Raw genomic sequence first — 54,941 nt, forward strand, 5'->3', positions numbered from 1 at the left:
TACCGATCGCATCGGCAGCGCGTCCGGCTGACGGGGGGTCGCTCCGGCCGGTCGTCACCCGGGCGGGACGTCGTGTGCTTCCTCGCGCGCAGGCACCGGCGGGCGCGGTGAGACGTTAGGGTCGGATCCGTGCCGACCCGCAGAGCGAGAATCCCAGCGACGAGGTATCCGGTCGAACGGTTCACCCTCGACAACGGCCTACGGGTCGTTCTGACCCCCGATCGCAGTGCCCCGGTCATCGGGGTGGCGGTGGTTTACGACGTCGGCATCCGGTCCGAGCCGCAGGGGCGCACCGGCTTCGCTCACCTCTTCGAGCACCTGATGTTCCAGGGCTCGGAGAACCTGGAGAAGCTCGCCCACTTCCGGTACGTGCAGGGCGCCGGTGGCACCTTCAACGGCTCCACCCACCTGGACTACACCGACTACTTCGAGACGCTGCCGAGCAACGCCCTGGAGCGGGCGCTGTTTCTGGAGGCCGACCGGATGCGCGGCCCTCGGCTGACCGAGGAGAACCTGCGCAACCAGGTCGACGTGGTCAAGGAGGAGATCCGGGTCAACGTGCTCAACCGGCCGTACGGCGGGTTTCCCTGGCTGACCCTGCCGCCGGTGCTGTTCGACACCTTTCCCAACGCGCATGACGGGTACGGCTCCTTCGACGATCTGGAGTCGGCCACCGTCGCCGACGCCGCCGACTTCTTCCGGCGCTACTACGCCAGCGGCAACGCGGTACTCGCGGTCAGCGGGGACATCGACACCGCCGAGGCCGCCACGCTGATCGAGCGGCACTTCGGTGACGTGCCGGCCCGCCCGGCACCCGACCGGCCGGACTTCGCCGAGCCGGACCTGACCGCCGAGCGGCGCACCTCGTACACCGACCAGTTGGCCCCGCTGCCGGCGGTGGCGGCGGCGTGGCGGGTGCCCGACCCGGTTCACGACTTCGCCGCCTACCTGCCGTACGTGGTGCTGGCCGAGGTGCTCACCGACGGTGACGCGTCGCGGCTGGTGGAGCGACTGGTGCACCGGGACCGTTCGGTGACCAGCCTCGGTGGCTACCTGGGCATCATGGGTGACCCGTTCGACGTACGCGACCCGACCGCGCTTGTGCTGCAGGCGCACCTGCCGCCGGGTGGCGATGTCGACAAGGTGCTGCGGACCCTGGACGAGGAACTGGACCGGCTCGCCCAGGACGGCCTCGGCGACGGTGAACTTGCCCGCACCCAGGCGCGGATGGCCACCCACCTGCTGCGCGACACCGATGCGGTGCTCGGTCGGGCGCTGCGGATGGCGGTGCTGGAGCAGCAACGCGGCGAGCCGGGGCTGCTCGGCGAGCTGCCAAGCATGATCGGTGAGGTCAGCGACGAGCAGGTCCGGGCCGCCGCGGCGACCCTGCGCCCGGAGCGCCGCGCGTCCATCGAGGTCGTCCCCGGAGGTGGTGCACGGTGACCGCGACCGCGCCGCGCCGACAGTTGCCGCCGCTGGGCCCGACCCGCCGGCTCAAGCTGCCCCGGCAGACCGAGCGCACGCTCGGCAACGGGCTCACCGTCATCGTGGTCCGCCGGCCGGCGGTCCCGTTGGTGGAGCTGCGACTCTGGATGCCCTTCGGGCGGGCTCACCTGGCCCGGGGCCACCTGCTCACGCAGACCATGCTCTCCGGCACGGAGACGATGAGCAGCGTGCAGATCGCCGCCGAGTTGCAGAAGATCGGCGGCGGGCTCTCCGCCGGGCTCGACCCGGACCGGCTGATGATTTCCGGGACCGGCCTGGCCACCGGGCTGGACCGGATGCTGGAGATCCTCGCGGAGGTCCTCACCGGTGCCAGCTACCCGGCCGGATGGGTGGGCGTCGAGCGGGACCGGCTCGTCGACGGGATCCAGGTCGCCCGGAGCCAACCGGGGCATCAGGCTCGTACGGCGCTGCTCCGGCGGATCTTCGGCAGGCACCCGTACGCCGTGCAGACACCGGATCCGGAGCAGGTCAGGGCCGTTCGCCCGGCGGCGTTGCGGTCGCTGCACGCCCAGCGGGTGCATCCGGCGGGTGCGGTGCTCGTGCTGGTCGGGGACCTTCGCCCGGAGCGGGCGTTGGACGCGGCGGAGAAGGCGCTCGGCGGCTGGAACGGCGCTGGGTACGCGGCCGACGTGCCGCCCGCCCCGCCGCTGGAACCGGGGCCGTTGTTGCTTGTCGACCGGCCCGGGTCGGTGCAGTCGTCGATGCGGGTGGCGTTGCCGGCGGTGCCGCGTACGCATCCCGACCATGCGGCTCTGCAGTTGGCCAACCTGGTCTTCGGCGGTTACTTCTCCTCCCGGTGGGTGGAGAACATCCGGGAGGACAAGGGCTACACGTACGGTCCGCACTCGCTGATCGAGCACTCGGTGGGCGGCTCGGTGCTGGTGGCCGCCGCGGAGGTGGCCACCGAGGTGACGGCACCGGCGCTGTTGGAGACGACGTACGAGTTGGGCCGGCTGGCCACCGTGCCGCCCGCTCCGGACGAGTTGGAACAGGCCAGGCAGTACGCCCTGGGCACGCTCCAGCTCGGCATCTCCACGCAGGCCGGGCTGGCATCACTGGTCAGCGCGTACGCCGGCAACGGGCTGCGGCTGGACTTCCTGGCCGAACACGCGGCCCGGCTGACGAAGGTGGGCGTCGACGACATCACCGAGGTGGCGGCTCGCTACCTCGCCCCGTCGCGAGCGGTCACGGTGGTGCTCGGTGACGCCGAGCGGGTCGCCGCGTCACTGGCCACGCTGGCGCCGGTCGAGACCGCCGCTGTTTCGTGATGGGCGTGCGTCGTCGTGCGGTGGTGTCGCAGGTCGGCCGGCCTCGCGGCGGGGTGCCGTCGTGAGCGGGTGCGGGGAGAGCAGCCCGCCGTTGGCCCGTTCCACGCTGGACCGCGCGGCGCACCGGCGTACCGACCCGCAGTGGTTGGCCCAGGCGTGGGTCGGGGCGCGGGTGCTGGTGCTGGACGTCGAGACAGGCGGGCGGGCCCTGGTACGTACCGACACCGCCGAGCCGGAGTTGGTGCTGCTGGCTACCGACCAACTGCCGCCGGCTCTCGCCTCGGACGCGATGTTCCTCGGTGTCGAGCCGGACGGGGCGTCGGTCTTCTGTGTGCACAGCGCACTGCCGGCGGCGTCGGAGACCCGGCCGGCCCACCTGCGGGACGTCGGGCATCTGCTCAGCGACCGGGACGCCGGGCTGTTCACCACCGCGCTGGCGTTGACCAACTGGCACCTGCGGCACCTCTACCATCCGGTCACCGGTGAGCCGACCCGGGCGGACGAGGCCGGCTGGACCCGGGTGGACCGTACCGGCGAGCGGGTGTGGCCACGTACCGACCCGGCCATGATCGTGCTCGTGCACGACGGGGTCGACGGCGTCGAGGGCCGGTGTCTGCTCGGCAACAACGCGACCTGGCCCAGCAGGAAGGGCGAGCGCCGGTTCTCCTGCCTGGCCGGCTATCTGGAGCCGGGGGAGTCGGCCGAGGCCGCGGTGCTGCGCGAGGTCCGCGAGGAGGTGGGCGTCGAGGTCTCCGACATCACGTACGCGGGCAGCCAGGCATGGCCGTTTCCCGGCTCGCTGATGCTCGGTTTCCTGGCCATCGCAGACCCGGCGCAACCGCTGCGGGTCGATCCGACCGAGATCGCCGAGGCACGCTGGTTCTCCCGGCAGGAGATCGAGGCGGCGCTCGCCGGCCGGCCGGTCGAGGTGGGTGATGCCCGTCTGCTGCTGCCCCCACCCTCGTCGATCGCGCTGTTTCTGGTGCACCGCTGGCTTGACGGGCGCTGCTGAGGTACGGACTGTCGGCGGTGCGGCCCCGGTCCGTGACCGTCGTTGCCGCGGCGGTCACGGACCGGGGACACGGGCCGTCGTGGTCGGCTGGTGAGGAACACGGCGGGGGAGCCGGTCGACCACGACGGACGGGTGGTGGTTCAGGTGCCGGGCCAGCCGGGGGCGGCCCGTTGGTGGCGCCTGTCGTCCAGCGGCAGCACCTTGACCCGCTGCCTGCCGGAGCGTACGGCGCCCACGGTGGAGATCGCGCGGGCCAGCAGCAGCGCGGCGTCGCGGTCGTCGGCGTGGACGACCTGGCGACGTGGCTCGGGCCGGGCGGTCTCGTCCCGCAGCCGCTGACCTCCGGCCCAGGCGGCGGTGATGTCGGCGTCGGCGGCGGCACGAATGTTGGTGCGAACGATCAGGAACCGCATGTGGGTCTCCGGATGGGTCGCGACGGGTGGAACCGTGGAAGTTCCACGTCACTACCCCGCCATCGTACGCCCGCCCTGCGTCCCAGCAAGTGAAACGCGCCCATCGGTCCACAGGCCCGACCGATCATCCGACCCCTGCTCAGGGGGTTGTCGGGGCAGACGACGACGGGGCCGCCGGCGGTAGCGCCGGCGGCCCCGCAGGACGTTCGCGTGCTAGGGCTTGTCGAACTGCCCGTTCCTGGCACCGGAGATGAAGCCCTGCCATCCGGTCCGGCCGAACAGCAGCACCGGGCCACCACGGTCCTTGCTGTCGCGCAGCGCCACCGCGGCGGGACCGTGGGACAGCGGTGCGACCTCCACACAGTTGGAGGTCTGGCTGCGCGTACTGGTGCGCCAGGGTGCGTCCGCGAGTTGGGCGAGGACGGACGGCGTGTTGCGGAACTCGTTCATCGTTGCGCTCCTGAGGTGAACCGATGGAACGAGTGGCGCAGCACGTCCCGACGGCGGACCGGTGCTGGTCACCGTTCCGTCAGGCGCCCGGAGGCTCTGCGGCGTTGGGCCGGCGCCGTTGCCGGACCACCCGCCACAGTGGGCGGGGTCGCCGCGGCGGACAGCCGTCCCGACGACTCCATCAGCCAGGAGAGGGTGTCCGTTGCGGAGAGTGCCGCCGTGCATAGCCACTCGAACACCACTTTATAGCGATTTAGGGTGATTACCTCGGTCGACATGACGTCGGTGAAGCCACCTTCGATGGCGAGCGTCTCCGGATCGAGGGGATCGGCGAACCGGTAGACCGAGAACGCGGTCGGCGGGAGGTACCACTGGCCGATCGGAGTGTCGCGGGGAAGCACGTGCAGCGTGACGTTGGGCAGCATGGCCAGCTCGCAGAGCTGTGCCAGCTGCTCACGCAGCACCTCGGGTGGCCCGGCCCGGCGGCCGAGCGCGGACTCCTCCAGCACCGCCGTGTAGCGGGGCGGGTCGGTCTCCCGGGTGAGCGCCGACTGTCGCGCCAACCGGGCCCTGATCTCTGTCTCGATCTCGTCCTCGGCCTCCGGGGCGCCGGCGGCCTGATCGACCTGCCAGGCCGAGGAGATCCGCATCCGCGCGTACCCGGTGGTCTGCAACAGCCCCGGCACCAGTACCGGGTTGTACTCGGAGATCTCGGCGCAACCCGCCTCCAGCTCGGCGAAGCCGCGCTGCTGCTGGGTCATCGCCGGATATCTCTTCAACCAGCCACGCATGTCGCCGGCCTCGTGGGTGATGCCGAGCAGCTCCAGCCGGAGGCTGTCGTCGACGTGGTACAGGTCGAGCAGGTCCCGGACGTCGCCTGGGTCGGGTCGGCTGCGGCCGTTCTCCAGGCGGGACAGTTTGGACGCGGATGCCCAGCCGACGCGTTCGATGACCTGGTCACCGGTGAGCCCGGCGGCTTCGCGCAGGCGGCGCAGCTCACCGCCGAGCCGGCGGCGGCGCAGGATCGGGCTGGGTGCGGCAGGAGGCACAGTGTCCTCTTTTCCGTCGACCGCCGCAGACGCGACGGTAACTGTATGAAATTCGCCCCCCACGGTCAGTATGGACGGCGCGACCGGCGCCGGAGGTACCGGCGGAGGGCGTGTCATCAGAAATACGCAGACCCGACAGCGACTGAGGTCGGCGCGATCCGCGTCGCCGGCTCCACCGAATCCACCCGCCGCCCCGAGTCGCGCCACCGGAGGATCAATGCGCACCGTCCTGAGTCGCCCGGACTTCCGCCTGCTCTTCGGCGGACTGCTGGCCAGCATGACCGCGGAGTCGATCCTGCTGCTGGCGCTTGCCGTCTGGGTGAAGGACCTCACCGGATCGGACGGCCTCGCCGGCGCGACGATCTTCGTCATCCTCGCGCCACGGACGCTCGCGCCGCTGGTCGGCTGGTTCGTCGACAGGTATCCGCGGCGTCCTTTCTTCGTGGTCACCAACCTCGCGACGGCGCTGCTGCTCACCCCCCTCTTCGCGGTCCGCGACGCGGGCGACATGTGGGTCATCTACGCGGTGGCCGCGCTGTACGGGTTGTCGAACCTGACCGTCGGTGCGGTGCTCAGCCGCCTGGTGCGGGAACTGGTGCCGCCGGACCTGCTCGGCGAGGCGAACGGGGCGTTGCAGACGGCCCGGCAGGGGCTGCGGTTGATCGGCCCGCTCGTCGGTGCCGGCCTCTACGTGGCGCTCGGCGGCTGGCTGCTGGCCGTGGTCGGGATGGTCGGATTCCTGACCGCCGCCGTGGTGGTCGGCGCGCCGTGGCGGTTCGCCACGCCGCGCGAGTCACCCGGTGCGCTGGCCGACGACGCCAAGCCCCGCGCGCGCTGGCCGGCGGAACTGGTCGCCGGGCTCCGCCACCTGGCCGGCGAGCCGGCGCTGCGCCGGGCACTGCTCGGCTACGGCCTCGGTTCGCTGGTGATGGGCTTCACCGAGTCACTGATCTTCGCGTACGTGGACCGGGGGCTCGGGCGGGAGCCGGCGTTCGTGGGCGTGCTCTTCACCGCGCAGGGCGTCGGTGGCCTGATGGGTGGGCTGGCCTCCGCCGCCGTGCTGCGCCGGGTCGGTGAGCTGGGCACCCTCGCCGTCGGCGTGGCGCTCTTCGGACCCGCCGCGCTGATGCTGGCGTACCCGAATCTGTGGCTCGGCCTCGCCGCGGTGCTGATGGCGGGTCTGTCGCTGCCGCTGACCCTGGTCGGGCTGCACACCCTGATCCAGCGACGGACTCCGCCGGAACTGCTCGGCCGGGTCGCCGCCGCCGCCGAGGCGGTGGTCAGGTGCCCGCAGGCGTTCTCGATCGGCATGGGTGCCCTGGTCGTCGCCCTGCTCGACTACCGGCTGGTCTTCGCGGCGGTCGGTCTGGCGACCCTGCTCGCCGGCAACTACCTCTGGCGCGGGCGCCACCTGAGCCCTCCACCCGGGCCGCCGCCACGGCCCCGACTCCCCGCCCCACGCCTGACCCCCGAAGGCAGCCAACCGGCCCTCCGGAGCCGCTGATCATGAAGTTGTTGCCGCAGGTAGACGCTTACCCGGGCAACAACTTCATGATCAACGCGGAAGGGGGGCGGTCAGGCGGCGATGCTTGCCAGATGCTGCTTGACCTGGCTGATCGACGGGTTGGTCAGCGCGCTGCCGTCGGCGAAGCGCAGCGTGGGCACCGTCTGGTTGCCGCCGTTGACCTGCATCACGAACGTCGCGGCCGCCGGATCCTGCTCGATGTCGACCACCTGGTAGGCGATCCCCTCCCGGTCGAGCTGCGACTTCAGCCGGTGGCAGTAGCCGCACCAGGGAGTGGAATACATCGTCAGCATGGTCAGATCCTCCAACGTCTCGCCCGGTGGCTTGCCGATCAAGCACAGGCTATCCGCTGCAACATCCGGGGAAGCTGCGACAATTCCCCGCTGTGGTGGTTAACGCAGCGTCCGAACGCGTGCTCGCCGGGCTCGACCCGGAGCAACGCTCGGCGGTGACCGCCCCGGCCGGCCCGGTCTGCGTGCTCGCCGGTGCCGGTACCGGGAAGACCCGGGCGGTCACGTCCCGGATCGCGTACCGGGCGCTGACCGGTGAGATATCGGCCCGGCATGTGCTCGCTGTCACCTTCACCGCCCGCGCCGCCGCGGAACTGCGCCAGCGGCTCGCCAAGGCGGGCGTGGGCGGCGTCCAGGCGCGTACCTTCCACGCGGCGGCGCTGCGCCAGGTGCGTTACTTCGCGCCCCGGCTGCTCGACGGTCGGGCCATGCCCGAGTTGCTGGACAGCAAGGTCAGGCTGGTCACCCTGGCGGCGGCGCGAGCCGGTCTACGGGCCGACCGGACGGCCGCCCGCGACCTCGCCGGTGAGATCGAGTGGGCCAAGTCCTCCCTCGTCGAGCCGGGCGAGTACGTGGTGGCCGCGGCCAAGGCGCTGCGGGAGACCTCGCACGAGCCGGCGAGGGTGGCGGAGGTGTTCGCCGCGTACGAGAGGCTCAAGCGGACCGGCGGGGTGATCGACTTCGAGGACGTGCTGCGTGCCGCGGTCTGGGGGATCGAGGAGCATCCGGACGTCGCCGAGCAGGTCCGCAACCAGTACCGGCACCTCGTCGTGGACGAGTACCAGGACGTCAACCCGCTGCAGCAGCGGCTGCTGGACGCCTGGCTCGGCGGCCGCGACGACGTGACAGTGGTCGGCGACGCCTCCCAGACCATCTACTCGTTCACCGGCGCCACCTCGGCGTACCTGGTCGACTTCCCGCGTCGGCACCGGGCGGCCACAGTGGTCCGGCTGGTCCGCGACTACCGTTCGACTCCGCAGGTGGTCGGGCTCGCCAACGCGGTCATCTCGCAGGCGCGGGGCACCGAGGCGCGGCTGCGTCTGGAACTGGTCGGGCAGCGCCCCGCCGGCCCGGAGCCGGAGCGGCGGATCTTCACCGACGAGCCGGCCGAGGCCGCCGCGGTCGCCGCCCGCTGCCGTGCGTTGATCGACGCCGGCACCCCGGCCCGCGAGGTCGCCGTGCTGTTCCGCACCAACGCCCAGTCCGAGGCGTACGAGAAGGCGCTCGCCGAGGCCGGCGTGCCGTACCTGGTCCAGGGAGCGGAGCGGTTCTTCGAGCGTGCCGAGGTGCGTCAGGCGATGGTCGCGCTGCGCGCGGCGACCCGGTCGCTGCCCGGTGAGACCCCCTTGCGGGCGGCGGTGGTCGAGGCGCTGGCGGGCGTCGGATGGGCACCCGACACCCCTCCACCGGGTGGTGCCGCCCGCGAGCGGTGGGAGGCGCTGGCCGCGCTGGTACAGCTCGCCGAGGAGTACGCGGCCACGCCGGAGATCCTGCCGCTCGGGGTGGCTGCCACGGTGGAACGCCCGGTCACCCTCACCGACTTCACCGAGGAACTGGCCCGGCGGGCGGCTCAGCAGCACGTACCGACCGTGGACGGGGTGACCCTGGCCTCCCTGCACTCCGCCAAGGGGCTGGAGTGGGACGCCGTCTTCCTGGTCGGCCTGGCCGAGGGCACCCTGCCCACCACGTACGCGCGCACCACCGAGCAGGTCGAGGAGGAACGCCGCCTGCTCTACGTCGGTATCACCCGGGCCCGGCAGTGGCTCTGGCTGTCGTACGCCTCGGCGCGCTCGCCGGGCGGCCGGCCCCGACGGCCGTGCCGTTTCCTGCCGCAACTGGCGCCCACCTCCGCGACGGAGCGGGCCAGTGAAGGGCGATCGGTGCGGACCCCGCAGCGGCGGGCCGCCACCCGGATCGTGTCCTGTCGGATCTGCGGCACGACCCTGCTCGCCGGGCCGGACCGCAAGCTGGGCAGGTGCGCCACCTGTCCCTCCGACATCGACGAGGAGCTGCACGAGCGGCTGCGCGAGTGGCGGTCCCGGGTCGCCGGGGCGCAGAAGGTACCCGCGTACGTGGTCTTCACCGACGCGACGCTTGTGGCACTGGCCGAGCGGCGGCCGGGCCGGGCCGAGGAACTGGTCGCGATCGCCGGGATCGGGCCGCGCAAACTGGGCCTGTACGGGGAGGCGGTGCTGGCGTTGGTGGGGGGCGCGGCGGTCGACGAAATCTGCCCGCAGAAAACTTTCTGAATCTGACCGTTAATTCGTTTGCCCTCGCCCTACCGACCGGCATAGCCTCAGGACACACCTCGGAAGGGGGCCCTGTTCGGGCTGCTCACGGGGTTTGTGTCCGGGTCGACCACGAGTGAACGTCAAAGGAGGTGGCACCGATGGAGAGCTACATCTACAAGCGTCCGACGGCGCTGCCCGTTGCCGTCGCTCCGCTGTCGGCTGCCCTGGCGACCGCCGCTCCGCTGGCGGAAGTCCGGGCCACCACCGTCGCTACGCGACCGTGGGCTCCGCAGGTGCACCGGGCCGAGATTCAGGCCGAGCTGATCCTCGCACCGGTCACGAACGGGCTCCAGGGGAGCAGTGGCTTCACGGGCAAGGGCGTCGATGGCGTCAACAAGCGGATGGACGTCCGCGGTGTTCCACCTCGAGGTAGACCGGTCTGACACCAGACCACCGGCTCACCTCGAGGCCGCGGAACCCGCATACCGGGATCCGCGGCCTCAGTTTTTTGCACCGCCGAAGTACGTCGGAACAGCGATCCACGAGATCGCAGTGAGAGAGAGGTGACCGGGCGATGAGTCTGGCGTTGGCCCCGCTCGACGTGAGCGTCGAGGTGGAGGCGAACCTGCCCTGCCGGAAGTTCGACCCCGACCTGTGGTTCTCCGACTCGCCCACCGAGCTGGAACTGGCCAAGTCGCTCTGCGGGGACTGCCCGCTGCGCGTCGAGTGCCTGGCCGGCGCGGTCGAGCGGGCCGAGCCGTGGGGCGTCTGGGGCGGCGAGATCTTCGAGCGTGGCGCGGTCGTTCCGCGCAAGCGGCCCCGTGGTCGCCCGCGCAAGGAGGACCTCGCCCGTGACGCCGAGTTGCGGGTCGAGGCCGAGGCGCGGCTGGCGGCCAATGGTCTCGCCACGTCGCGCAGCGCTGTCCGGCTGGCTGCCTGACATGTTCCCGATTCGGACCAACCCCGCCGGTGTCGCACCGGCCGACAGAAAGCTGATCGAAATGCTGCACCTTCCGAACGGAGCCGAGATGTACCTACTTCACGAAGCGTTGTCGAGGGCTCGAATGCTCCGGCCTCAGGCCGGTCGCACCACCACGAGCACTGAGGCAACCCGATCCGCCCGTACCATCGCCATGACCGGCCGCGCCCGGTCGGCCCGCGAACTGGGCGTTCTGTAGGACGACACCACATACGGCGGGCGGGGACCGATGGTCCCCGCCCGCCGCGTCATGTCTGGACACCGCACCCTGATCAGCCGACCGGAGCGAATCCCGGCAGCCAGCGCTCCAGGATGCCCCGGTAGGGGGCCTTGGCCTCCAGTTGGCACAGCACCCCGATCGACCCGAGGGTCACCCGGTGGATGAGCAGGTAGGACGGCGGCAGGTTGAGTTGCCGGCTGAGCTGGTACGCCGGGGAACGAGGACTGGCCAGTCGGGTGGCTTCGGCACGCAGCCAGGCCCGGGTGAAGCGGAACTCGTCGGCGGCGATCGGCTCCAGCATCGGGCGTAGGAACTCCAGCAGCGCGTCCGCGTCGATCGGCTCGGAGGTACTGACGAAGCCCTCGGCTCGCAACCCGGCCACCACCTCGTCGGCGTCGCCGCGCAGGGCCAGCCCGGCGATGCGGCCGATCGGTTCCGGTGTCCCCTCCGGCATCCGGGCCACCGCCCCGAAGTCGATCACACCGAGTCGGCCGTCGGGCAGCAGGCGGAAGTTGCCCGGATGCGGGTCGGCGTGCAGCAGCCCGGCCCGAGCCGGAGCGGAGAGGTGGAGGGTGGCCATCAGCCGGCCCGCCTCGTCGCGCTGCTCCTCGCTGCCGGACCGGATGATGTCGGCCAGCGGGGTGCCCGTCATCCACTCGGTTACCAGGACCCGGGGGGAGGCGTGGAAGACCTCCGGTATGTAGATCTCCGGGTCGTCGACGTACCCGGCGGCGAAGGCTCGCTGCGACTCCGCCTCCAACTCGTAGTCCAGCTCCTCGGTGATCCGTTCCCGCAACTCGGCCAGCAGGGGCTTGATGTCCAGCCCGGGCTGGATGGCCCGGAACATGCCGCCCAGCCGGGAGAGCTGTTTGAGGTCGGCGAGCAGGGCGTCGCCGGCCCCCGGATACTGGATCTTCACTGCGGCGTTACGGCCGGTGCCGTCCGGCAGCCGCCAGACGGCCCGGTGCACCTGCCCGATGCTGGCCGCGGCGGCCGGGGAATCGTCGAAGCTCACGAACCGGTCCCGCCAGGCCGGACCCAGCTGCTCGGCCAGCACCTTGTGCACGCTGGCGGCGGGCAGCGGCGGCGCGGCCTCCTGAAGTTTCGTCAGCGCCTGTCGGTAGGGCGCGGCGATCTCCTCCGGTAGGGCGGCCTCGAACACCGACAGCGCCTGACCGAACTTCATCGCTCCGCCCTTGAGCTGGCCGAGAACGCTGAACAGCTGCTCGGCGGTGCGTTGCTGGATCTCGGCGGAGATCACGTCGGAGGCGAGCCCGGTGACGCGTTTTCCCATGCCGAGGACGGTCCGGCCGGCGAAGCCGAGCGGCAGAGCGGCGAGCTTGGCGGTCCGGGACACGGCCCGGCGCGGGATGTCGGTCACTTGGTCATTGTTACCGACTCGGCCGGCCCGCTGCTGCCGTGCAGCCGCACCCGCCGCTGGTGCACCGGTCACCCGCCGCAGCGGCAGCGCGGGTGCGGCGGCCAGTAGCGTCGCCGGAAGCTGCCGGGGGCCACCACCTCGACTGACCCACCGAGGGTCTCGGGAGTGCCTCCGTCGAGGTGGCTCAGCGCCTCGCCGACGGCGTATCCGGTGGCGGCCAGCAGGAGACTCGCGGCGCAGGCCGGGGCGGGCGGTGTGCTGGCAAGTTGGGCGGCGAGCCCCGGCCAGCCGGGGTCCCGGTCGGCCCGGTGCAGGTCAAGACAGCGCAGGCAGGGGCCCACCGGTGGGCGGACCAGCGGACCGATCGCCGGAATACCCTCCCGGATGTCCACCAGCAGGTGCGGTTGTCGCCGTTGCGCGTGACCGACGGCCAGCAGCGCGGCCGGCCGGTCGGCGCCGAGTTGCACGACCAGGTCCGGACGGGGTCGGCGGAGCGGGCCGGTGCCGGTACCCGGGGCGGCCCGCTCTACCGCCGCCCGGGCCGCGAAGTCGAGTGGATGCCCGATCTCAGTGGCGGCGATACCGGTGCCGACGAGATCGACCGGGCGAACTGATCCGGACAGGTCGGGATGAACGTGACCGACACCCGCCTGAGCGAGAGCGACAGCGATGGCGGAACCGAGCGGGCCGCTGCCGCTGACCGTCACCCGGGCGGCCAGCCGGCGCCGGAGCACCTGGGCGGGGGTGCCCGGCAACCGGGCGGTGGCCAGCGCCAGCGCGGCGGCCTCGGCGGCGAGCCGGGCCCGTCGTGGTCCGGTGAGGTCCCGGGGTACGAGGGTGTGCGCCGGCACCACCAGGCCGGCGTTGCGCAGGGCGTCGAGCAGGGCCTGCGCGTGTTCCGGGCGCATTTCCGTCCCGGCCAGCACCTGCCGTTCGCTGTGGGTGCCGTCGAGCAGGTCGAGCAACCGGGCTGCCCGGGGATCGGCCACCTCGACCAGGACCGCCCGCTCTCGGCCGAGGCCGAGCTGCAGGGTGTGCCGGTCACGCCAGAGACGGGTGAGCCCGGGCAGCAGCCGGGGACGGGGAGACGGCGGGCGTTCGGCGGATCGCGTCATGGGCACGAATAGTGACCGCGTCCATGCTTTCCGTCGATCGTTGTCCACAGGTGGTTGGCCCCAGATCCAGGGCTGTCCACAGGTTTCGGCGAGTTATCCACAACCCGCGAGTAGTGGAGTCGGTGGTCCGACAGTCACCACACGCGCGGACGGGGGTGGCCGTAGGCCACCCCCGTCCAGTACGCGTGCGTACGTCAGACCTTCGCCTTGCCCAGGATGCGGTTCACTGTTGTGCCACATACCGGACACTTGCCCTTGGCCATGTTCATGCCGGTCTTCGAGACCTCGACACGGCCCTCGAAGTCCCGCTTCTCCTTGCACTTGACGCAGTAACCGTTGTAGGTCTGGGCCTGGTCGGCCACGGTGTGCCCTCCTCGTGTCGTCCACCGGTCGATAACGACCCGGTGGGTCTCCCGGTGGCGGTCGCTCAGGGCGCCCGGCGCCGGGTCCTGTCCGGTGGCCACCTGCGTGACCACTGGTTGGCGGACCCTACCCAGGTGTGGGCGGTTCCATGTCAGCTGCGCATTGCCACTGTGAGCAAGGCGACGTCGAGAGTGTGCACGCCGAATTGCGTCAGATCAGTCAGTTTGGCGGGGACACGCCGACCGGTACCCCGCAATTGCGCTGGTGGTGCCGCTGAAGCGGGGGGCGAGGACCCCGATTCCGGGTCCGCTGCGATGATCACTTACCGTGGTGGTCGGCCCAGGTGTGACACCTCGCTGGCCACCACGAAGGGTGACCGTGACGGCTGACCCGGCTCTGGCAAGAAATTTTTCGGGACTCCTGGCGACCAATCCCCATTTTCCGGACGCGTGTCGGGGGGTTGACTCTTGCGGACCCCTGGTCACAACGCATTAGCTTGCCATCGTGACAGCAAACCGAGGCTGCGCGGTCCACTGATGGCAGGGCCGCGGAAGCCGGTCGTCGAGGTACGGCGCAGCCAGCGTCGGCGACGCACGGTGTCCGCCTACCGCGACGGAGAGCGGGTCGTGGTCCTCATCCCCGACCAGTTCTCCCGGGCCGAGGAGAGCGAGTGGGTCGACCGGATGCTCGCCCGGCTGGCCGCCCGCGAGGGGCGCTCGGTCCGCTCCGACGGCGAACTGCTGGACCGGGCCAGCCGGCTGATCAAGCTCTATCTCACCGAGTACGGCACCCAGGCAGTGCCGGCCAGCGTCCGCTGGGTGAGCAATCAGAACGGCCGGTGGGGCTCCTGCACCCCGGCCGACCGATCGATCAGGCTGTCGCACCGGATCCAGGAGATGCCGGACTGGGTGATCGACTACGTGCTGCTGCACGAGCTGGTCCACCTCATCGTGTCCAGCCACAACGCACAGTTCTGGGCACTGGTCGGCAGGTACCCGAAGACCGAACGGGCGCGCGGCTACCTGGAGGGCGTGGCAGCCGTCGCCGGCACCCCCTGAGTGCCCCACCGCTGCGGCGGTAGGGTCGGTGAATGGCCCGACGTGTGGTGGTGGCGCTGCTCGCGCCGGTCGTCTGGGCGCCACCCGGCGTCGACCCGACGGACTGGCGTACCGCGCTCGCCGAGGACGTGGTGGACCTGCTCGCCATGCTCAACGAGGTGGACACCGCGGTGGCCGTCACGCCCGCGGACCGCTGGCTGGCCGACGCGGTGATCTGGCCCGGCACGACCGTGTACGAGGTGCCCGAGCCGACCCCGAACGCCGTGTTCGCCGCCCTGACCGGTGCCGGTGGACCGGACGCGACGACCGGCACGGACCCGCAGTCCGGTGCCGGGCCGGCGGGCGGGACCCCGGCGACCGACCGCTACGAGCAGGTGGCGGTCGTCGCGGGCGACGCGCCCGACCTGCCCGGACTCACCGTCGGCAAGTTGCTGCGTCCGCTGACCACCCGGCCGGTCGCGGTCGCCCCGGCCGAGGGCGGCCTGCCCGGACTGCTCGGGGTGGCGGCCCGGCTGCCCGTACCGTCCTGGCTGCCACCGCTGGACATGGACGCCACGGTGCCCGCGGCCGTGCGGGCGGCGGCACCCCGCCCCGGCGACCTGGCGGTTACGCCCTCCTGGCACCGGCTGCGCGGCCCGGCGGATCTGGCCCGGCTCGATCCGGCGCTGGACGGGTGGGAGCACACCCGGTCCCTGCTGTCCGGTGCCGGCCGGAGCGGCTGACGCCGCCGCGCTGTCGCTGCCTGACGGCGACCAGCCGGTCGGAACAGTCAGGGGCGGGACTCGCCGCCCTCGCCGCCCTCGGTGTCGTCGCGGCGTTCCGGCTCGCCCGGAGCCTTCTCCTCCGGGCCACCCGGGGCGGAGAAGTCGAAATTCTCCAACTCGGTCATCAGGTCCACGTCGGCCATGGCGAAGGCCACCGGGTCGGCGAAGTCGTCGTCGGAGGGGAGCAGGTCGGGATGCCCCCACAGCGCGTCCCGGCCGGCGATGCCCCGGTGCTCGGTGAGCGCCGCCCAGAGCGCTGCGGCCTCCCGCAGCCGGCGCGGCCGCAGCTCCAACCCGACCAGGGCCGCGAAGGTCTGCTCGGCCGGCCCGCCGGCCGCCCGGCGCCGGCGGAACGCCTCGCCCAGGGCCACGACGTTCGGCAGCCGGCCGGCGGCCGCCCCGTCGACCACGTGGCACACCCAGCCCTCCACCAGGGCGAGGGCGGTCTCCAGCCGGGCCAGCGACGCCTTCTGCGTCGGGCTGTCCTCCGGAGTGAAGATCCCCTCCAGGGCGATCGCCTGCATCGACTCCGGGTCGGTCGGGTCGACCCGTCCCATCGCCTCCTCGATCGCCTCCCGGTTCACCCGGATGCCGGCGGCGTACGTCTCGACGGCGTTGAGGACGTGCCCGCGCAGCCACGGGACGTGTTCGAAGAGCCGCTGGTGTGCCGCCTCGCGCAGGGCCACGTAGAGACGGACCTCGTCCTCGGGCAGCTCCAGACCCTCGCCGTACGCCTTGATGTTGGCCGGGATGAGCGCGGCCGTGCCGGCGGGTCCGAGCGGCAGACCGATGTCGCCGGCCGAGAGAACCTCCGCGGCGAGTGACCCGAGGGCCTGGCCGAGCTGGCCACCGAAGAGCGCGCCACCGAGGGTGGCCACCATCGACTGCATCGGACCGAGCTGGGCCCGGGCCTCCGGCGGGACCAGGTCGCCCATCGCGCCGACCATCCGGCTGGCCACCGGGTCGCAGAGCTTGCGCCAGACGTCAAGCGTCTTGAAGATCCACTCGTTGCGGTTCCAGGACACGGTGGTGCGGATGCCCGACGGCAGCGCGGAGGCCGGCTCCAGCCAGAGGTCGGCGATGCGCAGCGCCTCCTCGACCGCGTGACGCTCGTAGGGCGAGACCGCCGGGTCGCCCGCCGCGGCGAGCTGACTGGCCGCCACCTGCCGGGCCAGGTCCCAGTTGACCGGCCCGCTGCCCGACGCGGAGAGCAGGTGCTGCAACTGCGACATGAACTGCTGCATCTGCGCGGGGTCGTTGGGGTCGGGCGGCTGCCCACCCGGTAGCGCGAAACCGAACGGAATATCAGGCACGACGTCTACGGTACGCGCGTCACCGCCCGGGTCGCCGCCACCGCGGTTGCGCTGAGGGCGAAGTCGTTCGTCGTGCCGGCCGGGAGCCGCCATCGGGATCGGTACGCTCTGCCGCATGAGACGTCGCGGCGTGACCGTCCTGCTCGGTGCTCTGCTCACCGCTCTGCTCAGCATCGGGGTGCTCGGCGCGCCCGTCCCGTACGTGGTGCTCGGTCCCGGCCCGACAGTCGACACGCTGGGCCAGGAGGACGGCAAGGAGGTCATCCAGGTCACCGGCCGGGAGACCTCCACCTCCGCGGGCCAACTGCGGCTGACGACGGTGGGGGTGCAGCCCGGCGTCAAGCTCCGCTCGGCCATCCAGGGCTGGCTCTCCGACGAGCAGGCGGTGGTGCCGCGCGAACTGGTCTACCCGCCGGGGGAGAGCCAGGAGGAGGTGGAACAGCGCAACGCCGAGGACTTCCAGGTCTCGCAGACCAGCGCGGAGACCGCCGCCCTGCGGGAACTCGGGTACGAGGTGCAGGTCGTGGTGAAGACGGTGGCCTCCGACGGGCCGGCGGCCGCGGTGCTCCGCCCCGGCGACGTGGTGACGTCGGTCGACGGTGAACCGGTGCCGTTCGCCTCCCGGCTGACCGAACTCATCCGGGCCAAGCCGGCGGGCACGGCCCTGCGGATCGGGTACACCCGCGACGGCACCGCGCGGACCGACACCATCACCAGCCAGGAACAGGACGGTCGGCCCCGGATCGGAATCGAGATCGAGCAGCAGCAGCCGCACCCGTTCACCCTCTCCTTCGATCTGAAGGACATCGGCGGCCCGAGCGCGGGTCTGATGTTCGCCCTGGGTGTCATCGACAAGCTGACCCCGGATGATCTGACCGGCGGTCGGATCATCGCCGGCACCGGCACCATCGACGACGCCGGGCAGGTCGGCCCGATCGGCGGGATCCCACAGAAGTTGGTCGGAGCGAAGCAGGCCGACGCGACCGCGTTCCTGGTTCCGGCGGCCAACTGCGCCGAGGCGGTCCGTAACCGGCAGCCGGACCTGCCGTTGGTGAAGGTGGGCTCACTCGACGAGGCGCTGGACGCGCTGGAGACGCTACGTTCCGGAGGCGAGCCGACGTACTGCTGAACCGCGCGGCATGACCTTGCGCTCACGCTTTCAGGAACACCCCGTACTCTGGGTGCCTGGTCGGAGCCGATCATAACGAGCGTGCGGAGCCAACAGTGGTCATGCGTAGCAGCAGCCCCCTGCCGAGGATGAGCCGACGCGGACGCGTCACGATCGGGGTCCTGATCGGGGTGTTCGTTCTGTTCACCCTGCTCGGCTGGGGGGTGCAGGCCTGGACGGACTGGCTCTGGTTCTCCGAGGTCGACTACACCCAGGTCTTCCGGGGCGTGCTTGTCACCCGGCTGCTGCTCTTCCTGGCCGCGGGCCTGGCGATGGCGGCGATCGTCGGCGGCAACCTCTGGCTCGCGCAACGGCTGCGTCCCCGGATGCGACCGCACTCACCGGAACAGGCCACGCTGGAGCGGTACCGGATGCTGCTCGGTCCCCGACTGGGCCTGTGGATCACGGTGGCCGCCGCCGTCGTCGGCCTCTTCGCCGGCCTGTCGGCGCAGAGCCGTTGGAACCAGTGGCTGCTCTTCCTGCACGGCGGAAACTTCGGCGTCGACGACCCGGAGTTCGGCGTCGACGTCGGCTTCTACGTTTTCCAGCTGCCGTTCTGGCGGTTCCTGCTGGGGCTCGGCTTCACCGCGGTGGTCCTGGCGCTGATCGGCGCGCTGGCCGTGCACTATCTCTTCGGCGGGGTGCGCCTACAGGGCGTCGGCGACCGGATGAGCAACGCGGCCCGCGCCCACCTGAGCACGCTGGTAGCGGTATTCGTCCTGCTGAAGGCCATCGCGTACGTGCTGGACCGGCGGGCGATGCTGCTGGAGTACAACGACGGCGTGGGCGTCTACGGCGCCGGCTACGCCGACATCAACGCGCTGCTGCCGGCCAAGGAGATCCTCGCCTACATCTCCGTGGTGGTGGCGATCGCGATCCTCGTGTTCTCCAACGCCTGGATGCGCAACCTGGTCTGGCCGGGCATCTCGCTGGCGCTGCTCGGTGTCTCCGCGGTGGCGATCGGCGGCATCTACCCCTGGGCGGTGCAGACCTTCGAGGTCAAGCCCAGCGCCCGGGACAAGGAGGCGCCGTACATCCAGCGCAGCATCGACGCCACCCGCGCGTCGTTCGGGCTGGACATCGCCCAGAGCTCGGCGTACACCGCCGGCAGCCTGACCCCGCCGGAGAGCCTGGCGACCGACACCTCGGCGGTGCCGAACGTGCGGCTGCTCGACCCGCAGCTGGTCAGTGAGACGTACACCCAGCTCCAGCAGGTACGTGGCTTCTACGACTTCGGCCCGAAGCTCGACATCGACAGGTACACGGTCGACGGGAACACCCAGGACTACGTGGTCGGCGTACGCGAGATCAACTATGGCGAGCTGACCGCCCAGCAGAGCAACTGGATCAACAGGCACACCGTCTACACCCACGGCTACGGGGTGGTGGCCGCCCCGGCGAACCGGGTGGTCTGCGGTGGCCAGCCGTTCTTCGTCTCCGGCTTCCTCGGTGAGCGGTCGCAGGAGTCCTGCGCCTCGCCGACCGACCTGATCCCGGCGAGCCAGCCCCGGATCTACTACGGCGAGCGGATGCAGGACGGCGACTACGCCATCGTCGGCAAGCCGAACGAGGACGCCAACCCCGCCGAGTTCGACAGGCCGGCCGGCGAGAGCGGCGAGGGGTCGGAGTCGTACTACACCTACACCGGTTCTGGTGGCGTCGACGTCGGCTCGTTCAGCCGCCGCCTGCTCTACGCGATCAAGGAGCAGGAGGCGAACTTCCTGCTCTCCGAGGCGGTGAACGACAACTCCAAGCTGCTCTACGTGCGTAACCCGCGGGACCGGGTGGAGAAGGTCGCCCCGTTCCTCACCCTGGACGGCGACCCGTACCCGGCGATCGTGGACGGCCGGGTGCAGTGGATCGTGGACGGCTACACCACCGCCGCCACCTACCCGTACGCCGAGCGGGTCAACCTGCAGCAGGAGACCACCGACGAGCTGACCGGCCGGGGCACCATCCAGCTGGCCCGGGAGAACGTCAACTACATCCGCAACTCGGTAAAGGCGACAGTCGACGCGTACGACGGCACCGTCGTGCTCTACGAGTTCGACGAGAACGACCCGGTGCTCAAGGCCTGGAACAAGGCGTTCGGCGGTGATCTGATCAAGCCGCGCGCCGAGATCCCGCCGGCGCTGGCCGACCACTTCCGGTACCCGGCCGACCTGTTCAAGGTGCAGCGCAACATGCTGACCCGGTTCCACGTCACCAACCCCGGTGACTTCTACTCCGGCCAGGACTTCTGGCAGGTGCCGAACGTGCCGGACGCGCCGGACAGCGGGCAGAAGCAGCCGCCGTACTACCTCTACACGCAGTTCCCCGGGCAGGACGCTCCCCGCTTCCAGCTGACCAGCGCGGTCACCCCGAACGGTCGGCAGAATCTGGCCGCGCTGATCTCCGGGTCGTACCAGGACGGCAAGCCGACGTTGCAGGTGCTGGAGTTGCCGGACCAGACGGCGATCTCCGGGCCGGTGCAGGTGCATCAGCGGATGACGAACACCAACGCAAACATCCGGCAGCAGCTGAACCTGCTCTCCTCCAACCAGGCCCAGGTGCAGTACGGCAACCTGCTCTCGCTGCCGGTGGGCAACGGGATGCTCTACGTCGAGCCGGTCTACGTCAAGAGCAACCAGACGGACGCGTACCCGCTGTTGCAGAAGGTGCTGATGTCGTACGGCGACGGGGGCTCCTACGTCGTCCTGGCCGACAATCCGGCCGATGGCATCAAGCAGCTCGTCGAGCAGGGCAAGCAGGCAGCGGCAGGTAATCCGCCCCCGACCCAGGGCGAGGAGCAACCGCCCGAGGGTGAGGAGCCGCCGGCGTCGCCGCCGGCCACCCCGACGCCGGGCGACGCTCCGCCGCTCACCGGCGAGCTGGGGGCGGCCGCCGAGCGGGTGCGGGCCGCGATCACCGAGGTGCGTGCCGCGCAGGCGTCCGGCGACTTCGAGCGGTACGGTCGCGCGCTGGCCGCGCTGGACGAGGCGCTCACCGCCTTCCAGCAGGCCCAGCAGGCGGCCAACCCTGGTGGTGGGCCGAGTGCCACGCCGACCGCAGCGGACGGCGGTGCCACTCCGTCACCCGGTGGCTAGTGGGCTGACCATCCCGCGTTCGACGTGACACGGTGGGTCCTCGGTTCTGATGAACCGAGGACCCACAGTCATCTGTGACGTGTCAGGTCAGCACAAGGATGCCTTTGCGCCCGGGCCCGAATATGAAGGGAGCGAGCGGCCGAACACGTCCCTTACTGGGCATGACCTGCCGACATGTGCGCCGTTTCAATTTCACGGAGCGTTGCTCAACCGACTTGTCACGGTGAGCGCGGACCGGGCGCCGTTCAGCGCAAGAAGCCAGCCAGGAAGCGTTCCCCCGCTTATGGGCGAAATCAAATTCGCCCACCTCTGACTGTCAATTCAACGTATTTAGCTGATCGATAGATGTCAAGGTGGCTGGTGGTGGTGGCGCTCGATTCCCGCCCCGGTGGCCGCCGTCGGGGTGTCCGCGCCGACCGGTCCGGTGCGCTCGACGGGGAGGGCGGACCGGTGCGACGTGAGTCGTTCAGCGGGTCGTTTTGCGGGCACCGGGGGTGGTGCGCTACGGTGGATCTACCGACGCGGGGTGGAGCAGCTCGGTAGCTCGCTGGGCTCATAACCCAGAGGTCGCAGGTTCAAATCCTGTCCCCGCTACTGCGACGAAAGAGGCCCAGGTTATCGCCTGGGCCTCTTTCGTATTCCAGAGGCGCCGGTCGCCGCGCCGGCTTGCGGTGTCCCGTCCGCCCGCCGGGAGGCGGCGGCTGGATCAGGCCGCTGCCGAGCCTGACGCGGACATCGGGGTGCGGTGGATGAGGGTGTCGTGTGATGGGGTAGAGTGGTCCTACCGACGCGGGGTGGAGCAGCTCGGTAGCTCGCTGGGCTCATAACCCAGAGGTCGCAGGTTCAAATCCTGTCCCCGCTACTTGTGCAGGAAGAGGCCCCGGATTCGTCCGGGGCCTCTTCCTCTTCCGGCGCTTGTCGCCGACGTTCACCCGAAAGTCGTTCGGCCCGCCGAGGTTGCGCGTCTCGGCGAGGATGAGCCCATGTCTTCCTTCGGTAGGTGGTGGGGGCGGCTCGGCACGCTCCTGGGTACGGTCGTGCTGACGGTGTTCGTCCCGGTCGCGGCATGGGCCTCGACCGGCACCGGGGAACTGGTGGTGGAAGCGGCTCGACGGCGCGGGCGCGGATCCGGCGTTTTCGGTTTCCTGAGCCTGCTCTGCTGCCTGGCGGTGGTGGCGGTGATCGTCCTGCTGGTGATCCGGCTGACCCGCCGCCGGCGTTGACCAGGCACTCTCCGCGCCCGGCCGGGCGTTGAGCGGCGGCCTTGCGCAGCCGCCGCCGCGGCGTGGACCGCCAGCGGTGGTACGCCCGGCGCGTGGTCTACTTGTCCGCGTGGAACTTCTGCACTCGGGCAAGGTGAGGGACGTCTACGCCGAGGGCGATGACCTGATCCTGGTCGCCTCCGACCGCGTCTCCGTTTACGACGTGGTGCTGCCGACCCCGATCCCGGACAAGGGCAAGCTGCTCACCGCGTTGTCGCTGTGGTGGTTCGAGCAGTTGGCCGACCTGGTCCCCAACCACGTCATCTCGGCCACCGACGTGCCGCCGGAGTTCGTCGGCCGGGCGATCCGGTGCCGCCGGCTCGAGATGGTCCCGGTCGAGTGTGTCGCTCGCGGCTTCCTCGCCGGCGGCGGATTGACGGAGTACGAAAGCACCGGGAAGGTCTCCGGTGTCGAACTGCCGCGTGGGCTGGTCGAGGCGTCCATCCTGCCCGAGCCGATCTTCACTCCGTCCACCAAGGCGCCGGTGGGTGAGCACGACGAGCCGATGACCTTCGCCGAGGTGGTCGACAAGGTTGGCGCCCAGACCGCCGACCGGCTGCGGCAGCTGACAATCGACGTGTACTGCCGGGGCGCCGAACTGGCGGCCGACCGGGGCATCCTGGTCGCCGACACCAAGATCGAGCTTGGCTGGGCGTCGGACGGCACCCTGGTCCTCGGCGACGAGTTGCTCACCCCGGACTCGTCCCGGTTCTGGCCGGCGGAGTCCTACCAGCCGGGGCGCGCCCAGTTCTCCTACGACAAGCAGTACCTACGGGACTGGGCGGCGAACAGCGGCTGGGACAAGCGGGAGCCGGCGCCGGAGGTGCCCGCCGAGGTGGTCGACGCCACCCGGGCCCGTTACGTGGACGTCTACGAGAAGCTGACCGGCAACCGCTGGTAGTGCCCGGGGCCGCTACTCGCTGCTGCGGTGGCGGCCGACGTGCTGCTCGGCGGGGACGGTCGCGGTGATGATACGCACCGTGGTGCCGGCGGGACCGGTATCGACGTCCATCGCGTCGGTCAGTTCGCGGGCCAGCCAGAGCCCCCAGCCACCGGCCGTCTCGGGCGCGGGCCGGGTGCGGTTGGCGAGGTTCTGCGTGCTGATGCCCTGACCGTGATCGGCGACCTCGCACAACACCACGCCGGGTTCCTCCCACAGCCGCAGCCAGCCCTGACCGCCGCCGTGCCGGACCGCATTGGTGATCAGCTCGTTGACCGCGAGCACGAAGTCGTCCAGCCGCTCGTCGCGCAGCCCGGCGGCGCGCGCGCAGGCGGCGACCGAGTGTCGGAGCTCGGTCACCTGGGCCTGGTCGAAGGCGTCGGCGATCAGGAGGGCGTGTTCGATGGGCACCACCGTACGCGGTGGGGGAGATCCTGCGTTCGTCATGGCCCCGTCCCGACAGAGATCGCAGAAGCTTACGCGGCTTTTACCACCGTACGTCAGGGTTGGTCGAGGTGCATCGGCCGCAGGGGCTTCCGGCGGCCTGTGGCATCGTGGCGCACGTGCCCGCTGCCGGTGGTTTCGAGGTCCCGCTCTGGCGGGCCGTCGCGGTCTTCCGGGTGGCCTCCCTGGCGTACGTCTGCGTGGTGTTGATCCGCGACGCGGACCGCTACGTCCACCCCTTCGCCGCCGGGGCGCTGGTGCTTGTCATGGCGGTCTGGACCGCCGTCACAGCGATCGGGTACGCGGTCCCGGCCCGGCGCGGCTGGCCGCTGCTCCTGGCCGACCTGGGAGTGGTCGTGGCGATCCTGCTGGCCACCCCGTGGGTGATGGGTCGGCCGGCGCTCGACGCGGGGCTGCCGACCCTTCCGGTGGCCTGGCTGAGCGGCCCGGTGCTGGCCTGGGCCGTCTGCGGCGGGCGGCGGCGCGGTGCGGTAGCGGCCCTGGTGCTCGGCGCGACCGACCTCGCGACCCGCGGCATGGTCACGCCCACCGCGTTCAACGGGGCGATCCTGATGCTGCTCGCCGGCGTGGTGGTCGGGCACGTCGCCCGGCTGACGGTGACCGCCGGGGAACGGCTGCACCGGGCTGTCGAGTTGGAGGCCGCGACGCGGGAGCGGGAGAGACTGGCCCGTGACATCCACGACTCGGTGCTTCAGGTGCTCGCTCTGGTGCAGCGGCGCGGTGCCCACCTCGACGGCGAGGCCGGCGAACTGGCCCGGCTGGCCGGCGAGCAGGAGGTGGCGCTGCGGTCGCTGATCTCCGGTGCCGGCCCGGTCGCCGCCGGTGCCGCCGGCGCGCCGGTGGACCTGCGCACACTGCTCGGCCGGCACGCCTCGGCCACCGTGTCGCTGTCCGCACCTGCGGGTGCCGTGCCGCTGCACCCGGCGGTGGCCCGTGAGCTGGCGGCGGCCGTCGGGGCGGCGCTGGACAACGTGGCCCGGCACGGCGGCGGTCGGGCCTGGGTGCTGGTCGAGGACGAGGGCTCGGCGGTCACCGTGTCGATCCGGGACGAGGGCCCGGGCTTCCCGCCCGAGCGTCTGAACGAGGCCGTGGCGCAGGGACGGTTGGGCGTTGCCCACGCCATCCGGGGGCGGTTGGCCGACCTGGGCGGTACCGCCCGGATCAGCTCGACACCGGGTGCCGGGACCGAGGTGGAACTCACCGTGCCGAGGAGGGAACCATGAGCGGCGTACGCGTGATGGTCGTCGACGACCACCCGATGTGGCGGGAAGGGGTGGCCCGCGACCTGGCCGAGGCCGGTCATGAGGTGGTGGCCAGCTGCGGGGAGGGCCGCCAGGCGGTCCGGGTGGTCGCCGCCGCCCGTCCCGACGTGGTGGTGCTCGATCTGCAACTGCCGGACATCTCCGGCGTGGAGGTGATCCAGGGGCTGCGGGCGGCTCACCCCGGGGTGCGGGTGCTCATGCTCTCGGCCAGCGGCGAGCAGCAGGGCGTGCTGGACGCGGTGAAAGCCGGTGCCACCGGCTACCTGCTCAAGTCCGCCGCGCTCACCGAGTTCCTGGAGGCGGTGCGGCGCACCGCGGCGGGCGATCCCGTCTTCACGCCCGGCCTGGCCGGGCTGGTCCTCGGCGAGTACCGCCGACTGGCGGCCGTGACAAACCACACGGCCGTCGGTGCCGGGGACGCGGCACCCCGGCTCACCGACCGGGAGACCGAGGTGCTGCGCCTGGTGGCCAAGGGGATGTCGTACAAGCAGATCGCCGAGCGGCTCGGACTGTCGCACCGTACGGTGCAGAACCACGTGCAGAACACGCTCGGCAAGCTCCAGCTGCACAACCGGGTCGAACTGACCCGGTACGCGATCGAACGCGGCCTGGACGACTGAGTCGGCGTGGCCGGCACCGGCCGATCAGACCGAGTGCGGCGGCCGGGTCTCGTGCACCGCCAGCTCCTCGGCGCTGGCTCCGCCACCGGCGGCACCCGCGTCGTAGGCGATCGAATCGGTCTCCTGGTCGGTGTGCGCCCCCTCGTCCGGTTCGACGAGCCGGCCGACCGTGGCGTCCACGGTGGTGCCCAGCTGGTCGTGGTCGTAGAGCGACACCGGGGACTTCGGGTCGGAGGTGGGACCTGGATCCATCACGTCGGCGTCGAGTTGCGCCTGCGCCGCCTGTTCCCGGCTGTCCGCCTCGGCCGCGATGTCCGGATCCACCGGCCCGGCGAGCGGATCGTCGACCGGCAGCTCGAACTGTTCCCGGCTCAGCTTGTAGTCCAACGACTCGCCGTCGAGCTGCTCCTCGGCGGTGGTGCCGAACTCGTCGACCGCCACCGGCGTCCGGTCACCAGGCAACTGAGCCGGTGCCGGGCCGTCGGCCTCCCGTCCGGTCAGCACGTCGTCCCCGGCCGTCGAATCGTCGTCGGCGGTGTCGGGCAGGCCGTCGGCCTCGGGATCGGACACGGGGGTCGGGTACTCGTCGTCGCGCATGACTGACCACTACCCGCTGCCCTCCCGCCGTAACCGGCCAGCCGGGGCGGATAGCCGGCCCCGGTGGTGCTCGGACGTCAGCCGGTGCCGTCCCGCCCGCTCAGCGGGACAGTCGACGGGCCAGTGCGGCGACCGTGCCGACCGCGGTGCCGGCGGCGGCCAGACCGAACGCGGCGGACATCCGGACCAGCTGGCGACGCCGGCCGTGCCAGCCACCCTCCGGTGTCGCGCCGGCGTCGGGACGGAACACGTTACCTGTCGTGTCGGGCGTGGGCGGCGGCCCGAACTGGGTGTACCGGCCGTACCAGCCGAGGACTCGTTCGGCCAGCGCCGGCGCGAGCCGCCACTGCATGCCGATCAGGCGGGCGGCACCGCCGGCGTACGCCTCCCGCCGGGGTCGCCTCAGCAGTCGGACGATCGTCTCCGCGACCACCTCGGGCGGGTACACAGGTGGCGGCGGAAGAACCTGCCGGCCGCTGTGGTTGGCGGCGTGCCGGAAGAACGGGGTGTCGATGGTGGCCGGGAGGACCGTGCAGATCGAGACGGATCCCCGGCCGGTGGCCCGCAGCTCCTGGCGGACCGTGTCGGCCAGACCCCGGACACCGTGCTTCGCCGCGTTGTACGGGGACTGGTACGGCATCGCCACCTCGGCCAGTACCGAGGCGTTGTTGACCACGACGCCGCCACCGCCCGCGCTGAGGTGCGGCAGCGCGGCCCGGATCCCGTTCGCCGTGCCGAGCAGGTTGACGTCCAGCACCCGGCGGAACTCGGCCACCGGAATCTCGTCGAACAACCCGATGGTGCCGACCGAGGCGTTGTTGATCCACGCGTCGATCCGGCCGAACTCGGCCACAGCGGTCGCCGCGAGCCGTCGCATCGCCTCCGCGTCGGTCACGTCGGTGGGTACCACCAGGGTGCGGCCGCCCAGCTCACGGCAGTGCCGGGCGACCTCCCGCAGCGCCGGCTCGGTACGCGCGGCCAGCACCACCGTGCTGCCCTGTCGGGCCAGGGCGTACGCGGTCGCCGTACCGATGCCGCTGGACGCGCCGGTGATGACGATTGTGGCGTCGGGGAGTGCGCGGGCGAGGGGCATTCCTCATCGGTACCCCGTCATGTCCGGGTCATGCCGCCGAGCGTGCCCCCGATCTGCGATGTTTCGGCTCTTCGGAGGCCGGTTAATGGGACGCTCTGACCGGAGACCACCGCCCTCATCCGCATGGAGGTGACCCATGCGCGTTGGCCTTGTCTGTGCCCACGCCGCTGCGCCGCCGTCCGGCGACGGAACCGTCGTCGGCACCTACCAGCACATCGCACGGGTCGCGGCCGAACTGGCCGGGCGAGGTCACGACGTGCGGGTGTACACCCGCCGGGACGACCCTGAGGTGACCGAGACCGACATCGTGGACGGCTACCGGGTGGAGCGGGCGCCGGTGGGCCCGGTCGCGCCGATCCCCACGGCCGAACTGGTGCCATACGTGGCCGAGTTCGGTGAGTGGCTGGCTGACCGGTGGTCCGGTGACTGGACGCCCGAGGTGGTGCACGGTCACTACTGGATCGGGGGACTTGCCGCCGCGCACGCCGTGCGGGAGACCGACATCCCGATGGTGCAGACGTTCCACTCGATCGGCATGGAACAGCTGCGCCACCTCGGGTCCAGCTACGACGGCCCGGGCACCCGCATCCCGCTGGAGCGGGCACTGACCCGGGCGGTGGACATCGCGGTCGCCCAGTGCAACGACGAGGTCGACGAGTTGACCCGGATGGGCCTGCAACGCAGCTCCGTCGCGATGGTCCCGACCGGTGTCGACACCGAGCGGTTCCACCCCGACGGCGAGGCCGCCCCGCGCGAGCAGCGCCCCCGGATCCTCTCCGTGGGTGGGCTCTGGCGGGGCCACGGCCAGGAGGACCTGATCCGGGCGATGCGCCTGGTCGGTGACGCGGAACTGGTGATCGCCGGCGGACCACCGGCGGACCAGCTGGCCAACCACACCGAGGCCCGTCGGCTGCGCGAGCTGGCCGACCGGGTCGGGGTCGGTGAGCAGGTGCACCTGGTGGGTGCCGTGCCGCACGAGCAGATGGCCACCTGGTACCGCTCGGCCGACGTGGTGGCCTGCACGCCGCACTACTCATCAGCGGGACGGGTGTCGCTGGAGGCGATGGCCTGTGGGGTTCCGGTGGTGGGCTACGCCATGGGCGGCATCGCCGACGCCGTGGTCGACGAGGTGACCGGCAAGCTGGTGCCGCCGGGCGACGTGCGCACGCTCGGGATGACGCTGCGGCGGCTGCTCACCGACAACGCCGGCCGGTTCGCGTACGGGCACGCCGCGGTCGACCGGGTGCGGTGCAGCTACACCTGGGAGCGGACGGCCAGCGCCCTGGAGCGGCTCTACGAGCGGGTGGTGGGCCGGCGCAAGCCGGTCGAGGCGGCCTGAGGCACCGGATCACCCGCGCCGCTGGCCGCACCCGCCACCTCGCATCCCGCAGCGGCGGGCTGCGTCACGAGCGGCGGCGGGGCACCGACCACGGCTCGGGTGGTCTCGCGGGCGACGGCGTGCTGGTGCTGCGGCTCCGCGTACCGGGTGAGTCCGACGACAGCCGCGAGGGTGATCAGGAAACCGATCCCGGCGAGCCACTCCCGGCCCGGCCAGATCTTGTCGTTGAGCAGCAGTAGCCCGACGATGGCGGCGGGCACCGCGCCGGCCGCGTCCATCGCGGCCACCGCCGCCGTGGTGGAGCCACGCTGCATCGCCAGCCCGAGCAGCAGCTGCCCGACCACGGAATGGGCGATGAGCAGGTAGAGCAGCGGGTCGCTGAGGAACGCGTCCCAACTCGATGCGGAGGCCAGCGGTCGGGCCGCCACCGCGGCGGCGGAGAAGGCCAGCCCGGCCAGTGACCCGAGCGCCACCGAGCCCGGTGCGCCATGCAGCCGGACCGCGAAAAAACCCAGCACCGCGATCACCGCGAGGGTCACCAGCAGCGCGATCATTCCTTCGGTGCCGAGCGCCTTCGACGGTGCCGGCTGAGCGGAGAGGACCAGCGCGGTGATGCCGGCGAAGAGCAGCACCAGCAACGCGACCTCGGCCACCGGCAGCCGCCACTTCAGCAGGATCACGCCGAGCAGGGCGGTGACGCCGAGCCCGGCGGCCACGCTCGCCTGCACCAGGAACAGCGGCAGGTCCCGCCGGGACAGGAAGGCCAGGACGAAACCGGCGACCTGGCAGGCCAACCCGACCAGATAGGTGCGGTGCCCGGCCAGGCGCAGCAGCAGCCCGGGATCGAAGGTGTGGTGCACCGTGGTGCGGGCGGCGGCGACCGACTGCAACAGGTTGGCGACGCCGTACGCGACGATCATCGCCGCCAGGAAACACCAACCCGAGGTAGCCACCTGGCGAGGATAGAGGTTACCGGGCGTCAATGCTCGGCGGGCTACCGAGCCTTTCGAGGATGTCGGGATGCAGTGCGCCGTTGCTGGCCAGGGTGCTGTTGTCGCCGCCTGCCGGGGCTGGTTGACCGGCCAGATCGGTGATCGTGCCCCCTGCTTCGGTCACGATGGGTACCAGCGCGGCCACGTCCCAGAGTGACAACTCGGGCTCGATCATCACGTCCAGGGCACCCTCGGCCAACAGCATGTAACCGTAGAAGTCGCCGTAGGCCCGGCTGCGCCAGGTGTCCCGCATCAGTTGGAGCACCGCGTCGAGCCGGCCGGCTTTCTCCCAGCCCTCCAGCGAGGAGTAGCAGAGGCTGGCGTCGGCCATCCGGGTCACCCCGGAGACCCGGATGGGCGTACCGCTGGAGGCGTCCGGGCCGGCGTACGCCCCGGTGCCCTGCGCCGCCCACCAGCGGCGGCCCAGGGCCGGTGCGGAGACCAGACCGGCGACCGGGCGGCCGTTCTCCAGCAGGGCGATGAGCGTGGCCCAGATCGGCACGCCCCGGACGAAGTTCTTGGTGCCGTCGATCGGGTCCACCACCCACTGGCGGGTTCCGGCGGTGGGTGTCGCGCCGTACTCCTCGCCGAGCAGCCCGTCGTCGGGCCGGTGCTCGGCGAGCAGGGCGCGGATCTCGCGCTCCACGGCGGTGTCCGCGTCGGAGACCGGAGTCAGGTCGGGCTTCGACTCGACCCGCAGGTCCAGGGCGCGGAACCGGGCCGTCGACAGGGCGTCGGCGGCGTCGGCGAGCCGGTGGGCGAGGGTCAGGTCATCGGCGTACCCGGTCATGCCGGACACGGTAGCGACGCCGGCACCGGGACGGCGCCGGGGGCCGACGACTACCGCGTCGGCGGGCGGTTCGCGCCCGCCGGCCGGATCACTCCGGGCGTCCGCGCGGGTCGGGCTCGGTCCGTGTGTCGGTCTCCCCGGCACGGGAGGCCAGCAATCGGCGGTACGAGGCCAGCCGGCGAGGATCGGCCCGTCCTGCCGCGACCCAGCCGTCGAGTGCGCAGTCGGCCTCGTCGGCGGTGTGCGGGCAGTTCGCCGGGCAGTCCGCGGTGGCCTCGACCAGATCCGGGAAGCCGTGCAGCAGGCTCTCGGCCGAGACGTGGGCCAGCCCGAAGCTGCGCACCCCCGGGGTGTCCACGATCCAGCCCGGGTCCTCCTGCGCGTCGGGTGGCGCGGGTAGCCGCAGCGCCACCGCGCTTGTCGAGGTGTGCCGGCCCCGACCGATCGCGCTGACCGTGCCGACCGTCCGGTCGGCCTCCGGCACCAGGCGGTTGACAAGCGTCGACTTGCCCACCCCGGAATGCCCGACAAGCACCGAGACCCGGCCGGCGAGCAGGCTGCGCAGCGCGTCCAGCGGGGATTCCGGCTGGAGGAGCAGGTACGGCAGTTCCAGTTCGGTGTAGTAGTCGAGCACCGCCTCGGGCCCGGCCAGGTCGGCCTTGGTCAGGCAGAGCAGCGGTTCGATGTCCGCGTCGTACGCGGCGACCAGGCAGCGGTCGATGAACCCGGTGCGCGGCGGCGGGTCGGCCAACGCGCTGACGATCACGAGCTGGTCGGCGTTGGCGACCACCACCCGTTCCAGCCGCCCCTCGGCGGTGCTGGCGTCGTCCTCGGCGGTGCGCCGCAGCACGGACCGGCGTGGTTCGATCCGAACGATGCGGGCCAGCGCGCCGGACGAACCGGAGGTGTCGCCGACCAGCCCGACCCGATCGCCCACCACCACCGATTTACGGCCCAGTTCGCGGGCGCGCATCGCGGTGACGGTGGGGTCGTCCGGCCCGGCCCCGGGCAGCACGCAGGTGTACCGCCCGCGGTCCACCGCGATGACGAAACCGTCAACGGCATCGGCGTGCGTTGGCCGGGTCCGGGTACGGGGGCGCGAGGACCTGCCGGGTCGGACCCGGACGTCGTCCTCGTCGTACTCGCGCCGCCTGGTCGCCAGGGCCGCCCCTTCTTCCGCTCAGCTCTTACCGGTCACCAGTGCCGACCATAGTGCCGGGAACTCGGGCATGGTCTTCGAGGTGCACGACACGTCGTCCAGCTCGACGCCCGGCACGACCAGCCCGGCCACCGCCGCTGCGTGCGCCATTCGGTGATCATGGTAGGTGCGGAACACGCCACCGTGCAGCGGCCGGGGCCGGATCTCCAAGCCGTCGGCCGACTCGGTGATGTCCGCGCCGAGCCCGGTGAACTCCCGGGTCAGCGCGGCCAGCCGGTCCGTCTCGTGGCCACGGATGTGGCTGACCCCGGTGAACACCGAGGGCGAGTCGGCGAGCATGGCCAGCGCGGTCAGCGCCGGGGTCAGCTCGCTGACGTCGGACAGGTTGGCGTGCAACCCCTTCACCGGGCCGGTGCCGCGCACCGTCAACCCCTCGGTGGTGAGGGTGACCGCCGCCCCCATCTGCTGCAACAGTGAACGCAGCCGCTCCACCGGCTGGGCGCTGCCCCGCGCCGGCCAACCGCGCAGGGTCACCTCACCGCCGGTGACCAGGGCGGCGGCGAAGAACGGCACCGCACCGGAGAGATCCGGCTCGATCTCCCAGCCGCGCCCGGTCAGCGGCCCCGGCTCGACCGCCCAGACGTCCGGGGTGCTGTCGTCGACCGCGGCACCGGCGGCGCGCAGCATCTGCACGGTCATCCGCAGGTGCGGCGCGGAGGGCACCGGCGGGCCGACGTGCCGGACCACAAGTCCTCGGTCGAAGCGGGGGGCGGCGAGCAGCAGACCGGAGACCAGCTGGCTGGAGGCCGAGGCGTCGATCACGACCTCGCCGCCGGTCACCCGGCCGGCGCCCAGCACCACGAGCGGCAGGCTGCCCGAGGCGGGGGTGTCGACGCGTACGCCGAGCGAGCGCAGCGCCTCGATCAGCGGGCCGAGCGGGCGGGTGCGGGCGTGCGGGTCACCGTCGAGGGTGACCTGCCCGTCGGCCAGTCCCGCCACCGGAGGTACGAAGCGCATGATCGTGCCGGCGAGGCCCACGTCGACCTGGGCCGGACCGAACAACCGGTGCGGCCGGACCAGCCAGCGGTCGTCGTCGGCGATCGAGACGTGGGCGCCCATCGCCCGCAGCGCGGCGGCCATCAGCTCGGTGTCCCGGGCACGCAGCGGCCGGGACAGTGTCGAGGGGCCGGCGGCCAGCGCGCTGAGCACCAGGGCGCGGTTGGTCATCGACTTGGAGCCGGGCAGGCGCAGCGACGCCGACACCGGGTCGCTGGCCGTCGGTGCGGTCCACGGCTGTAGCGGCCGGGTCGCTGTCACATTCCCCACAGCTACATTCTGCCGCGCCGCGGCCCCGGTGGCTGCCACGTCACCGGCCACTCCCGGGGAACGGGACAGCCGCTCGGCGGACGGCGCGCTAGCGTGAGCGGCATGTGCGGGAGGTACGCCACGACCCGGAGCGCCGGTGACCTGAGCGGCCTGTTCGAGGCCGTCGACGAGACCGGCGACGGGTTGGTCGCCGACCACAATGTGGCGCCGACCGATCCGGTGCCTCTGGTCCGGGTCAGTGCCGAGGGGCACCGGGCGCTCTCGCTTGGCCGATGGGGTCTGGTGCCGCCGTGGTCCCGGTCGCCCGCCGGAGCGGCTCGCATGATCAATGCCCGCGCCGAGACGGTCGCCACCAGCCGGGCGTACGCTCCGGCCTTCGCCCGTCGCCGGTGCCTGGTTCCCGCCGACGGATGGTACGAGTGGGTGCGGTTGGCCGGCGGCGCGAAGCAGCCGTACTACATGACTCCACGCGACGGCTCGGTGCTCGCCTTCGCCGGCATCTGGTCGCGCTGGGACGGCGCGGACGCGACGCTGCTGACCTTCAGCGTGCTGACCACCGCGGCCCTCGGTGAACTGGCCGAGGTGCATGACCGGATGCCCCTGCTGCTACCGCCCGAGCGCTGGGCTACCTGGCTGGGTGGCGTCGGCGACCCGGCGGAGCTGCTCGTGCCGCCGTCGATGGACTGGCTGACCCGGTTGGAGGTGCGGCCGGTGGGGCAGGCCGTGGGCGATGTACGCAACTACGGCCCGGAACTGACCGCCCGGGTGCCGCTGACCCGTCCCGCCGGGCCGACGGAGATGACGCTCTTCTGATCACACCGCGCACATTGTCGGGAGTGATTTGCTGCGGTTGCGGGTGAAAGGTGACTAGAACGTTCTGCCAACTTCCCGGCAGAGTCTTGTCCCCGTGTGCGTAAGTGCGATACAACACAGCGCCGGTGGTGGGTGTCGTTCACGTCGGGTGAACGATGTCCATCGATCTTGCTGGTCCCACGGGGGAGGTGGGTGGATGACACGGGCGCGTATGCCCCGTCCGCACGAGGTGGCCGCCGCGCGACGTGATCCGCGACTGTTGCGGGCGTTGCGTGAGCGGCGACAGGACGAAGCCTGGCGTACCAGAGGCACCTGTCAGAGCGTCGACCCGGAAACGTTCTTTCCGGCGCCGAACGAGCCCGCCGACGCGGCGGTGGCTCTGTGCCGCAGTTGCGACGTGCAGGGCTCCTGCCTGGCCTGGGCGTTGGAGGTCGGCGATTGTCACGGCGTCTGGGGTGGCACCACCCCGCGGGAGCGGCGGGCGATGCTTGTGGCCTGGCGCAGCGAGGTGCAACCCGACCCCGAGGCCGCCGGTGAGCCGGGCCCGCCGGTGCGCGACCGGCTGCTCACCCTGGTGCCGTTGAGCTGATCGGCGGGGCGCCGTCCAGGTTGGGACGGGTTCAATGGGACGGTGCCACACGACGACGTCATCGACACTCCGCGCGGTCCTGCCCGGGTCGACACCGATCAGCCGTCCGGCCCACCCCGAGCCCTGCTGGTGCTGGGGCACGGGGCCGGCGGCGGTGTCGACGCCCCGGATCTGATCGCCCTGCGCGACGCGGCGGTGACCGCCGGGCTGGTGGTGGTACGGATCACCCAGCCGTACCGGGTCGCCGGCCGGCGGGCGCCGGCCCCGGCCGGGCACCTCGACGAGGCGTGGTCCGCGGTGCTTACCGTGCTGCGGCAACGGCATCCGGGCGTACCGCTGGTGGTGGGTGGTCGCTCCAGCGGCGCGCGGGTGGCCTGCCGGACCGCGACCACGGTCGGCGCCGCCGGGGTGGTGGCACTCGCCTTCCCGCTGCATCCGCCCGGCCGACCGGAGCGGAGTCGGGCCGGTGAGCTGGTGACCGGCGTGCCGACCCTGGTGGTGAACGGGGACCGGGACCCGTTCGGCGTGCCGGAGCCGGGCCCGCTGGTGCGGGTGCTGGTCCGGCCGGGGGAACGGCACGACCTCCGGGGCGACCCGGCCGGGACGGCCGCCCTGGCGCTGGACTGGCTGCGCGAGCGCGGCTGGGCGACAGCCTGACGGCACGCGGGTTGCCGCCGCAGCACCGTGCCCCGGTGCCGTTTCCGCCGGCCGCGCCGCTTCGTTGCACCCGATGGTGTCCCAGTGCCCGGTACGGGTGGCGACACCGGGCTCCCAGGCCCTTCCTGGTCCCAGCCGCGGTCGCACCGCCGGGGCGGGGACCAGGAACGCCCGGGTCGAGCCGGAATGCCCCGCACCACAGCGCGCGTTGAACACCTCGGACAACCACTGTGCGAGGGGGTGACCGGTGCCGACCGAGATCCGGAACCGGGAACGCGACGAGCGGGGGGCACGGCAGCTCAGGCAGCTGCTGGCCGGCCCGAAGTGGCCGGCGGCGATGCCACCGGCCGAGGTGGCGACGGGCACACCCGTCGGAACCGAATCTTCTGGAAGGTCGGTGCGCGTATCCTCGGCGGGGAAGCATCCAACCCGAGGGGATGTGCGGTTGACCACGGAGAAGACGGACGAGCGCAGGGCCCGGTTCGAACGGGACGCAATGCCATTCGTCGATCAGCTGTACGCGGCCGGCCTGCGGATGACGCGTAACCCGGCGGATGCCGAGGACCTGGTCCAGGAGACCTACCTGAAGGCGTACGCCGCCTTCCACCAGTTCGAGCAGGGCACGAACCTGAAGGCCTGGCTCTACCGGATCCTGACCAACACCTACATCAACTCGTACCGGAAGCGGCAGCGCCAACCGGTGCAGGCGCCCACCGACGAGATCACCGACTGGCAGTTGGCCGAGGCGGAGTCGCACACCTCAAGCGGGCTGCGGTCCGCCGAGACCGAGGCGCTCGACCGGCTGCCGGACAGCGACGTCAAGGAGGCCCTCCAGCAGTTGCCGGAGGAGTTCCGGCTGGCCGTCTACCTGACCGATGTCGAAGGCTTCTCCTACAAGGAGGTCGCCGACATCATGGGCACGCCGATCGGCACGGTGATGTCGCGGTTGCACCGCGGGCGTCGTAATCTGCGCAAGCTGCTTGAGGGGTACGCCGCGGAGCGGGGTTTCTCCGCGGCCCAGCCGGCCCGGAGTTCGACCGCCACCACCGGCCGGGAGGTGTGACGTGAGCTGTGGAGATCCGCACGAGACGGACTGCCGTGAGGTGCTCGCCGAGGTCTACCTTTACCTCGACCTGGAGTGCGCGCAGGAGCGGCGGACGCTGATCCGGCACCATCTTGACGAGTGTGGCCCCTGCCTGCGCGAGTACGGCATCGAGCAGGAGGTCAGGGCGCTCGTGGCCCGCTGCTGCGGCAACGAGTCCGCGCCGGACGAACTGCGCGAGCGGCTACGGGTACGGCTGAGCGAACTCGTCGTGTTCGAGAGCACCGAGTCGCGCGAACTGGCCGACTGACAGGCACAGGTGCCCGGGTCGGAAGTGACCCGGGCACTTGTGGTCCGTCGTCCGATCGCGGCGGGCAGCCGCCCGCCGGCTCAGGAGTTGGGGCGCTTGCCGTGGTTCGCGGCGCTCTTCTTACGGGCCTTCTTCTTACGGGCCTTCTTCGCCATGGTGACCTCCTCGTGATGGCCGGATCGGCTGCGCACGGCCCCGCCACCGGGGGCGCTGTCGCCCTTGCCGGCGTCAGGGTCTGACCCGTTGATGCTAGTGCCGGCGGTCCGGGGCGGCTGCTCCCGGGGCTGCTCCGCGCCCACCGGCCGCCTGCTCATGATTTGATACGTCGCAGGAGCCGCGAGGGAAGGGGCCGAAGATGGCCGAGGAGATCCGCGCCGAGATGGTGGCGAACGTCTGGAAGGTCGTCGCGTCGGCCGGGGACACCGTGTCCGAGGGGGACACCCTGGTGATCCTGGAGTCGATGAAGATGGAGATCCCGGTGATCGCCGAGTCCGACGGCGTCGTGCAGCAGCTCGCGGTGAACGAGGGCGACGTGGTGCAGGACGGTGACCTGATCGCGGTGATCGGTTGAGTGGCCTGCTGATCCGTCCGGTCGAGCCGGCCGATTTCGCCGGGGTCGCCCGACTCACCGTCGCGGCGTACGAGGCCGATGGTCAGCTCAAGGGCGAGACCGGCTACGCCGACGTGCTGGCCGACGTCGCCGCGCGGGCGGAGCACGGTGACGTGCTGGTGGCCGTGGACCGGGCGAGCGGTCAGCTGCTCGGGTCGGTCACCTTCGTGCTGCCCGGCACCCGGTACGCCGAGATGTGCGGCCCGGGGGAGGCGGAGTTCCGGATGCTGGCGGTGGACCCGGCCGCGCAGGGACGGGGGGCCGGCGCCGCGCTTGTCGAGGCGTGCGTCGTACGGGCGATCGAGCTGGGCTGCACCGCGGTGGCCATCTGCGTACGCGACGGCCATGCCGAGCCGGCCCAGCAGCTCTACCGCAGGCGTGGTTTCGTCCGCCAGCCCGAGCGGGACTGGTCCCCCTTGCCCGGCGTGGACCTGCTGGCTCTCCGCCTGCCGCTGCGCTAGCGGGGCTGGCGGTTCACTGCGGGGCGGGCGGTTCGGCGATCGCGGCGAGCAGCTCGTCAGCGACCTCCAGGGCTATCCGCTTGCGCTCGGCGTCGGTGATGTCCGGGGTGCGTACGGCGAACCAGCTGCTGTGCACGGCGAACAGGGCCAGCACGGCACGGAGCTGGGCAGCGGGGGAGTCGTCGCCCTGGCAGAGCGCGGCGGCCAGCCGGAACATCCGGCCGCGTAGTTCCCGGCCGGCGGAGAGGCTCTTCAACGCCGTCTGGTTCTGCTCGAAGAACCGCATCACCGAGGGCTGCTCGCCACTGAACATGGCGTCGGCGTACCGCTCGATGACGGCCCGGCGGGTGGCCTGCGTGGCGGGCTGACTCTCGGCCCAGGTGATCAGGGCGTCCATCCGCTCCAGCCGGTCCTCCACGACGCTTGTGACGATCTCGTCCTTGCTCTTGAAGTGGTAGTAGAGCGCGGCCTTCGTCACCCCGAGTCGTTCGGCCACCTCCCGCAGTGATGTCGCCTCGTAGCCCTGCTCGGTGAAGAGCTCCAGCGCCACGGCCTTGATCCGCTCCCGCGTGCCGCCTGTGCTCTGACTCACCCGTGCCTGCCAATCCGGTTGACCGTCGTTACCTGTCCAACTTACCGTCCGGCTAGTAAGGTGACTAGCCGGGCGGCAAGTAAGTGCGCCGCATCTCGGGGGGAGAGCTTACCGATGGTCCAGCAGAACCAGGCTGCCGTGCGACCGAATGTCCGGGTCGTGCTCTTCGGCCTGATGATCGCCATGATGCTGGCGATGCTCGACAACATGATCGTCAGCACCGCTCTGCCACGCATCGTGGGCGAGTTCGGCGGGCTCAACCACTTCACCTGGGTGGTGACCGCGTACGTGCTGGGGACCACCGTCTCCACCCCGATCTGGGGCAAGCTCGGCGATCTCTACGGGCGTAAGGCGGTCTTCCTCACCGCCGTGGTGATCTTCCTGGTCGGCTCCGCGCTCTGCGGCATGGCCGGGTCGGGCTTCCTCGGCGGTCCGGACGACGGCATGGTCCAGTTGATCGCCTTCCGGGCCGTCCAGGGTCTGGGTGCCGGTGGCCTGATGGTCGGCGTCATGGCGATCATCGGCGACCTCGTCCCGCCCCGCGAGCGCGGCCGCTACCAGGGCATGATCGCCGGGATCATGGCGATCGCGATGGTCGCCGGGCCGCTTGTCGGCGGCTTCATCACCGACCACCTCTCCTGGCGCTGGGCGTTCTACGTCAACCTGCCACTTGGCGGTGTGGCACTGGTGCTGCTGATCGCCACCATGCACCTGCCCAAGTACCGCACCGAGCATCGCATCGACTGGCTCGGCGCCGCACTGCTGTCGGTGGGCATCACCGGGATCGTGTTGATCACCACCTGGGGTGGCAACGAGTACGCCTGGGCCTCCCCGCAGATCCTCGGCCTCGCCGTGCTGGCCGTCGTGGCGCTTGTGATCTTCGGGTTCGTCGAGCGCCGGGTCCCCGAGCCGATCCTGCCGCTGCGGCTCTTCGCCAACCGGAACTTCGCCCTCATCTCGGTGATCGGCTTCCTGCTCGGCTTCGCGATGTTCGGCGCGATGAACTTCCTGCCGCTCTACCAGCAGACCGTGCAGGGGGCCTCGGCCACCAACTCCGGCCTGCTGCTGCTGCCGCTGATGTTCGGCATGTTGCTGGTCTCGCTTGTCGTCGGCCGGGCGATCACCCGGACCGGGCGGTACCGGATCTTCCCGATCGTCGGCGGCGCGGTGATGGCGGTCGGTCTCGCCCTGCTGAGCCTGCTGGACGTGGACACCAGCAAGTTCCAGTCGTCGCTCTACATGCTCGTGCTCGGTGCCGGCATGGGCTTCCTCATGCAGACGTCCATGCTGATCGCGCAGAACAGCGTGGCCCAGAAGGACCTGGGCGCGGCGAGCGGCGCCGCCACCTTCTTCCGCTCCATCGGCGGCTCGTTCGGCATCTCGCTGTTCGGCGCCATCTTCGCCAACCGGCTGGCCGGCTCGGCTGCCGGTGGCGCGTTCAGCGGTGGTGGGGAGGCCGGCGCGGCGATGAACATCGAACAGCTCAAGGAACTGCCGGCCCAGGCCCGCGAGGTGGTCCTCGGTGGGCTAGCCGACGCGATCTCGCACGTGTTCCTCTGGGCGGTGCTCTTCGCCGTCGTGGTACCGGTGCTGGCCTGGTTCATCCGGGAGATCCCGTTGCGGACGAGCAACGAACCGGAGTCCGACGGCGGCGGGCAGGAGCAGGCCGAGGCCGACCTGGCCCGGGCACCGGCCGTCTGACACCGCCCCGGCGCGCTCAGGGCGTGCCGCGCCCGCGGGTCCGCCACGGGGGTAGGAGACGACGCAGCAGGGTGCGCAGCGCGCCACGGCGCTGGCCGGCGGTCACGCCGGCCAGCGCCCGCGCCAGGGCGATGGTCTCCGGATCGAGATCCGGCGTGGCCAGCGCCAGGTGCGCCAGCGAGGCGGCGTACGGCACCGGATGCCGCCGGGCCGCCTCGGCCACCGCCGCCAGCCGCTCGGTGACCAGCGCGGCCACGTCGGGGCGGACGGCCGGGTCGACCCAGGCGGCGGTCACCAGGGCGAACAGGGCCGCCTCGGCGACCTCTGGCACCTCGCGCGCCAGCTCCACGAGCACCCGCCGCCGGGTCGAGTCCGCCCAGGGCTCGTCGGTGCGGTGGTGCAGCAGCCCGAGGCAGGTCCAGACCTGCACGCAACGCGACCACAGCGCCGGGTCCTGGCCGGAGAGCACCCGGCCCAGCGCGGTCTGCGGGGTCTCGGGCGGATGGGCCAGCAGGCCGAGCAGATCGGTCAGGTCGAGCGTGGCCAGGCCGACCGCCGCGTCGTACGCGGCAGGGGGGTGCGGCCAGGCCGGGTGGGCGAGTTCACGCAGGCGGCGAGCGGCCTCCGCCGACGGCGGGGGCGGGATGGGGCGGGCCGCCGCCGGCTCCGGCCCGTCGACGTGCCCGATGCCAGGTTGCCCGGCGATCGCGGTGACCCCGATGGTCCGTGCGACCGGCGTCAACTGACCCAGCCAGGGGCGTCCGCGGCAGCATTCGGCCAGGTCGCTGTGTTCGTGCGAGTCGTCCGGATGATCGCGGATGAAGTCCGCCAGCGCCACCAGGTGACGGACCGCACCGTCCCGCTGGAAGCGCAGCCGGTGTGCCGTGTGCACCGCGCAGTCGAAGGACGGGTTGCGGGCCAGGGCACGCTCGATCCAGACCAGCGCCTCCGCCAGCCGGCCGTGGTCGGCCAGGGTGCCGGCGATGTCGGCGTACACCGCCAGGTCGTCCGGGTCGTGCTCGACGGCGCGCCGCAACGCGGCGAGCGCCTCCCGGGTCCGGCCGGCGCTGCGCAACGCGTACCCGAGCCACACCTCACCCATCTTCGACGGCGCCGCGCGTACCCCCCGGCTGGCCCAGCGGACCGCTAGCGGCACCTCGTCCACCCGCCGGGCCAGCGCGGACGCCGTGCCCAGCAACAGAGCGTGCTCCGGGTGGACGGTGATCGCGTTGCGGGCGAGCGTGAGGTACGGCGACAGCGCCGTCCGGTTCGACGGCGGGACCGGATCGGGTACGGCGGCGCAGACCTGCATCAGCACCCGGGCGGCCTGCTCGGGTCCGAGGCGCTCCGCCAACTCGGGTGAGGTCACCCACGGCACCCCCGCCCAGTCCGCACCTGGCGCGTGTGCCGTGGCGGCGACCAGTAGATCAAGGCCCTCGGCCGGGCGGCCGGCCGCGGCGAGCAGATGCGCGCGGGCGACCACGGCGCCGACGAACGTGTGGTGCTGCAACGGGAACAGGCCGATGCCGCCGTCGCCGCTGGCGGCGGCCAGCCGGGCGAGAGTCTCGTGCACCTCGGGCAGCGTCGGTGCCCGGGCCAGCGCCGCCGCGACGTGGTCGGCGGCATGCGTCAGCTCGCCGGAATCCAGGGCCCGCCGGGCCAGGGTCAGCTCCTCCGTCGCCGGCAGCGCCCGGTCGTCCGTTCCCTCGGCCACGTGGTCCTCTCGCTCGTCGGTACCGGTTGCGCGGTGAGGTCGGGTCAGCGTAGGTGACGAGACCCAGTTTTGGTGATCCACTGCGCACTACTGCTCGTTTGATTGCTCGGAACGGTTGAAAGGTGCAAGACTGAGCATCGTTCGCGCGGCTACCGCGCAGGGGAGGAGTTTTCGTGACGCGCCCAGGTAGCGGCATGGCCGCCGACATCGACGAGCAGCCGGCCGGCTACGAGCGGTTGCTCGCCACCGAACACGCCACACCCATCGCCCGGGTGGCAGCGGTCGTCGCCGAGCGCCGACCCCGGCACGTGGTGTTCACCGCCCGGGGCACCTCGGACCACGCCGCGCTGTACGGCGCCTACCTCAGCGAGATCCGCCTCGGCCTGCCGGCCGGGCTGGCGTCGCCGAGCGCGGTGACCCTCTTCGGCGCCCGGCCGGACCTCTCCGACGCCCTGGTCGTCGGGGTCAGTCAGAGCGGCGGTTCCCCCGACCTGACGGAGGTGCTCCGGGCCGCCCGCGACTCCGGCGCCCTCACCCTCGCCGTCACCAACGCGCCCGACTCTCCGCTGGCGACCGCCGCGGAACTCTCCGTCGACATCGCGGCGGGACACGAGCGGGCGGTGGCCGCCACCAAGACCTACACGGCCGAGCTGCTCGCCCTGCTGATGCTGGTCGAGGGGATCCGGGCCGGTGACGGCGCGCTGCCCGCCGAGGAGCGCCGGGCCCTGGCCGACCTGCCCGAGCTGGCCGCCCGCACCCTCACCGACCCCGTCCCGGCGCAGCTCGCACCGCGTTACCGCTTCGCCGCCCAGCTCGTCACCACCGGCCGGGGGTACGCGTACCCGACCGCCCGGGAGGCGGCGCTGAAGCTGATGGAGACGTCGTACCTGCCGGCGTTGGCGTTCTCCGGCGCCGACCTGCTGCACGGCCCGTTGGCGATGACCGACCCGGACGTGCCGGTGCTGGCGGTGGTCGGCTCGGGGCCGGGCGGACGGTCGATGGGCGAGGTGCTGCCCCGGCTCGGCGAGCGCCGCGCCGACGTGGTGGTGGTCGGCTCCGCCGAGATCGACGGTGCCACCCGACTGGCCGTACCCGAGGTCGACGAGCGGTACGCCCCGCTGCTGGACATCCTGCCGTTGCAGCGGCTGGCGCTGGCGCTCGCCCTGACCCGGGGCGAGGACCCGGACGCGCCGCGCGGGTTGAAGAAGGTCACCGCGACGATGTGACGGTCGGCGTGGCACGCTGGTCGGCGTGTCAACGCTGCGCGATCTCGCCGAGGAGCACACCCGCCTGCGTCGGGTCGACATCGACCACCTGCACCGCATCGCCGGTGACTGGCAGTTGCTGTCCGACCTCTCCTTCGCCGACCTGCTGCTCTGGGTACCGGTGGACGGCGAGGGCAGCTTCCTCTGCGTGGCCCAGGTCCGCCCGACCACCGCGCCCACCGCCTACCAGGACGACCAGGTGGGACGGATCGTCGGCGGTCCGGAGGTGGCGCACCTGGAGGTCGCCTACCGGCAGGGACGCATCTGGCGGGAGGGCGATCCGGTCTGGTACGGCGACGTGCCCGCCCGGCACGAGGCGATCCCGGTCCGGCTGCGCACGGCCGACGGCGAATCCGGCGAGGTGATCGCGGTGGTGGGCCGGGACACGAACCTCTCCACCGCGCGTACGCCCAGCCAGCTGGAGTTGAACTACCTGACCACCGCCGACGACCTGGCGCAGATGATCGCCGACGGCACGTTCCCGCCGCCCCGGCACCCGGGCGAGACCACCTCGGCGCCCCGGGTCGGTGACGGGCTGGTGCGGCTGGACGCGGGTGGCAAGGTCACCTACGCCAGCCCCAACGCGCAGTCGGCGTACCGCCGGCTGGGGCACGCCTCGCTCCTGGTCGGTGAGGATCTGGCGGTGCTGCACCGGCGGCTGGCCGGTGACCCCCTGGAAGGCACGGACGCCGCGAACGGCATCCTCGCCGCGTTGCGCGGCGAGGCGCCGCCCCGGCGGGAGATCGACGCGCGCGGTGCGACGATGCTGACCCGGGCGCTGCCGCTGATGCCCGCCGGTGTGCCGATCGGCGCGCTGGTGCTGGTCCGGGACATCACCGAGGTACGCCGACGCGACCGCGCCCTGATCACCAAGGACGCCACCATCCGGGAGATTCACCACCGGGTGAAGAACAACTTGCAGACGGTGGCGGCGCTGCTGCGCCTACAGGCCCGCCGGGTGTCCATGCCCGAGGCGCGGGTGGCCCTGGAGGAGTCCGTACGCCGGGTCGCGTCGATCGCGTTGGTGCACGAGACGCTCGCCATGTCCAGCGACGAGGCGGTGGAGTTCGACGGGATCGTCGACCGGGTGGCCAACGCGGCGACCGAGGTGGCGGCGACCGAGGTGACCGTCGCGATGCGCCGTACCGGCACCTTCGGCGTGCTGCCGGCCGAGATCGCCACCTCGCTGGTGATGGTGCTCAACGAGTTGCTGCTCAACGCCGTCGAACACGGCTTCCCACCGGCCGACGACGACGCCCCGGTGACCACCGGGCCGGCGAAACCCGAAGTGGTGGTCTCGGCTCACCGGCTCCGCCGGATGCTGAACGTCACCGTCGCGGACAACGGCCGGGGCCTGCCGGCGGGGTTCGACGCCGAGGGCGGCGCCAAGCTCGGGTTGCAGATCGTCCGGGCGCTCGTCACCGGCGAACTGCGCGGCACCATCGAGTTGCGCCCCGGCGCCGACGGTGGCACCGAGGCGTTTCTGGCCGTCCCGCTGGCGCGAAGCGCCCCCGAGGGGCGCGGCGGCGGGTGATCCGGGACCTGAGCAGCCCGCCGACGGTCAGCCGTGCCGGGTCAGCAGGGCGAGGGTGATGCCGGGGCGCGGCCACACCTGGGTCACCGCGAAGCGGTCGCGTAGCGCGTCCCCCTTGGCGCCGGGCACGGCGGCCAGCGGATCGGCCCGCCGCCCGGCCAGCACCAGCCAGACCCGTTCGACCCCGGTCAGGCACTCCGCCGGGCTGTCGCACTCGGCGGCCCACAGGTCACCCCGGCGGTCCTGTCCCTCGACCAGCAGCGCGTCCTGCGGGGTCTGACCGCCGAGGTGATAACGCAGGCCGAGGTCGAGGAAGAGCCAGCTGTCCCGGGGTGAGTAGACCACCGCGTCACCGGGTCGCCGGCCGTCCGCGACGACCTCGGCCACCGCCCGGTAGTCCACAGTCGCACTGCGCGGCCACTCGTGGGTGCGGCGCAGGGCAGCCTGGTCGGGCAGGCCGAGCAGGCCGGTCAGGGCCACCACCGCCAGCGCGGCGGGTACCCGGGCGGCGGCGAGCGCGGCGCCGGCCAACAGGCAGCCGAAGGGCACCACGAAGACCAGGTAGCGGGGTACCCACAGGGGGACGGCGAGCCCGGCCAGGAAGAGCAGCAGCACCGGCAGCAGGACGCAACTCACCGGCAGCAGTCCTCGGCGGCCCGCCCGGGCCGCGCCGAGCGCGGCGAGTCCGAGCAGTACCCCGCCGACCACGCTGCTCTGCGCCACCCCGCCGGCCAGCGCCGCCAGGTCACCGGGGCTGGCGGCGTCCACCCAGTCGAGCTGCCGGGCGCGCTGCCCTCGGGCCAGCAGGGCCAGCGGCACCACCGCCACCGCCACCGGCACCAGAGCGGCCAACCAGTACCCGACCAACCGGCCCGGCGCCGGTGACTGCCACTTCCCGCCACCGTTCGATCCGTCACCCCGGCCATCGGAACCGGGGCCGGTCCGGGTGGCCCTGGTCGCGGTCAGCACGGCGATCGCGTGGGCGGCGAGCAGGGTGAGGGCGACCAGGTGGGTGAGCCCGAGAGCGGTGGTCGCCGCCGCGTAGCCGAGCCAGCGTCGTCGAGCGGGCCGCCGCACCGCGTCGACAAGCAGCAGCGTGCTCAGCACGGCGAGCGCGCTGGCCAGGGCGTACGGCCGCGCTTCCTGTCCGTACCGGGAGGTGCCGGGGAGCACCGCGAACAGCAGGCCGGCGAGGGTGCCGACGCGGGTGTCCCACAGTCGCTGCCCGAGGACGGCGGTCAGCCCGGCGGCCGCCGCCATGGCCAGTGCGGAGGGTAGCCGCAGTGCGGCCACCGAATCGCCGGTCGCCGCCAGCCAGGCGTGCATGAGCAGGTAGTAGGGGCCGGCGGCGGCGTCGATGGTGCCGGCCAGCCGGAACAGGCCGGTCAGTCCCCGGGTGGCGGCACTCCAGGTCGCCAGCTCGTCGCGCCACGGCTGGGCGGTGTCCAGGCCCACAAGCGTCACCAGCAGGGTGACGGTCGCCGGCACCAGCCACACCGGTACCGAGCGCAGGCGCCCGCCGCTCAGCCGGACGCCGATCCCGGCCATCGGAATCGACCTATCGGACAAATCACCCACATCGCGAGCCTGCCACACGGTGACGCTCGTAGCAGCCGGCAGCGACCGCCCGTGATGTGGGATCGGGCACGTGGTCATTGGCTGCCCCGCCCGGGGTGTGGCAGCATGACGTTCATGACTGCCGCTGTCGTGCGCCGCTTCGTGGCTCGACGCCACGTCGATTACGGCCGCGTGCGCAGCGCCATCTGTCCGGCTCACTGACGACGCCCGACCATCCCTGCCTCGGGCACGCAGCGCGCCGGCCGTGCAGAGACATCGCTGTCCACGGTCCCTCCGGGAACCGGTCGTCGCGCCCGCTCAGCCCCACCGAGGCGCAGCAGACAACGGAGGACGCCGCGATGGCAGTCAGCGAGATTCCGGCCCGCCCACCGCGGGCGCCCCGGCGCCCCCGTGGCGAGGGTCAGTGGGCGCTCGGGCACCGGGAGCCCCTCAACCCCAATGAGCGGATCAAGAAGGACGACGATCCGCTGAACGTGCGGGCCCGCATCGAGAACATCTACGCCCACCGTGGTTTCGCCTCCATCGATCCCCAGGACCTGCGCGGACGGTTCCGGTGGTGGGGCCTGTACACCCAGCGGAAGGCGGGCATCGACGGCGGGCGTACCGCCGTACTGGAGCCGCACGAGCTTGAGGACGAGTTCTTCATGCTCCGGGTACGCGTCGACGGCGGCCAGCTCGACCTGACGCAGCTGCGGACGATCGCCGAGATCTCGCGGGAGTTCGCCCGGGACACCGCGGACATCACCGACCGGCAGAACATCCAGTACCACTGGATCCGGGTCGAGGACATGCCGGAGATCTGGCGGCGGCTGGAGTCGGTCGGGTTGCAGACCACCGAGGCGTGCGGTGACTGTCCCCGGATCGTGCTGGGCAGCCCGGTGGCCGGGGTGGCCGAGGCCGAACGGATCGACCCCACGCCCGCCATCGACGAGATCGTCAAGCGGTACGTCGGCGACAAGCAGTTCTCCAACCTGCCGCGCAAGTTCAAGTCGTCGATCTCCTGGCTGGTGGACACCCCGTACGAGGCGAACGACATCGCCTTCCTCGGTGTCGATCACCCCGAGCACGGCCCGGGCTTCGACCTCTGGGTCGGCGGGGGCCTGTCCACGAACCCGATGCTGGCCCAGCGGCTCGGCGCCTGGGTGCCGCTGTCCGAGGTCCCCGACGTCTGGGCCGGCGTGGTGGGCATCTTCCGCGACTACGGCTACCGCCGGCTGCGCCACCGGGCCCGGTTGAAGTTCCTGGTCGCCGACTGGGGCGTGGCGAAGTTCCGTGAGGTGCTGGAGAAGGAGTACCTCGGCCGGACGCTGCTCGACGGTCCCGCCCCGGAGCTGCCGGAGCGGCCGATCGATCACATCGGCGTGCACCGGCAGCGTGACGGCCGCAACTACGTGGGTGCCGCCCCGGTGGTCGGTCGGGTCTCCGGAACCCAGCTCGCCCAGCTCGCGGACGTGGTCGAGGCGCATGGCAGCGACCGGGTGCGACTCACCCCGTACCAGAAGCTGCTGGTGCTCGACGTGCCGCCGGAGCGGACGGAGTCGCTCGTCGCGGGCCTGCGCGAGATCGGCCTGGAGGCCCAGCCGTCGGCCTGGCGGCGCGGCACGATGGCCTGCACCGGTATCGAGTACTGCAAGCTCGCCATCGTCGAGACCAAGGCGCGCGGCGAGGAACTGGTGGCCCGGTTGGAGCAGCGACTGCGCGACTTCGACGCGGACATCTCCATCCACATCAACGGCTGCCCCAACGCCTGCGCCCGCACCCAGGTGGCGGACATCGGCCTCAAGGGGCAGCTGGTGACCGGGCCGGACGGCCGTCAGGTGGAGGGCTTCCAGGTGCATCTGGGCGGCGGGCTCGGCATGGCCGAGGGGCGCACCGCCGGCTTCGGCCGCAAGCTGCGTGGCCTGAAGACGACAGCCGAGGAGCTGCCCGGCTACGTCGAGCGGCTGGCCGTGCGCTACCTGGCCGGCCGGACCGAGGGTGAGACGTTCGCCAACTGGGTTATTCGGGTCGACGAGGAGGAACTGCGATGAGTGGTGCAACTCGTTCCGTGCCGCTGTACTGCCCGTACTGCGGCGAGGAGGATCTGCGGCCGAGTGAGACCGGGCACGGCGCGTGGGAGTGCCACGCCTGCGCCCGGGTCTTCACGGTCCGTTTCACCGGCCTGCTCTCCCGGGCGGTGAACCGATGAGCGCCCTGGTCTCCGCCGCCGGTCTCGGCCTGGTCGGCACCGGTGCCACGGCCACCGCCGATCCGTCCCGCCGGGACCGTGACGAGCTGCGGACGCTGGCCACCCGGGCCGGTAGGGAACTGGAGGGCGCGCCCGCCCTGGAGATCGCGCGGTGGGCTGCGGAAACCTTCGGGGCCCGGTTCTGCGTGACAAGTTCGATGGCCGACGCCGTCCTCGCCCATCTGGTCTCCCGGGTCGCACCGGGGGTGGACGTGGTCTTTCTCGACACCGGGCTGCACTTCCCGGAGACCCTCGCCGTCCGCGACGAGGTGGCCCGCACGCTGCCGGTGAACGTCCGGTCCATCCGGCCGCGCCTGACCGTCGGTCAACAGGACGGTGAGTACGGACCTCGGCTGTTCAACAGGTCACCTGACGAATGCTGCCAGCTGCGCAAGGTGGAGCCGTTGGAACGGGCGCTGACCGGCTACGACGCGTGGGCCGCCGGCCTGCGCCGCGACGAGTCGCCGACCCGTGCCAACACGCCGGTGGTCACCTTCGACGAGCGTCGGGGCAAGGTGAAGGTCAACCCGATCGCGGCCTGGACGCAGGCGGACGTGGACGCGTACATCGCGCGGTGGAACGTGCCGGTCAACGAGCTGTTCCGACGCGGATACGGCTCGATCGGCTGCTGGCCGTGCACCCGGCGGACCGGGGCCGGTGAGGATCCACGGGCCGGTCGCTGGGCGATGTTCGAGAAGACCGAGTGCGGGCTGCACGTCTGACCGGAGGCGTCGGCCCGGCTGTCGACCCGGCCGACCCCGGCGCGCCCGGGCCGGACGACGATCCGCTGCTGCTGGTCGCCCACGGCAGTCGCGATCCGCGCGCTGCCGAGGCGACCAGGGCCCTCGCCCGGGCGGTCGCCGCCGCTCGCCCGGGTACACCGGTGGTGGCGAGCTGGCTCGACCACACCGAGCCCGGGCCGACGGAGGCACTGCGCGGGCTGGCCGCCGCCGGCTACTCCCGGGCGGTCCTGGTGCCGTTGCTGCTGACGGCCGCGTACCACCGCCGGGTCGACATCCCGGCGGCGGTGGCGGCCGCCCAGCAGGACGACCAGTCGATCGGGGTGCGGATCACCGACGTGCTCGGGCCGGTGGGCGGCGAGGTGGACCCGGCGCTGCTGGCCGGGTTGCGGCGGCGGCTGGGCGAGGCGCAGCCGGGCCGGTACGACGCGGTGGTGCTGGCCGCCGCGGGTACGCGTGACGCCGCGGCACGCGGGTCCGTCGGCCGGGTGGCCGCCGCGTTGGGCGCGGCCCTGAACATCCCGACCCGGGTGTCGTACGCCTCGGCGGCACCCCCGGACGCCGGTGCGGCGGTGACCCGGCTGCGGGCGGCCGGCGCGCGACGGGTGGCCGTGGCGGCCTACTTCCTGGCCCCCGGGTTGTTCCACGACTCGGTGGCGGCGTCCGCACGAGATGCCGGCGCGGTCGCCGTGGCCTCTCCGCTGACCGACGCACCGGACCTGGTGGACCTGATCCTCCGCCGGGTGACCCCCACGCCCGCCCGCCCCTGACTCCCCGTGTCCGCGCAATCTCAACTGCGGCGCGCCCTCAGTCCTGCGGTCCATCCGGGAATGCGCCTGGATCATGGAGGCGGGCCCGGGATGGACAGCAGAACGCCCCGGCGGGCTGAGCCGGCCGGGGCGTCTCGCTTCGTACGTGTGTGGTGGTCAGGCGGAGTGAGCGCGCAGCACCCGGAGGCCGCCGCGACGCTTGACAGCGCGCCGCTCCTCCTCGCTCATCCCGCCCCAGACGCCAGCGTCCTGACCGGATTCCAGCGCCCACTGCAGGCACTGGTCGGTCACGGAGCAGCGCCGGCAGACGGCCTTGGCCTGCTCGACCTGCAGGAGAGCCGGACCGGACGTCCCGATCGGGAAGAACAGCTCCGGGTCCTCGTCGCGGCAGACAGCATGGTGACGCCAGTCCATGGCGGCAACACTCCTCATTCTGGATGGGTGGCAGATGTTGCTTCTTGGTGCTTTTCCTATATGCATCCGCATTGCCGATGGTGACGGTTCGCGTCCGCCATTTCGGCAGTGCGTGAGCAGGCTGTTGGCTCCCCGGGGCCTGCTGGAAAAGCTCTACTCGCCGAGCACGTCCAGGCAATGTCCCGGTAACTCAAGTTCGCTTGTGAATACTTTCACGAACTCACACGATGTCAAGGGTGGCGCTCGGAAAAACTCCGGACGGTGAGCAAGCCCACAACCCATTTGTCCGGGTTCCAGATCTCTCCGGCTACCCGGCGTATCACAGTCGAGGATCAATATAGTACAGTCCGCCGCACATTGCTGACATTTCCGGCATCCGTCCCGGGTGTCGCAGCCGTTGCGTCGGGGGTGACGCCGGCTACCGCACCCCGGTGGTACCGGAGACCTAACAGATTACTCTGAGTGCGGCGGGAACGGAGGTGAATCTGACTTTTTCCCGCTCGCCAAGATAGTCGCCATCGAGCTGAAACGCCTGCGGACGGCTCGCGACCAGCGTGAACTCGGCCACGTCGTGCAGCCGCAGCACCTTGCGACCGCGCGGATCGGGTGTCGAAGAGAAGAATTGCGTCACGGTGCGTGTCGTACTGGCAACGCCGAGCTGGCGCAGGGCCATCACATCGAGGCCGAGGTCGAACGACGCCTCCGGGTTCGGGTTGACCTCCCGATCCCCGACGTACGTCCACGGCGCGGTGTTCTGCACGATGATCGTGGCCAGCTCGCCCTCGGTCACCTCGCCCGGGCGCTCCAGCTGGATCGCCGGATGCCGTCGCTCGTTGCCCAACAGGAACTGCGCGGTGAACGCCCGGAAGTAGAGCGAGGGGGAGGAGACACGTCCCCGGCGGCGAGCTTCCTCGACCCGGTGGATCACCGACGCGTCGAGCCCGAAGCCGGCGCAGAAGGTGAAGTAGCGGTCGTCGGCCAGGCCCAGACCGATCGTGCGGTGCCGGCCCAGCCGCAGGCCCTCCAGGATCATGCTGGCGCCCTCAGGCCACTCCCGGGGCAGGCCGAGCGACCGGGCGAAGACGTTCGTCGAGCCGCCCGGGACGGTGGCCAGGGCCGGCAACCGGTCGGCGGTCGGCTCGGCACCACCCGCGGTGGTCGCCGTCATCAGCCCGTTGACCACCTCGTTCACCGTGCCGTCGCCACCCAGGGTGACCACGGCGTCGACACCTTCCTCGGCGGCCTCCCGGGCCAGCGTGGTCGCGTGGCCGCGCTGGCGGGTGTAGCGCACGGAGAGGTCGACCTCACTGCGCAGCGCTCGGACGAGCACGTCACGCGCGCGCTCACTGGTGGTGGTGGCCTTCGGATTGACCAGCAGGACGGCCCGCATGGGCGGCACAATACTCCGCGCCGGCACCGGTATCGTGACCGCGTGACAATCGACTCCGACCCGACCCCCGTCACGCTCCGTTGGGCGGTCCGGCTGCTGCGCGGTCAGGCGGTCGCGGTCGGGCTGGTCGCCGCCTGGCTGATCTTCGCCGACCTGACCGCCACCACCACCGACCTGACGTCGGCGCTGCTGGTGACGGCCTTCGCCATCGGTGTCGCGGTCGTCCTCTGGGTGCTGGGCGGTGCCTTGCTCCGGCGGCGGTCCGGTGCCCGCGCGCCGGCCATCGTGCTCCAACTCATGCTGCTGCCGATCGGCTGGTTCATGATCCAGGGCGGGCTCGGCTGGCTCGGCGTACCGCTGATCGCCCTCGGCGTCGGGGTGACCTGGTTGCTGGTGAGCCCGCCGACCACCCGCGCGCTGGGCTTCGAGTGAGCTGACCCGCGCGCCCGGTCAGTGAGCCGAACCGGGCCGGGTCACCAGCCGGAGGCGCGCCGGGTGAGCAGCGAGATGGTCGCCCGGCCGTCGGCCGCTCTGGCACCCGCCGACGTGGTCAGCGCGGTGAGCACCTTCCACGCGAACGACGACTCCGCCGGCAGCCGGGCGCCGGGCATCGTCGGCACTGTCACCTCGACGGTCAGTGCGTCCTCGGTGACCGAGAAGCGGCAGTCCAGTTCGGCATCCCGCGCGGCGATGGCGAGCAGCATCGCGCACGCCTCGTCGACGGCGATGCGCAGATCCTCGATCTCGTCCAGGGCGAACTGGAGGCGGGCCGCGAGGCCGGCGGTGGCGGTACGCAGAACGCTCAGGTATCCGCCGTCCGCGGGCACGGTGAGGTGCACGATGTCGTCATCGGTCGTCGGCTGGCCGGTCAGTTGAGTCACCACTCATCCCCCCGGTCGGGGACTCTACCCGCTCGGGCCGCCGCGCGGTTGATGACGGTCAGCGCGGCGGCCGGACGGCATCGGTGGACCGGACAGCATCGCCGGGACGGGAAGCGAGGGGCCACAACGCGTCGGCGGTCGGCGCGTCCGCAACGGGACACGCCGACCGCCGAGCACGATGAACCGGCTTCAGCGCGCCTGCGGCATCAGGCCTGCTTGGTCTCCCAGAAGATCTTGGAGATCTCGTCGATCTTCTGGAGCAGTTCGTCCGCCTTGGTGGGGTCGGTGGCGCCCTTGGCACCGGCGGCACCGGCCAGCTTGGTGGCCTCGTTGAACAGCTGGTGCAGGTGCGGGTACTTCTCGAAGTGCGGCGGCTTGAAGTAGTCGGTCCACAGCACCCAGAGGTGGTGCTTGACCAGGTCGGCCCGCTGCTCCTTGATCAGGATGGCCCTGGTGCGGAACTCCGGATCGGTGTTGGCCTGGTACTTCTCGCAGATCATTTTCACCGACTCGGCCTCGATGCGGGCCTGCGCGGGGTCGTAGACGCCGCAGGGCAGGTCGCAGTGGGCACTGGCGCTCACGCGGGGCGTAAGGATGCGTGGAAGTCGCATCGGGATCCTCCATGGGAAGTTTGCGATGATCCAAGACGACATTACTCCTGGACGGTGGTCCCCGAGGCCGCTGGAGGTGAAACCCGTGCCCGCACCCCGGCTGCGGTGGCAACTGTCGGCCGTGCTGGTGACCGGTCCCTCCATGTCACCCACGCTGCGCCACGGTGACGCGGTGCTGGTACGCCGGGGTGGCCGGGGGATCCGACCCGGTGACGTGGTGATCGCGGTGTTCCGCAGCCGACCCGACCTGCTGGTGGTCAAACGCGCGGTCCGCCCCGTCGACGGTGGCTGGTGGCTGTCCGGGGACAACGACCTGGTCACCGACGACTCCCGGGCGTACGGCGTGGCTGACGTGCAGGGCCGGGTGCTGGCCCGGTACTGGCCACGGCCGGGCCGGGTGCCGCCAAGACCGTTATGAACCTGCTCACATACTGGACCCCGGGGCGTGACTATGCTCGGAAGTGCCCGGGTGACCCCCCGCACCGCCGCCGCTCGCTCGCCTCACCGTGCGCCCGACCGGCCGGCCCAGCTGCTCGATCATTCTGGAGTCACCATGTCTTCGTCCACCGTGGACCCTGCTGATCCCGTCTTCCAACTGCACCGGGGCGGCAAGATGGCCGTCGTCTCGACCGTGCCGCTGACCAGCCGGGACGACCTCTCCCTCGCGTACACCCCGGGTGTGGCCCGGGTCTGCGAGGCGATCGCCGCCGACCCGGCCCTCGCCCACGACTACACCTGGGCCTCGCGCGCCGTCGCGGTCGTCACCGACGGCTCGGCCGTACTCGGTCTCGGCAACATCGGACCGAGCGCCGCGCTGCCGGTGATGGAGGGCAAGGCCGTACTGTTCAAGCAGTTCGGCGGGGTCGACGCGGTACCGGTCTGCCTGGCCACTCAGGACGTCGACGAGATCGTCGCGGTGGTCACCGCGCTCGCGCCGTCGTTCGGTGGCATCAACCTGGAGGACATCAGCGCACCCCGGTGCTTCGAGGTGGAGCGGCGGCTCGACGAGGCGCTGGACATCCCCGTCTTCCACGACGATCAGCACGGCACCGCGATCGTCGTGCTGGCCGCGTTGCGCAACGCCGCGACGCTGCTCAACCGCAAGCTCGGCGACCTGCGGGTGGCCGTGAGCGGCGCGGGGGCGGCCGGTGTGGCGGTGACCAGGATGCTGGTGGCCGGCGGCGTGGACCCGGAGCGCGTGGTGGTCTGCGACTCCCGGGGCATCATCTCCCGGCAGCGCACCGGCCTCACCGGGACGAAGGCCGAACTCGCCGAGCTGACGAACGCCGACGGCCGGCAGGGCGACGTCACCGAGGCGCTGCGCGACGCCGACGTGCTGATCGGGGTCTCCGGCGGGCTGATCCCCGAGCGGGCGGTGGCCGGCATGGCCCCGGGTGGCATCGTGTTCGCGCTGGCCAACCCCACCCCGGAGGTGGACCCGGAGGTGGCCGCCCGGCATGTCGCGGTGGTCGCCACCGGTCGCAGCGACTACCCGAATCAGATCAACAACGTGTTGGCCTTCCCGGGCGTGTTCCGGGGGGCCCTCGAGGCCCGGGCCTCCCGGATCACCGACGCCATGAAGGTCGCCGCGGCCGACGCGATCGCCTCCGTGGTGGCCGAGGCGCTCACGCCCGACGCCATCGTGCCCTCGCCGCTCGACCCACGGGTGGCGCCGGCGGTGGCCGACGCGGTCGCCGAGGCGGCCCGCCGGGACGGCGTGGCTCGCGCCTGAGGTGTGAGAAGGGCCCTGCCCACGCACGGACAGGGCCCTTCTTAACGGGCGCTCAGCTTGTTACGGTGCGGATCATGCGTGCCGCCTTCGCCTCCCGATTCGACGACGCCGACCCGCTCGCCGCGCTCACCGTCGGTGAGCAACCCGAGCCGAGCCTGCCCGACGACGACTGGGTGACGCTGCGCGTCACGGCCAGCTCGCTAAACCATCACGACCTCTGGTCACTGCGCGGCGTCGGGCTCCGTGCCGAACAGCTGCCGATGATCCTCGGCTG

Annotated in this window: 58 protein-coding genes and 2 tRNA genes (2 of these 60 running past the window's edge); 37 read left to right on the forward strand and 23 right to left on the reverse strand. The window is 71.8% G+C overall.

Annotation, left to right across the window (positions count from 1 at the left end; all coding sequences use genetic code 11):
• The 4 genes from AB0I71_RS10520 to nudC form a co-directional block, all read left to right on the forward strand.
• Positions 1-31 carry the 3' portion of a hypothetical protein gene (locus tag AB0I71_RS10520; protein ID WP_357583089.1) on the forward strand. It extends 152 nt beyond the left edge of the window, so 31 of the gene's 183 nt are visible here — the last part of the coding sequence; its start codon lies beyond the left edge, outside the window; the stop codon is at positions 29-31.
• Positions 32-129: 98 nt separating this feature from the next.
• On the forward strand, positions 130-1,443 hold the full coding sequence (locus AB0I71_RS10525; protein WP_357583091.1) for a pitrilysin family protein: 1,314 nt from the start codon (positions 130-132) through the stop codon (positions 1,441-1,443).
• Positions 1,440-2,774 carry a pitrilysin family protein gene (locus tag AB0I71_RS10530; RefSeq protein ID WP_357583093.1) on the forward strand — a complete coding sequence of 445 codons (1,335 nt, stop codon included), beginning with the start codon at positions 1,440-1,442 and terminating at the stop codon, positions 2,772-2,774. Before AB0I71_RS10525 ends, AB0I71_RS10530 begins: the two co-directional genes overlap by 4 nt.
• A 61-nt stretch (positions 2,775-2,835) precedes the next feature.
• Complete coding sequence (gene nudC, locus AB0I71_RS10535; RefSeq protein WP_357583095.1) at positions 2,836-3,786, forward strand: NAD(+) diphosphatase; 951 nt, start codon at positions 2,836-2,838, stop codon at positions 3,784-3,786.
• 140 nt (positions 3,787-3,926) lie between these two features.
• Here the strand turns inward: nudC and AB0I71_RS10540 are convergent, their stop codons facing one another.
• The 3 genes from AB0I71_RS10540 to AB0I71_RS10550 form a co-directional block, all read right to left on the reverse strand.
• Entirely contained in the window at positions 3,927-4,199 is a 273-nt protein-coding gene (locus tag AB0I71_RS10540; RefSeq protein ID WP_357583097.1) for a hypothetical protein, read from the reverse strand.
• Positions 4,200-4,412: 213 nt separating this feature from the next.
• Positions 4,413-4,649 carry a DUF397 domain-containing protein gene (locus AB0I71_RS10545; RefSeq protein WP_357583099.1) on the reverse strand — a complete coding sequence of 79 codons (237 nt, stop codon included), beginning with the start codon at positions 4,647-4,649 and terminating at the stop codon, positions 4,413-4,415.
• Positions 4,650-4,717: 68 nt separating this feature from the next.
• Positions 4,718-5,698, reverse strand: a complete 981-nt coding sequence (locus AB0I71_RS10550) for a helix-turn-helix transcriptional regulator (protein WP_357583101.1) — start codon at positions 5,696-5,698, stop codon at positions 4,718-4,720.
• Positions 5,699-5,915: 217 nt separating this feature from the next.
• Here AB0I71_RS10550 and AB0I71_RS10555 point away from each other — a divergent pair, with 217 nt between their 5' ends.
• Complete coding sequence (locus AB0I71_RS10555) at positions 5,916-7,202, forward strand: MFS transporter (RefSeq protein WP_357583104.1); 1,287 nt, start codon at positions 5,916-5,918, stop codon at positions 7,200-7,202.
• Between the two features lie 71 nt (positions 7,203-7,273).
• Here AB0I71_RS10555 and AB0I71_RS10560 read toward each other — a convergent pair whose 3' ends face one another.
• Positions 7,274-7,516, reverse strand: a complete 243-nt coding sequence (locus AB0I71_RS10560) for a mycoredoxin (protein WP_357583106.1) — start codon at positions 7,514-7,516, stop codon at positions 7,274-7,276.
• A gap of 92 nt (positions 7,517-7,608) precedes the next feature.
• On the opposite strand from AB0I71_RS10560, the gene AB0I71_RS10565 reads away from it, so the two are divergent.
• The 3 genes from AB0I71_RS10565 (at position 7,609) to AB0I71_RS10575 (ending at position 10,684) form a co-directional block, all read left to right on the forward strand.
• The gene (locus AB0I71_RS10565; RefSeq protein WP_357583108.1) at positions 7,609-9,762 is read left to right on the forward strand and encodes an ATP-dependent DNA helicase UvrD2; all 2,154 of its coding nucleotides are present in this window, start codon (positions 7,609-7,611) and stop codon (positions 9,760-9,762) included.
• Between the two features lie 140 nt (positions 9,763-9,902).
• A complete protein-coding gene (locus AB0I71_RS10570) occupies positions 9,903-10,187 on the forward strand; it encodes a hypothetical protein (RefSeq protein ID WP_357583110.1) in 285 nt (94 codons plus the stop codon).
• A 131-nt stretch (positions 10,188-10,318) separates the two neighbouring features.
• Positions 10,319-10,684, forward strand: coding sequence for a WhiB family transcriptional regulator (locus tag AB0I71_RS10575; protein WP_357583112.1), 366 nt, complete (start codon positions 10,319-10,321; stop codon positions 10,682-10,684).
• 311 nt (positions 10,685-10,995) lie between these two features.
• On the opposite strand, the gene AB0I71_RS10580 is transcribed toward AB0I71_RS10575, so the two are convergent.
• The 3 genes from AB0I71_RS10580 to AB0I71_RS10590 all read right to left on the reverse strand — a co-directional run bounded on the left by AB0I71_RS10580 (position 10,996) and on the right by AB0I71_RS10590 (position 13,801).
• A complete protein-coding gene (locus AB0I71_RS10580; RefSeq protein WP_357583114.1) occupies positions 10,996-12,324 on the reverse strand; it encodes an AarF/ABC1/UbiB kinase family protein in 1,329 nt (442 codons plus the stop codon).
• Between the two features lie 68 nt (positions 12,325-12,392).
• Complete coding sequence (locus tag AB0I71_RS10585) at positions 12,393-13,439, reverse strand: hypothetical protein (RefSeq protein ID WP_357583116.1); 1,047 nt, start codon at positions 13,437-13,439, stop codon at positions 12,393-12,395.
• Between the two features lie 194 nt (positions 13,440-13,633).
• Positions 13,634-13,801, reverse strand: coding sequence for a DUF5679 domain-containing protein (locus tag AB0I71_RS10590; RefSeq protein ID WP_012014940.1), 168 nt, complete (start codon positions 13,799-13,801; stop codon positions 13,634-13,636).
• Between the two features lie 537 nt (positions 13,802-14,338).
• On the opposite strand from AB0I71_RS10590, the gene AB0I71_RS10595 reads away from it, so the two are divergent.
• Both AB0I71_RS10595 and AB0I71_RS10600 read left to right on the forward strand, forming a co-directional pair.
• Entirely contained in the window at positions 14,339-14,860 is a 522-nt protein-coding gene (locus tag AB0I71_RS10595; RefSeq protein WP_357583118.1) for a M48 family metallopeptidase, read from the forward strand.
• 32 nt (positions 14,861-14,892) lie between these two features.
• A complete protein-coding gene (locus AB0I71_RS10600) occupies positions 14,893-15,582 on the forward strand; it encodes a hypothetical protein (RefSeq protein ID WP_357583120.1) in 690 nt (229 codons plus the stop codon).
• Between the two features lie 47 nt (positions 15,583-15,629).
• Here the strand turns inward: AB0I71_RS10600 and AB0I71_RS10605 are convergent, their stop codons facing one another.
• Entirely contained in the window at positions 15,630-16,937 is a 1,308-nt protein-coding gene (locus AB0I71_RS10605) for a zinc-dependent metalloprotease (protein ID WP_357583122.1), read from the reverse strand.
• 115 nt (positions 16,938-17,052) lie between these two features.
• Here AB0I71_RS10605 and AB0I71_RS10610 point away from each other — a divergent pair, with 115 nt between their 5' ends.
• The 6 genes from AB0I71_RS10610 to AB0I71_RS10635 all read left to right on the forward strand — a co-directional run bounded on the left by AB0I71_RS10610 (position 17,053) and on the right by AB0I71_RS10635 (position 23,354).
• On the forward strand, positions 17,053-18,066 hold the full coding sequence (locus AB0I71_RS10610; RefSeq protein ID WP_357583124.1) for a PDZ domain-containing protein: 1,014 nt from the start codon (positions 17,053-17,055) through the stop codon (positions 18,064-18,066).
• A 101-nt stretch (positions 18,067-18,167) separates the two neighbouring features.
• A complete protein-coding gene (locus AB0I71_RS10615) occupies positions 18,168-21,191 on the forward strand; it encodes a UPF0182 family protein (RefSeq protein WP_357583126.1) in 3,024 nt (1,007 codons plus the stop codon).
• 520 nt (positions 21,192-21,711) lie between these two features.
• A tRNA-Met gene (locus AB0I71_RS10620) sits at positions 21,712-21,785 on the forward strand.
• A gap of 194 nt (positions 21,786-21,979) precedes the next feature.
• Positions 21,980-22,053, forward strand: a tRNA-Met gene (locus AB0I71_RS10625).
• Positions 22,054-22,174: 121 nt separating this feature from the next.
• On the forward strand, positions 22,175-22,414 hold the full coding sequence (locus AB0I71_RS10630) for a hypothetical protein (protein WP_357583128.1): 240 nt from the start codon (positions 22,175-22,177) through the stop codon (positions 22,412-22,414).
• A gap of 109 nt (positions 22,415-22,523) precedes the next feature.
• Entirely contained in the window at positions 22,524-23,354 is an 831-nt protein-coding gene (locus AB0I71_RS10635) for a phosphoribosylaminoimidazolesuccinocarboxamide synthase (protein ID WP_357583130.1), read from the forward strand.
• Between the two features lie 12 nt (positions 23,355-23,366).
• On the opposite strand, the gene AB0I71_RS10640 is transcribed toward AB0I71_RS10635, so the two are convergent.
• Positions 23,367-23,840 (reverse strand): ATP-binding protein, encoded by a 474-nt coding sequence (locus tag AB0I71_RS10640; protein ID WP_357583132.1) that lies wholly within the window; start codon positions 23,838-23,840, stop codon positions 23,367-23,369.
• Between the two features lie 116 nt (positions 23,841-23,956).
• Between AB0I71_RS10640 and AB0I71_RS10645 the strand changes: the two genes are divergently transcribed.
• Both AB0I71_RS10645 and AB0I71_RS10650 read left to right on the forward strand, forming a co-directional pair.
• Entirely contained in the window at positions 23,957-25,081 is a 1,125-nt protein-coding gene (locus AB0I71_RS10645; protein WP_357583366.1) for a DUF5931 domain-containing protein, read from the forward strand.
• Positions 25,078-25,740, forward strand: coding sequence for a response regulator transcription factor (locus tag AB0I71_RS10650; RefSeq protein WP_357583134.1), 663 nt, complete (start codon positions 25,078-25,080; stop codon positions 25,738-25,740). Before AB0I71_RS10645 ends, AB0I71_RS10650 begins: the two co-directional genes overlap by 4 nt.
• Before the next feature lie 24 nt (positions 25,741-25,764).
• On the opposite strand, the gene AB0I71_RS10655 is transcribed toward AB0I71_RS10650, so the two are convergent.
• Together AB0I71_RS10655 and AB0I71_RS10660 are read right to left on the reverse strand one after the other, a co-directional pair.
• Positions 25,765-26,337: a DUF5709 domain-containing protein gene (locus AB0I71_RS10655; RefSeq protein ID WP_357583136.1), complete on the reverse strand. Its 573-nt coding sequence runs from the start codon at positions 26,335-26,337 to the stop codon at positions 25,765-25,767.
• A gap of 100 nt (positions 26,338-26,437) precedes the next feature.
• Positions 26,438-27,430 (reverse strand): SDR family oxidoreductase, encoded by a 993-nt coding sequence (locus AB0I71_RS10660; RefSeq protein WP_357583138.1) that lies wholly within the window; start codon positions 27,428-27,430, stop codon positions 26,438-26,440.
• A gap of 136 nt (positions 27,431-27,566) precedes the next feature.
• Between AB0I71_RS10660 and AB0I71_RS10665 the strand changes: the two genes are divergently transcribed.
• Positions 27,567-28,769, forward strand: coding sequence for a glycosyltransferase (locus AB0I71_RS10665; protein ID WP_357583140.1), 1,203 nt, complete (start codon positions 27,567-27,569; stop codon positions 28,767-28,769).
• On the opposite strand, the gene AB0I71_RS10670 is transcribed toward AB0I71_RS10665, so the two are convergent.
• The 4 genes from AB0I71_RS10670 to aroA all read right to left on the reverse strand — a co-directional run bounded on the left by AB0I71_RS10670 (position 28,724) and on the right by aroA (position 33,036).
• Positions 28,724-29,689, reverse strand: a complete 966-nt coding sequence (locus AB0I71_RS10670) for a hypothetical protein (protein ID WP_357583368.1) — start codon at positions 29,687-29,689, stop codon at positions 28,724-28,726. The genes AB0I71_RS10665 and AB0I71_RS10670 overlap by 46 nt on opposite strands.
• A 49-nt stretch (positions 29,690-29,738) precedes the next feature.
• On the reverse strand, positions 29,739-30,551 hold the full coding sequence (hisN, locus tag AB0I71_RS10675; RefSeq protein WP_357583142.1) for a histidinol-phosphatase: 813 nt from the start codon (positions 30,549-30,551) through the stop codon (positions 29,739-29,741).
• Positions 30,552-30,639: 88 nt separating this feature from the next.
• Positions 30,640-31,596, reverse strand: a complete 957-nt coding sequence (gene rsgA / locus AB0I71_RS10680; protein ID WP_357583370.1) for a ribosome small subunit-dependent GTPase A — start codon at positions 31,594-31,596, stop codon at positions 30,640-30,642.
• A 135-nt stretch (positions 31,597-31,731) separates the two neighbouring features.
• On the reverse strand, positions 31,732-33,036 hold the full coding sequence (gene aroA, locus AB0I71_RS10685; RefSeq protein WP_357583144.1) for a 3-phosphoshikimate 1-carboxyvinyltransferase: 1,305 nt from the start codon (positions 33,034-33,036) through the stop codon (positions 31,732-31,734).
• A 102-nt stretch (positions 33,037-33,138) separates the two neighbouring features.
• Between aroA and AB0I71_RS10690 the strand changes: the two genes are divergently transcribed.
• The 5 genes from AB0I71_RS10690 to rsrA all read left to right on the forward strand — a co-directional run bounded on the left by AB0I71_RS10690 (position 33,139) and on the right by rsrA (position 36,447).
• The gene (locus AB0I71_RS10690; RefSeq protein ID WP_357583146.1) at positions 33,139-33,849 is read left to right on the forward strand and encodes an SOS response-associated peptidase; all 711 of its coding nucleotides are present in this window, start codon (positions 33,139-33,141) and stop codon (positions 33,847-33,849) included.
• A gap of 196 nt (positions 33,850-34,045) precedes the next feature.
• Complete coding sequence (locus AB0I71_RS10695) at positions 34,046-34,438, forward strand: WhiB family transcriptional regulator (RefSeq protein WP_204001477.1); 393 nt, start codon at positions 34,046-34,048, stop codon at positions 34,436-34,438.
• Positions 34,439-34,480: 42 nt separating this feature from the next.
• The gene (locus tag AB0I71_RS10700) at positions 34,481-35,095 is read left to right on the forward strand and encodes an alpha/beta family hydrolase (RefSeq protein ID WP_357583148.1); all 615 of its coding nucleotides are present in this window, start codon (positions 34,481-34,483) and stop codon (positions 35,093-35,095) included.
• Positions 35,096-35,342: 247 nt separating this feature from the next.
• Positions 35,343-36,158 carry a sigma-70 family RNA polymerase sigma factor gene (locus AB0I71_RS10705; RefSeq protein ID WP_357583150.1) on the forward strand — a complete coding sequence of 272 codons (816 nt, stop codon included), beginning with the start codon at positions 35,343-35,345 and terminating at the stop codon, positions 36,156-36,158.
• A gap of 1 nt (position 36,159) precedes the next feature.
• Entirely contained in the window at positions 36,160-36,447 is a 288-nt protein-coding gene (rsrA, locus tag AB0I71_RS10710) for a mycothiol system anti-sigma-R factor (protein ID WP_357583152.1), read from the forward strand.
• 80 nt (positions 36,448-36,527) lie between these two features.
• On the opposite strand, the gene AB0I71_RS10715 is transcribed toward rsrA, so the two are convergent.
• Positions 36,528-36,761 (reverse strand): hypothetical protein, encoded by a 234-nt coding sequence (locus AB0I71_RS10715; RefSeq protein WP_357583154.1) that lies wholly within the window; start codon positions 36,759-36,761, stop codon positions 36,528-36,530.
• A 41-nt stretch (positions 36,762-36,802) separates the two neighbouring features.
• Between AB0I71_RS10715 and AB0I71_RS10720 the strand changes: the two genes are divergently transcribed.
• Both AB0I71_RS10720 and AB0I71_RS10725 read left to right on the forward strand, forming a co-directional pair.
• Positions 36,803-37,018 (forward strand): biotin/lipoyl-binding carrier protein, encoded by a 216-nt coding sequence (locus tag AB0I71_RS10720; RefSeq protein ID WP_093405215.1) that lies wholly within the window; start codon positions 36,803-36,805, stop codon positions 37,016-37,018.
• Entirely contained in the window at positions 37,015-37,518 is a 504-nt protein-coding gene (locus AB0I71_RS10725) for a GNAT family N-acetyltransferase (protein ID WP_357583156.1), read from the forward strand. The genes AB0I71_RS10720 and AB0I71_RS10725 overlap by 4 nt, the downstream gene beginning before the upstream one ends.
• 13 nt (positions 37,519-37,531) lie before the next feature.
• On the opposite strand, the gene AB0I71_RS10730 is transcribed toward AB0I71_RS10725, so the two are convergent.
• On the reverse strand, positions 37,532-38,110 hold the full coding sequence (locus tag AB0I71_RS10730; protein WP_357583158.1) for a helix-turn-helix domain-containing protein: 579 nt from the start codon (positions 38,108-38,110) through the stop codon (positions 37,532-37,534).
• Between the two features lie 114 nt (positions 38,111-38,224).
• On the opposite strand from AB0I71_RS10730, the gene AB0I71_RS10735 reads away from it, so the two are divergent.
• A complete protein-coding gene (locus AB0I71_RS10735) occupies positions 38,225-39,811 on the forward strand; it encodes an MDR family MFS transporter (protein ID WP_357583160.1) in 1,587 nt (528 codons plus the stop codon).
• Positions 39,812-39,827: 16 nt separating this feature from the next.
• On the opposite strand, the gene AB0I71_RS10740 is transcribed toward AB0I71_RS10735, so the two are convergent.
• Complete coding sequence (locus AB0I71_RS10740; RefSeq protein WP_357583162.1) at positions 39,828-41,525, reverse strand: tetratricopeptide repeat protein; 1,698 nt, start codon at positions 41,523-41,525, stop codon at positions 39,828-39,830.
• A gap of 194 nt (positions 41,526-41,719) precedes the next feature.
• On the opposite strand from AB0I71_RS10740, the gene AB0I71_RS10745 reads away from it, so the two are divergent.
• Both AB0I71_RS10745 and AB0I71_RS10750 read left to right on the forward strand, forming a co-directional pair.
• The gene (locus AB0I71_RS10745; RefSeq protein ID WP_357583372.1) at positions 41,720-42,751 is read left to right on the forward strand and encodes an SIS domain-containing protein; all 1,032 of its coding nucleotides are present in this window, start codon (positions 41,720-41,722) and stop codon (positions 42,749-42,751) included.
• Positions 42,752-42,776: 25 nt separating this feature from the next.
• Positions 42,777-44,324: a histidine kinase N-terminal domain-containing protein gene (locus AB0I71_RS10750; protein WP_357583164.1), complete on the forward strand. Its 1,548-nt coding sequence runs from the start codon at positions 42,777-42,779 to the stop codon at positions 44,322-44,324.
• Positions 44,325-44,351: 27 nt separating this feature from the next.
• Here the strand turns inward: AB0I71_RS10750 and AB0I71_RS10755 are convergent, their stop codons facing one another.
• Positions 44,352-45,872 (reverse strand): glycosyltransferase family 39 protein, encoded by a 1,521-nt coding sequence (locus tag AB0I71_RS10755; protein WP_357583166.1) that lies wholly within the window; start codon positions 45,870-45,872, stop codon positions 44,352-44,354.
• Between the two features lie 368 nt (positions 45,873-46,240).
• On the opposite strand from AB0I71_RS10755, the gene AB0I71_RS10760 reads away from it, so the two are divergent.
• The 4 genes from AB0I71_RS10760 to AB0I71_RS10775 all read left to right on the forward strand — a co-directional run bounded on the left by AB0I71_RS10760 (position 46,241) and on the right by AB0I71_RS10775 (position 49,639).
• On the forward strand, positions 46,241-47,932 hold the full coding sequence (locus AB0I71_RS10760; RefSeq protein WP_357583168.1) for a nitrite/sulfite reductase: 1,692 nt from the start codon (positions 46,241-46,243) through the stop codon (positions 47,930-47,932).
• Positions 47,929-48,090: a hypothetical protein gene (locus tag AB0I71_RS10765; protein WP_357583170.1), complete on the forward strand. Its 162-nt coding sequence runs from the start codon at positions 47,929-47,931 to the stop codon at positions 48,088-48,090. Before AB0I71_RS10760 ends, AB0I71_RS10765 begins: the two co-directional genes overlap by 4 nt.
• Positions 48,087-48,851: a phosphoadenylyl-sulfate reductase gene (locus tag AB0I71_RS10770; RefSeq protein WP_357583172.1), complete on the forward strand. Its 765-nt coding sequence runs from the start codon at positions 48,087-48,089 to the stop codon at positions 48,849-48,851. The genes AB0I71_RS10765 and AB0I71_RS10770 overlap by 4 nt, the downstream gene beginning before the upstream one ends.
• A 65-nt stretch (positions 48,852-48,916) precedes the next feature.
• Entirely contained in the window at positions 48,917-49,639 is a 723-nt protein-coding gene (locus tag AB0I71_RS10775; RefSeq protein ID WP_357583374.1) for a CbiX/SirB N-terminal domain-containing protein, read from the forward strand.
• 156 nt (positions 49,640-49,795) lie between these two features.
• On the opposite strand, the gene AB0I71_RS10780 is transcribed toward AB0I71_RS10775, so the two are convergent.
• Together AB0I71_RS10780 and AB0I71_RS10785 are read right to left on the reverse strand one after the other, a co-directional pair.
• Entirely contained in the window at positions 49,796-50,053 is a 258-nt protein-coding gene (locus AB0I71_RS10780) for a WhiB family transcriptional regulator (RefSeq protein ID WP_007072794.1), read from the reverse strand.
• 445 nt (positions 50,054-50,498) lie between these two features.
• Complete coding sequence (locus AB0I71_RS10785) at positions 50,499-51,443, reverse strand: diacylglycerol kinase family protein (RefSeq protein ID WP_357583174.1); 945 nt, start codon at positions 51,441-51,443, stop codon at positions 50,499-50,501.
• A 42-nt stretch (positions 51,444-51,485) separates the two neighbouring features.
• Between AB0I71_RS10785 and AB0I71_RS10790 the strand changes: the two genes are divergently transcribed.
• Positions 51,486-51,875 (forward strand): hypothetical protein, encoded by a 390-nt coding sequence (locus AB0I71_RS10790; RefSeq protein ID WP_357583176.1) that lies wholly within the window; start codon positions 51,486-51,488, stop codon positions 51,873-51,875.
• Positions 51,876-51,916: 41 nt separating this feature from the next.
• Here the strand turns inward: AB0I71_RS10790 and AB0I71_RS10795 are convergent, their stop codons facing one another.
• Complete coding sequence (locus AB0I71_RS10795; protein ID WP_357583178.1) at positions 51,917-52,324, reverse strand: ATP-binding protein; 408 nt, start codon at positions 52,322-52,324, stop codon at positions 51,917-51,919.
• Between the two features lie 206 nt (positions 52,325-52,530).
• Complete coding sequence (gene sodN / locus AB0I71_RS10800) at positions 52,531-52,935, reverse strand: superoxide dismutase, Ni (RefSeq protein ID WP_357583180.1); 405 nt, start codon at positions 52,933-52,935, stop codon at positions 52,531-52,533.
• Positions 52,936-52,960: 25 nt separating this feature from the next.
• On the opposite strand from sodN, the gene AB0I71_RS10805 reads away from it, so the two are divergent.
• From AB0I71_RS10805 to AB0I71_RS10815, 3 genes are all read left to right on the forward strand, one after another.
• A complete protein-coding gene (locus AB0I71_RS10805; protein WP_357583182.1) occupies positions 52,961-53,353 on the forward strand; it encodes a S24/S26 family peptidase in 393 nt (130 codons plus the stop codon).
• Between the two features lie 135 nt (positions 53,354-53,488).
• Positions 53,489-54,667 carry an NADP-dependent malic enzyme gene (locus AB0I71_RS10810; RefSeq protein ID WP_357583184.1) on the forward strand — a complete coding sequence of 393 codons (1,179 nt, stop codon included), beginning with the start codon at positions 53,489-53,491 and terminating at the stop codon, positions 54,665-54,667.
• Positions 54,668-54,732: 65 nt separating this feature from the next.
• Positions 54,733-54,941, forward strand: the beginning of a protein-coding gene (locus AB0I71_RS10815; protein WP_357583186.1) for a zinc-binding dehydrogenase. It continues 754 nt past the right edge of the window; the window shows 209 of its 963 coding nt (coding positions 1-209); the start codon lies at positions 54,733-54,735; its stop codon lies beyond the right edge, outside the window.

This window comes from Micromonospora sp. NPDC049891, from assembly GCF_040660295.1.
Lineage (GTDB): Bacteria > Actinomycetota > Actinomycetes > Mycobacteriales > Micromonosporaceae > Micromonospora.

What these genes read in the sequence shown, in the direction of transcription:
- AB0I71_RS10670 (WP_357583368.1), bottom strand. Translation starts at nt 29,689, where the DNA reads ATGATCGTCGCGTACGGCGTCGCCAACCTGTTGCAGTCGGTCGCCGCC.
- AB0I71_RS10785 (WP_357583174.1), bottom strand. Translation starts at nt 51,443, where the DNA reads ATGCGGGCCGTCCTGCTGGTCAATCCGAAGGCCACCACCACCAGTGAG.
- AB0I71_RS10805 (WP_357583182.1), top strand. Translation starts at nt 52,961, where the DNA reads ATGATCCAAGACGACATTACTCCTGGACGGTGGTCCCCGAGGCCGCTG.
- AB0I71_RS10735 (WP_357583160.1), top strand. Translation starts at nt 38,225, where the DNA reads ATGGTCCAGCAGAACCAGGCTGCCGTGCGACCGAATGTCCGGGTCGTG.
- AB0I71_RS10695 (WP_204001477.1), top strand. Translation starts at nt 34,046, where the DNA reads ATGACACGGGCGCGTATGCCCCGTCCGCACGAGGTGGCCGCCGCGCGA.
- AB0I71_RS10570 (WP_357583110.1), top strand. Translation starts at nt 9,903, where the DNA reads ATGGAGAGCTACATCTACAAGCGTCCGACGGCGCTGCCCGTTGCCGTC.
- AB0I71_RS10585 (WP_357583116.1), bottom strand. Translation starts at nt 13,439, where the DNA reads ATGACGCGATCCGCCGAACGCCCGCCGTCTCCCCGTCCCCGGCTGCTG.
- AB0I71_RS10765 (WP_357583170.1), top strand. Translation starts at nt 47,929, where the DNA reads ATGAGTGGTGCAACTCGTTCCGTGCCGCTGTACTGCCCGTACTGCGGC.
- AB0I71_RS10595 (WP_357583118.1), top strand. Translation starts at nt 14,339, where the DNA reads ATGGCAGGGCCGCGGAAGCCGGTCGTCGAGGTACGGCGCAGCCAGCGT.
- AB0I71_RS10610 (WP_357583124.1), top strand. Translation starts at nt 17,053, where the DNA reads ATGAGACGTCGCGGCGTGACCGTCCTGCTCGGTGCTCTGCTCACCGCT.
- AB0I71_RS10720 (WP_093405215.1), top strand. Translation starts at nt 36,803, where the DNA reads ATGGCCGAGGAGATCCGCGCCGAGATGGTGGCGAACGTCTGGAAGGTC.
- AB0I71_RS10780 (WP_007072794.1), bottom strand. Translation starts at nt 50,053, where the DNA reads ATGGACTGGCGTCACCATGCTGTCTGCCGCGACGAGGACCCGGAGCTG.
- AB0I71_RS10655 (WP_357583136.1), bottom strand. Translation starts at nt 26,337, where the DNA reads ATGCGCGACGACGAGTACCCGACCCCCGTGTCCGATCCCGAGGCCGAC.
- AB0I71_RS10640 (WP_357583132.1), bottom strand. Translation starts at nt 23,840, where the DNA reads ATGACGAACGCAGGATCTCCCCCACCGCGTACGGTGGTGCCCATCGAA.
- AB0I71_RS10575 (WP_357583112.1), top strand. Translation starts at nt 10,319, where the DNA reads ATGAGTCTGGCGTTGGCCCCGCTCGACGTGAGCGTCGAGGTGGAGGCG.
- AB0I71_RS10755 (WP_357583166.1), bottom strand. Translation starts at nt 45,872, where the DNA reads ATGGCCGGGATCGGCGTCCGGCTGAGCGGCGGGCGCCTGCGCTCGGTA.
- AB0I71_RS10630 (WP_357583128.1), top strand. Translation starts at nt 22,175, where the DNA reads ATGTCTTCCTTCGGTAGGTGGTGGGGGCGGCTCGGCACGCTCCTGGGT.
- AB0I71_RS10770 (WP_357583172.1), top strand. Translation starts at nt 48,087, where the DNA reads ATGAGCGCCCTGGTCTCCGCCGCCGGTCTCGGCCTGGTCGGCACCGGT.
- AB0I71_RS10745 (WP_357583372.1), top strand. Translation starts at nt 41,720, where the DNA reads ATGGCCGCCGACATCGACGAGCAGCCGGCCGGCTACGAGCGGTTGCTC.
- AB0I71_RS10600 (WP_357583120.1), top strand. Translation starts at nt 14,893, where the DNA reads ATGGCCCGACGTGTGGTGGTGGCGCTGCTCGCGCCGGTCGTCTGGGCG.
- AB0I71_RS10555 (WP_357583104.1), top strand. Translation starts at nt 5,916, where the DNA reads ATGCGCACCGTCCTGAGTCGCCCGGACTTCCGCCTGCTCTTCGGCGGA.
- AB0I71_RS10615 (WP_357583126.1), top strand. Translation starts at nt 18,168, where the DNA reads ATGCGTAGCAGCAGCCCCCTGCCGAGGATGAGCCGACGCGGACGCGTC.
- hisN (WP_357583142.1), bottom strand. Translation starts at nt 30,551, where the DNA reads ATGACCGGGTACGCCGATGACCTGACCCTCGCCCACCGGCTCGCCGAC.
- AB0I71_RS10540 (WP_357583097.1), bottom strand. Translation starts at nt 4,199, where the DNA reads ATGCGGTTCCTGATCGTTCGCACCAACATTCGTGCCGCCGCCGACGCC.
- AB0I71_RS10545 (WP_357583099.1), bottom strand. Translation starts at nt 4,649, where the DNA reads ATGAACGAGTTCCGCAACACGCCGTCCGTCCTCGCCCAACTCGCGGAC.
- AB0I71_RS10715 (WP_357583154.1), bottom strand. Translation starts at nt 36,761, where the DNA reads ATGAGCAGGCGGCCGGTGGGCGCGGAGCAGCCCCGGGAGCAGCCGCCC.
- AB0I71_RS10650 (WP_357583134.1), top strand. Translation starts at nt 25,078, where the DNA reads ATGAGCGGCGTACGCGTGATGGTCGTCGACGACCACCCGATGTGGCGG.
- AB0I71_RS10810 (WP_357583184.1), top strand. Translation starts at nt 53,489, where the DNA reads ATGTCTTCGTCCACCGTGGACCCTGCTGATCCCGTCTTCCAACTGCAC.
- AB0I71_RS10660 (WP_357583138.1), bottom strand. Translation starts at nt 27,430, where the DNA reads ATGCCCCTCGCCCGCGCACTCCCCGACGCCACAATCGTCATCACCGGC.
- AB0I71_RS10560 (WP_357583106.1), bottom strand. Translation starts at nt 7,516, where the DNA reads ATGCTGACGATGTATTCCACTCCCTGGTGCGGCTACTGCCACCGGCTG.
- AB0I71_RS10690 (WP_357583146.1), top strand. Translation starts at nt 33,139, where the DNA reads ATGTGCGGGAGGTACGCCACGACCCGGAGCGCCGGTGACCTGAGCGGC.
- sodN (WP_357583180.1), bottom strand. Translation starts at nt 52,935, where the DNA reads ATGCGACTTCCACGCATCCTTACGCCCCGCGTGAGCGCCAGTGCCCAC.
- AB0I71_RS10760 (WP_357583168.1), top strand. Translation starts at nt 46,241, where the DNA reads ATGGCAGTCAGCGAGATTCCGGCCCGCCCACCGCGGGCGCCCCGGCGC.
- AB0I71_RS10665 (WP_357583140.1), top strand. Translation starts at nt 27,567, where the DNA reads ATGCGCGTTGGCCTTGTCTGTGCCCACGCCGCTGCGCCGCCGTCCGGC.